At 70.1% G+C, this 54896-nt stretch carries 55 protein-coding genes, 1 tRNA gene and 2 riboswitches (1 of these 58 running past the window's edge); of the genes, 21 read left to right on the top strand and 35 right to left on the bottom strand.

Features of this window, described 5'->3' with window-relative positions; all coding sequences use genetic code 11:
• From ugpA to C9J49_RS03545, 5 genes are all read left to right on the top strand, one after another.
• Positions 1–58, top strand: the 3' portion of a protein-coding gene (gene ugpA / locus C9J49_RS03565) for a sn-glycerol-3-phosphate ABC transporter permease UgpA (RefSeq protein WP_107181228.1). Its footprint begins 818 nt before the window's first position; only the last 58 of its 876 coding nucleotides appear in the window; the start codon falls outside the window, past its left edge; its stop codon occupies positions 56–58.
• A 16-nt stretch (positions 59–74) separates the two neighbouring features.
• Positions 75–920 carry a sn-glycerol-3-phosphate ABC transporter permease UgpE gene (ugpE, locus tag C9J49_RS03560; RefSeq protein WP_107181227.1) on the top strand — a complete coding sequence of 282 codons (846 nt, stop codon included), beginning with the start codon at positions 75–77 and terminating at the stop codon, positions 918–920.
• 28 nt (positions 921–948) lie between these two features.
• On the top strand, positions 949–2085 hold the full coding sequence (locus tag C9J49_RS03555; protein WP_107181226.1) for a sn-glycerol-3-phosphate import ATP-binding protein UgpC: 1137 nt from the start codon (positions 949–951) through the stop codon (positions 2083–2085).
• Positions 2058–2789, top strand: a complete 732-nt coding sequence (locus tag C9J49_RS03550; protein ID WP_107181225.1) for a glycerophosphodiester phosphodiesterase family protein — start codon at positions 2058–2060, stop codon at positions 2787–2789. Before C9J49_RS03555 ends, C9J49_RS03550 begins: the two co-directional genes overlap by 28 nt.
• A gap of 137 nt (positions 2790–2926) precedes the next feature.
• Positions 2927–3634, top strand: coding sequence for an inorganic diphosphatase (locus C9J49_RS03545; RefSeq protein WP_107181224.1), 708 nt, complete (start codon positions 2927–2929; stop codon positions 3632–3634).
• Between the two features lie 243 nt (positions 3635–3877).
• Here C9J49_RS03545 and C9J49_RS03540 read toward each other — a convergent pair whose 3' ends face one another.
• From C9J49_RS03540 to cbiE, 7 genes are all read right to left on the bottom strand, one after another.
• Positions 3878–5368 carry a cobyric acid synthase gene (locus C9J49_RS03540; RefSeq protein WP_107181223.1) on the bottom strand — a complete coding sequence of 497 codons (1491 nt, stop codon included), beginning with the start codon at positions 5366–5368 and terminating at the stop codon, positions 3878–3880.
• On the bottom strand, positions 5365–6090 hold the full coding sequence (bluB, locus tag C9J49_RS03535) for a 5,6-dimethylbenzimidazole synthase (RefSeq protein WP_107181222.1): 726 nt from the start codon (positions 6088–6090) through the stop codon (positions 5365–5367). The genes C9J49_RS03540 and bluB overlap by 4 nt, the downstream gene beginning before the upstream one ends.
• Before the next feature lie 271 nt (positions 6091–6361).
• Complete coding sequence (gene cobO / locus C9J49_RS03530) at positions 6362–6967, bottom strand: cob(I)yrinic acid a,c-diamide adenosyltransferase (RefSeq protein WP_107181221.1); 606 nt, start codon at positions 6965–6967, stop codon at positions 6362–6364.
• A gap of 148 nt (positions 6968–7115) precedes the next feature.
• Entirely contained in the window at positions 7116–7901 is a 786-nt protein-coding gene (cobF, locus tag C9J49_RS03525; protein WP_107181220.1) for a precorrin-6A synthase (deacetylating), read from the bottom strand.
• Entirely contained in the window at positions 7898–8719 is an 822-nt protein-coding gene (gene cobM, locus C9J49_RS03520; protein ID WP_107181219.1) for a precorrin-4 C(11)-methyltransferase, read from the bottom strand. The genes cobF and cobM overlap by 4 nt, the downstream gene beginning before the upstream one ends.
• Positions 8716–9120, bottom strand: coding sequence for a cobalamin biosynthesis protein (locus C9J49_RS03515; RefSeq protein ID WP_046079845.1), 405 nt, complete (start codon positions 9118–9120; stop codon positions 8716–8718). The genes cobM and C9J49_RS03515 overlap by 4 nt, the downstream gene beginning before the upstream one ends.
• An 8-nt stretch (positions 9121–9128) precedes the next feature.
• Entirely contained in the window at positions 9129–10352 is a 1224-nt protein-coding gene (gene cbiE / locus C9J49_RS03510) for a precorrin-6y C5,15-methyltransferase (decarboxylating) subunit CbiE (protein ID WP_107181218.1), read from the bottom strand.
• Here cbiE and C9J49_RS03505 point away from each other — a divergent pair.
• Positions 10351–11115, top strand: a complete 765-nt coding sequence (locus C9J49_RS03505) for a cobalt-precorrin-6A reductase (protein ID WP_107181217.1) — start codon at positions 10351–10353, stop codon at positions 11113–11115. The two genes, cbiE and C9J49_RS03505, sit on opposite strands and share 2 nt — an antisense overlap.
• Here C9J49_RS03505 and cobJ read toward each other — a convergent pair.
• Genes cobJ through C9J49_RS03465 form a run of 8 tightly spaced genes read right to left on the bottom strand, consistent with a single transcriptional unit; the run spans position 11073 to position 22683 of the window.
• Positions 11073–11855, bottom strand: coding sequence for a precorrin-3B C(17)-methyltransferase (gene cobJ, locus C9J49_RS03500; RefSeq protein WP_046079846.1), 783 nt, complete (start codon positions 11853–11855; stop codon positions 11073–11075). The two genes, C9J49_RS03505 and cobJ, sit on opposite strands and share 43 nt — an antisense overlap.
• On the bottom strand, positions 11852–12592 hold the full coding sequence (cobI, locus tag C9J49_RS03495) for a precorrin-2 C(20)-methyltransferase (RefSeq protein WP_107181216.1): 741 nt from the start codon (positions 12590–12592) through the stop codon (positions 11852–11854). The genes cobJ and cobI overlap by 4 nt, the downstream gene beginning before the upstream one ends.
• Positions 12589–13218 (bottom strand): precorrin-8X methylmutase, encoded by a 630-nt coding sequence (locus tag C9J49_RS03490; RefSeq protein WP_107181215.1) that lies wholly within the window; start codon positions 13216–13218, stop codon positions 12589–12591. The genes cobI and C9J49_RS03490 overlap by 4 nt, the downstream gene beginning before the upstream one ends.
• Positions 13202–14428 (bottom strand): cobalamin biosynthesis protein CobG, encoded by a 1227-nt coding sequence (locus tag C9J49_RS03485; protein ID WP_309250814.1) that lies wholly within the window; start codon positions 14426–14428, stop codon positions 13202–13204. The genes C9J49_RS03490 and C9J49_RS03485 overlap by 17 nt, the downstream gene beginning before the upstream one ends.
• A complete protein-coding gene (gene cobN, locus C9J49_RS03480) occupies positions 14425–18375 on the bottom strand; it encodes a cobaltochelatase subunit CobN (protein WP_107181214.1) in 3951 nt (1316 codons plus the stop codon). Before cobN ends, C9J49_RS03485 begins: the two co-directional genes overlap by 4 nt.
• On the bottom strand, positions 18375–19475 hold the full coding sequence (cobW, locus tag C9J49_RS03475; protein WP_107181213.1) for a cobalamin biosynthesis protein CobW: 1101 nt from the start codon (positions 19473–19475) through the stop codon (positions 18375–18377). Before cobW ends, cobN begins: the two co-directional genes overlap by 1 nt.
• Positions 19472–20830, bottom strand: coding sequence for a cobyrinate a,c-diamide synthase (locus tag C9J49_RS03470; protein ID WP_258393751.1), 1359 nt, complete (start codon positions 20828–20830; stop codon positions 19472–19474). The genes cobW and C9J49_RS03470 overlap by 4 nt, the downstream gene beginning before the upstream one ends.
• Positions 20831–20850: 20 nt before the next feature.
• Positions 20851–22683 (bottom strand): AAA family ATPase, encoded by a 1833-nt coding sequence (locus C9J49_RS03465; RefSeq protein WP_107181211.1) that lies wholly within the window; start codon positions 22681–22683, stop codon positions 20851–20853.
• 122 nt (positions 22684–22805) lie between these two features.
• Positions 22806–23031: riboswitch (cobalamin riboswitch) on the bottom strand.
• A 256-nt stretch (positions 23032–23287) separates the two neighbouring features.
• Between C9J49_RS03465 and C9J49_RS03460 the strand changes: the two genes are divergently transcribed.
• The 5 genes from C9J49_RS03460 to C9J49_RS03440 are packed head-to-tail and all read left to right on the top strand — an operon-like array spanning position 23288 to position 26735.
• Entirely contained in the window at positions 23288–24304 is a 1017-nt protein-coding gene (locus C9J49_RS03460) for an ABC transporter substrate-binding protein (protein ID WP_046079852.1), read from the top strand.
• Between the two features lie 29 nt (positions 24305–24333).
• A complete protein-coding gene (locus C9J49_RS03455) occupies positions 24334–25389 on the top strand; it encodes an iron ABC transporter permease (protein ID WP_107181210.1) in 1056 nt (351 codons plus the stop codon).
• Positions 25386–26150: an ABC transporter ATP-binding protein gene (locus C9J49_RS03450; RefSeq protein WP_107181209.1), complete on the top strand. Its 765-nt coding sequence runs from the start codon at positions 25386–25388 to the stop codon at positions 26148–26150. Before C9J49_RS03455 ends, C9J49_RS03450 begins: the two co-directional genes overlap by 4 nt.
• 46 nt (positions 26151–26196) lie before the next feature.
• Entirely contained in the window at positions 26197–26526 is a 330-nt protein-coding gene (locus C9J49_RS03445; RefSeq protein WP_107181208.1) for a hypothetical protein, read from the top strand.
• A 32-nt stretch (positions 26527–26558) separates the two neighbouring features.
• On the top strand, positions 26559–26735 hold the full coding sequence (locus C9J49_RS03440) for a DUF1289 domain-containing protein (RefSeq protein WP_082090930.1): 177 nt from the start codon (positions 26559–26561) through the stop codon (positions 26733–26735).
• Between the two features lies 1 nt (position 26736).
• Here C9J49_RS03440 and C9J49_RS03435 read toward each other — a convergent pair whose 3' ends face one another.
• The 11 genes from C9J49_RS03435 to cobT form a co-directional block, all read right to left on the bottom strand.
• Complete coding sequence (locus C9J49_RS03435; RefSeq protein WP_046079856.1) at positions 26737–27507, bottom strand: ABC transporter ATP-binding protein; 771 nt, start codon at positions 27505–27507, stop codon at positions 26737–26739.
• Positions 27508–27530: 23 nt separating this feature from the next.
• The gene (locus C9J49_RS03430) at positions 27531–28541 is read right to left on the bottom strand and encodes an iron ABC transporter permease (protein ID WP_220084843.1); all 1011 of its coding nucleotides are present in this window, start codon (positions 28539–28541) and stop codon (positions 27531–27533) included.
• Positions 28528–29397 carry a cobalamin-binding protein gene (locus C9J49_RS03425; protein ID WP_258393761.1) on the bottom strand — a complete coding sequence of 290 codons (870 nt, stop codon included), beginning with the start codon at positions 29395–29397 and terminating at the stop codon, positions 28528–28530. The genes C9J49_RS03430 and C9J49_RS03425 overlap by 14 nt, the downstream gene beginning before the upstream one ends.
• A 41-nt stretch (positions 29398–29438) precedes the next feature.
• Positions 29439–31277 (bottom strand): TonB-dependent receptor domain-containing protein, encoded by a 1839-nt coding sequence (locus tag C9J49_RS03420; RefSeq protein ID WP_107181206.1) that lies wholly within the window; start codon positions 31275–31277, stop codon positions 29439–29441.
• 89 nt (positions 31278–31366) lie between these two features.
• A riboswitch (cobalamin riboswitch) is annotated at positions 31367–31533 on the bottom strand.
• A 248-nt stretch (positions 31534–31781) separates the two neighbouring features.
• Positions 31782–32204, bottom strand: coding sequence for a bifunctional adenosylcobinamide kinase/adenosylcobinamide-phosphate guanylyltransferase (locus C9J49_RS03415; protein ID WP_107181205.1), 423 nt, complete (start codon positions 32202–32204; stop codon positions 31782–31784).
• Entirely contained in the window at positions 32156–32794 is a 639-nt protein-coding gene (locus C9J49_RS03410; RefSeq protein ID WP_035592532.1) for a histidine phosphatase family protein, read from the bottom strand. Before C9J49_RS03410 ends, C9J49_RS03415 begins: the two co-directional genes overlap by 49 nt.
• A complete protein-coding gene (gene cobS, locus C9J49_RS03405; protein ID WP_046079861.1) occupies positions 32746–33504 on the bottom strand; it encodes an adenosylcobinamide-GDP ribazoletransferase in 759 nt (252 codons plus the stop codon). The genes C9J49_RS03410 and cobS overlap by 49 nt, the downstream gene beginning before the upstream one ends.
• The gene (locus C9J49_RS03400) at positions 33501–34043 is read right to left on the bottom strand and encodes a bifunctional adenosylcobinamide kinase/adenosylcobinamide-phosphate guanylyltransferase (protein WP_035592557.1); all 543 of its coding nucleotides are present in this window, start codon (positions 34041–34043) and stop codon (positions 33501–33503) included. Before C9J49_RS03400 ends, cobS begins: the two co-directional genes overlap by 4 nt.
• On the bottom strand, positions 34040–35158 hold the full coding sequence (gene cobD, locus C9J49_RS03395) for a threonine-phosphate decarboxylase CobD (protein WP_107181203.1): 1119 nt from the start codon (positions 35156–35158) through the stop codon (positions 34040–34042). The genes C9J49_RS03400 and cobD overlap by 4 nt, the downstream gene beginning before the upstream one ends.
• On the bottom strand, positions 35155–36135 hold the full coding sequence (gene cbiB, locus C9J49_RS03390) for an adenosylcobinamide-phosphate synthase CbiB (protein WP_107181202.1): 981 nt from the start codon (positions 36133–36135) through the stop codon (positions 35155–35157). Before cbiB ends, cobD begins: the two co-directional genes overlap by 4 nt.
• Positions 36132–37184, bottom strand: coding sequence for a nicotinate-nucleotide--dimethylbenzimidazole phosphoribosyltransferase (gene cobT, locus C9J49_RS03385; protein WP_107181241.1), 1053 nt, complete (start codon positions 37182–37184; stop codon positions 36132–36134). The genes cbiB and cobT overlap by 4 nt, the downstream gene beginning before the upstream one ends.
• Positions 37185–37399: 215 nt before the next feature.
• On the opposite strand from cobT, the gene C9J49_RS03380 reads away from it, so the two are divergent.
• The 3 genes from C9J49_RS03380 (at position 37400) to C9J49_RS03370 (ending at position 40304) form a co-directional block, all read left to right on the top strand.
• Entirely contained in the window at positions 37400–38725 is a 1326-nt protein-coding gene (locus C9J49_RS03380; RefSeq protein ID WP_107181201.1) for a sulfite oxidase, read from the top strand.
• A gap of 9 nt (positions 38726–38734) precedes the next feature.
• Positions 38735–39166, top strand: a complete 432-nt coding sequence (locus C9J49_RS03375; protein WP_107181200.1) for a hypothetical protein — start codon at positions 38735–38737, stop codon at positions 39164–39166.
• A 67-nt stretch (positions 39167–39233) separates the two neighbouring features.
• Positions 39234–40304, top strand: a complete 1071-nt coding sequence (locus C9J49_RS03370) for a PA0069 family radical SAM protein (protein WP_107181199.1) — start codon at positions 39234–39236, stop codon at positions 40302–40304.
• Here C9J49_RS03370 and C9J49_RS03365 read toward each other — a convergent pair.
• A complete protein-coding gene (locus C9J49_RS03365) occupies positions 40301–41257 on the bottom strand; it encodes a LysR family transcriptional regulator (protein WP_107181198.1) in 957 nt (318 codons plus the stop codon). The genes C9J49_RS03370 and C9J49_RS03365 overlap by 4 nt on opposite strands.
• Positions 41258–41458: 201 nt before the next feature.
• On the opposite strand from C9J49_RS03365, the gene C9J49_RS03360 reads away from it, so the two are divergent.
• Positions 41459–42802 (top strand): aspartate aminotransferase family protein, encoded by a 1344-nt coding sequence (locus C9J49_RS03360; RefSeq protein WP_107181197.1) that lies wholly within the window; start codon positions 41459–41461, stop codon positions 42800–42802.
• A 48-nt stretch (positions 42803–42850) separates the two neighbouring features.
• The gene (locus tag C9J49_RS03355; RefSeq protein WP_107181196.1) at positions 42851–44341 is read left to right on the top strand and encodes a CoA-acylating methylmalonate-semialdehyde dehydrogenase; all 1491 of its coding nucleotides are present in this window, start codon (positions 42851–42853) and stop codon (positions 44339–44341) included.
• A gap of 58 nt (positions 44342–44399) precedes the next feature.
• Here the strand turns inward: C9J49_RS03355 and C9J49_RS03350 are convergent, their stop codons facing one another.
• The 8 genes from C9J49_RS03350 to C9J49_RS03315 form a co-directional block, all read right to left on the bottom strand.
• A complete protein-coding gene (locus tag C9J49_RS03350) occupies positions 44400–45407 on the bottom strand; it encodes a zinc-dependent alcohol dehydrogenase family protein (RefSeq protein ID WP_220084842.1) in 1008 nt (335 codons plus the stop codon).
• Between the two features lie 50 nt (positions 45408–45457).
• A complete protein-coding gene (locus C9J49_RS03345) occupies positions 45458–46249 on the bottom strand; it encodes a DUF2797 domain-containing protein (RefSeq protein ID WP_107181239.1) in 792 nt (263 codons plus the stop codon).
• Positions 46250–46280: 31 nt separating this feature from the next.
• Positions 46281–46565 (bottom strand): YeaC family protein, encoded by a 285-nt coding sequence (locus tag C9J49_RS03340; protein ID WP_046079869.1) that lies wholly within the window; start codon positions 46563–46565, stop codon positions 46281–46283.
• A 63-nt stretch (positions 46566–46628) separates the two neighbouring features.
• Positions 46629–47489, bottom strand: coding sequence for a rhomboid family intramembrane serine protease (locus tag C9J49_RS03335; RefSeq protein ID WP_107181195.1), 861 nt, complete (start codon positions 47487–47489; stop codon positions 46629–46631).
• Between the two features lie 174 nt (positions 47490–47663).
• Positions 47664–48650, bottom strand: coding sequence for a metallophosphoesterase (locus C9J49_RS03330; RefSeq protein WP_107181238.1), 987 nt, complete (start codon positions 48648–48650; stop codon positions 47664–47666).
• 16 nt (positions 48651–48666) lie between these two features.
• The gene (locus C9J49_RS03325) at positions 48667–49578 is read right to left on the bottom strand and encodes an NAD(+) kinase (RefSeq protein WP_046079871.1); all 912 of its coding nucleotides are present in this window, start codon (positions 49576–49578) and stop codon (positions 48667–48669) included.
• A gap of 65 nt (positions 49579–49643) precedes the next feature.
• Positions 49644–50513 carry a carboxylate/amino acid/amine transporter gene (locus C9J49_RS03320; RefSeq protein WP_046079872.1) on the bottom strand — a complete coding sequence of 290 codons (870 nt, stop codon included), beginning with the start codon at positions 50511–50513 and terminating at the stop codon, positions 49644–49646.
• A gap of 68 nt (positions 50514–50581) precedes the next feature.
• Entirely contained in the window at positions 50582–51136 is a 555-nt protein-coding gene (locus C9J49_RS03315) for a YqaE/Pmp3 family membrane protein (protein ID WP_107181194.1), read from the bottom strand.
• A gap of 251 nt (positions 51137–51387) precedes the next feature.
• Between C9J49_RS03315 and C9J49_RS03310 the strand changes: the two genes are divergently transcribed.
• The 5 genes from C9J49_RS03310 (at position 51388) to C9J49_RS03295 (ending at position 54767) form a co-directional block, all read left to right on the top strand.
• Positions 51388–51795, top strand: coding sequence for a CBS domain-containing protein (locus tag C9J49_RS03310; protein WP_035595521.1), 408 nt, complete (start codon positions 51388–51390; stop codon positions 51793–51795).
• Between the two features lie 282 nt (positions 51796–52077).
• Positions 52078–52151 (top strand) — tRNA-Gly (locus C9J49_RS03305).
• A 165-nt stretch (positions 52152–52316) separates the two neighbouring features.
• Positions 52317–53642 carry a tyrosine-type recombinase/integrase gene (locus tag C9J49_RS03300; RefSeq protein WP_107181193.1) on the top strand — a complete coding sequence of 442 codons (1326 nt, stop codon included), beginning with the start codon at positions 52317–52319 and terminating at the stop codon, positions 53640–53642.
• 36 nt (positions 53643–53678) lie between these two features.
• Complete coding sequence (locus tag C9J49_RS16900; protein WP_146612963.1) at positions 53679–54290, top strand: hypothetical protein; 612 nt, start codon at positions 53679–53681, stop codon at positions 54288–54290.
• 129 nt (positions 54291–54419) lie between these two features.
• Entirely contained in the window at positions 54420–54767 is a 348-nt protein-coding gene (locus C9J49_RS03295; RefSeq protein WP_107181192.1) for a MarR family winged helix-turn-helix transcriptional regulator, read from the top strand.
• Positions 54768–54896: the final 129 nt, after the last annotated feature.

Here is a 54896-nt window from a genome sequence, read left to right as displayed (position 1 = left end):
GGTGGGCCTGCTCACCCTGCTGCAGTTCCGCTACCTCGAGCGCAGGGTTCAGTACTGACACCGGAGAGACGCCCATGCGCTACCGCCGCCGCGGCCTGGACATCGCCAGCCACGCGCTGCTGATCCTGGCCCTGATCGCCTTCTGCCTGCCGGTGTGGCTGGCCATCACCGCCGCCACCCACGACCAGGCCTCGCTGTATACCGGCACCGCGCCGCTGTGGTTCGGCTCCGAGGGCCTCGACAACTTCCGCGCCGTGCTCACCGAGCCGGTCGGCCGGCTGGGTACCGACGTCACTCGGCTGCTGCTCAATTCCACGGTCATGGCGCTGGGCATCGCCCTCGGCAAGATCGCCATCGCCATCCTGGCCGCCTACGCCATCGTGTTCTTCCGCTTTCCGCTGCGTCGGCTGTGCTTCTGGCTGATCTTCATCACCCTGATGCTGCCGGTGGAGGTGCGCATCATGCCCACCTACAAGGTGGCGGCCGATCTGGGACTGCTGAACTCCTACGTAGGGCTGATCCTGCCGCTGATCGCCAGCGCCACGGCGACCTTCCTGTTCCGGCAGTTCTACCTCACCGTGCCGCCGGAGCTGCTGGAGGCCGCCCGGGTCGACGGCGCCGGCCCCTGGCGCTTCCTCAGGGACATCCTGCTGCCGCTGTCGACGACCAACATCGCCGCCCTGTTCGTGATCATGTTCCTCTATGGCTGGAACCAGTATCTCTGGCCGCTGCTGATCACCACCGAATCCGATCACATGACCATCGTGGTCAGCCTCAAGCGCCTGCTCTCCTCGGCCGACAACCTGGTGCCCTGGCAGACGGTCATGGCCACCGCCCTGCTGGCCATGCTGCCGCCGGTGGCGGTGATCGTGCTGATGCAGCGCTACTTCGTGAAGGGCCTGGTCGACGCCGAGAAATGACACACTCCAACGGACACGAGAGACGCCTATGGCCACGCTTCGCCTGAATGCCCTGCGCAAGACCTACCCCAACGGCGTCACGGCCCTGCACGGCGCCGACCTCGAGATCGCCGACGGCGAGCTGATCGTGGTGGTCGGCCCCTCGGGCTGCGGCAAGTCCACCCTGCTGCGGATGCTCGCCGGGCTGGAATCGATCAGCGACGGCGAGCTCGTCATCGACGACCGCCGGGTGAACGACCTGGAGCCCGCCCAGCGCGACATCGCCATGGTGTTCCAGAACTACGCCCTCTACCCGCACATGAGCGTGGCCGACAACATGGCCTACGCGCTGAAGAACCGCGGCGTACCCAAGGCCGAGCGCCGCCGCAAGGTGGAGGAAACGGCGCGCCTGATCGGTCTCGAGGACCTGCTCGACCGGCGCCCGAAACAGCTTTCCGGCGGCCAGCGCCAGCGGGTGGCCATGGGCCGCGCCATCGTCCGCGAGCCCCGGGTGTTCCTGTTCGACGAGCCGCTGTCGAACCTCGACGCCAAGCTGCGGGTGCAGATGCGCCTCGAGATCCGCCGCCTGCAGAAGCGTCTCGGCGTCACCGCGGTCTACGTCACCCACGATCAGGTCGAGGCCATGACCCTGGCCGACCGGCTGGTGGTGATGAACGGCGGGCGCATCGAGCAGGTCGGCACCCCGATGCATCTCTACGAGCGCCCCGCCAGCCGCTTCGTAGCCGGCTTCATCGGCTCGCCGGCGATGAACTTTCTCGACGCCCGTCTCGATGCCCGCCGCGCGGGCGACACCCTGACGCTGCCCTGCGGTACCCGGCTGGCCGCACCCTTGCCCGCATCGGCAACCGCCGGCGAAGCCCCGGTCTGCCTGGGCATCCGCCCGGAACACCTGACCGTGGTGCCCGAAGTCGACGTCATCGACGGCGATCTGTCCGCCCGGGTCGAGCTGGTCGAGCCGCTGGGCGCCGACACCCTCGTCCATGCCCGGCTCGAAGGGCAGGACGATCTGGTGGTGGCGCGCGTCGACGGTATCCGCGCGGTGGCCGAAGGCGATAGGCTGGCCCTGCGGCCGGATGCCGGCCGCCTGCATCTCTTCGCCCCCGACACAGGGCAGCGCCTGGACCCCCTGGAGCCCGAATGCCAGCACTCGACCTCCCCCGCCTGATCGCCCATCGCGGCCTCTCCGCCCGCGCCCCCGAGAACACCCTGGCGGCGGTGCGCGCGGCCCATGCGGCCGGCATCATCTGGGTCGAGCTCGACGTGCAGCTGCTCGGCGACGGCACGCCGGTGATCTGGCACGACCGCGACGTGTCGCGCTGCTCGGACGGCCGCGGCCGGCTGGCGGCCATGGACCTGGCCGCGGCCCGACGGCTGGACACGGGTGCCTGGTTCGCCCCCGCCTTCGCCGGCGAGCGGATGGCCACCCTCGACGCAATGCTCGCGCTGCTCGCCGAACTCGGCATGGGCGTGAATCTGGAGCTCAAGGTCAACCGCGGCCACGACCCGGTGGCGCTGGCCGAAGCCGCGCTGCCCGCGCTGATGGAGGCACTGCCCTACGAGCGGCGGCTGGTGTCGTCCTTCGACGAGCGGGCGCTGAGGGTCAGTCGCGCGCTGGCCGGCCCCGAACGGTTGGCCCTGGGGGCGTTGTTCGACCGCGTGCCCCGGGACTGGCAGTCGCGCGCCGAGGCGCTGCAGGCCGTCAGCGTGCACGCCAACTGGAAACCGTTGAAGGCGGAGCGGGCCCGCGCCATCAAGGCCGCCGGCCATGCGCTGATCTGCTACACCGCCAACGACCCGGCCGCCTTCGCCCCACGCTGGGACTGGGGCGTCGATACGGTGATCAGCGACGACCCCACGCGTTTTCGCTGAGCCTCGCACGGCGGTCGGTCCGCGCGTCGATAGTCTCGAAACCGGCGGGCCCGCTCACCGGCGCCATCACCTTTCTGTCATGTCTCGCTGATACAACGGCAACTCGATGACAAGCACCGTGACTCTGGAGATATGTGATGCGACGTTCTTTCCTGCTGGCCGGCATGACCTGCCTGCCCTTCTTATCGGTCACTGCGCAGGCCGATTCGCTCGGCAACCTTGCCTTTTCGGATACGACGCCTGTCACCGCCGGCATGACGCAGCAGGATGCCTACACCATCGTGGGCGATCGCGACCTGATGGCGATGGAGGCCATCAGCGCCAGCGGGCATGCCAATGCCATCATCGAAATTCCGGCGGGAACGTCCGCCAAGTGGGAAGTGAGCAAGGACGATCCGCATGCCGTTTACTGGGAATATGAAGACGGTGCTCCGCGCGTCGTCAACTACCTGGGCTATCCCGGCAATTACGGCGCCATTCCCGGCACTGCTCTGCCGAAAGAGCTGGGCGGTGATGGGGATCCTCTGGATGTCATCGTCCTCGGCCAGGCCATCCCGCGCGGTGAGGTGGCCGAGGTAAGCGTCATCGGTGTGCTCGAGATGCTGGACGACGGCGAACAGGACGACAAGCTCATTGCGGTACTGGCGCACGACTCGCCGTTTTCCCACGTCGAGACGATCGAACAGCTGGATCGCGAATTCCCCGGCGTGAGTCAGATCATCGACCTGTGGTTCGCCAATTACAAAGGGCCGGACGGTGGCATGGAAGGCCTCGGCTACGAGGACGCCGACGTCGCCCTGAACGTGTTGGAAACGGCAGCGGAGAACTTCCAGCAGCAGCCGTGACCCCAGCTCGGCGCCTCGAACGACGGCCTATGGATCGACGATGCCGGATCGGGTGGCCGGGCGCCGCCCATCCGGCATGGCTATCCGGCTCCCGAGCCCCCGGGGCCGGATCCCCGAACCTTCCTGACCACCCGGCGCCCGAGCCAAGACTCGAAGCGCTGAACGGATAAGACCTCGATCCATCGCCACAGGCGTGCGTGCCATCAACGTGCGCCGAACCGCGGCGAATGCGCCACGGTATATTCATTCACCCCTCATCACGGACCCGATCAGCGCCTCGATGGTGGCCGGATCGAGATGCTCCTCCAGGGTATCGGCCAGCCGGTCGAGCTGACGCTCGCGGTGGGCGGCCAGATCCACGGCCGCGCCCTCGCCGGCAAGTCCCAGCATGGCCAGCAGTGCGGCGGCCGCCGGCGCCTCGTCGAACAGGCCGTGCAGGTAGGTGCCCATCACCTGGCCGTCCTCGCTCACCGCGCCGTCCGGGCGGCCGTCCAGGTCGAGCAGCGGCCGCGCCAGCGCCGGGCCCTCGCTGACGCCGTTGTGAATCTCGTAGCCACTCACCGCCACGCCTTCGCCGGCCGGGGTGCCCGCATGAAGGGCAGTGAGCGTGCCGCTCACGTTGCGCAGCTGCTTGCCGGTCACCATGCGGGTGCGCATGGCCAGGAGCCCCAGCCCCGGCACGCTGCCGGCCTCGCCCTCCAGGCCGTCCGGGTCGTCGATGGCCTCGCCGAGCATCTGGAAGCCGCCGCAGATGCCGAGCACCCGGCCGCCGTAGCGCAGGTGACGGCGGATCGCCGGCTCCCAGCCCTCGCGGCGCAGCCAGCCCAGGTCGCTGGCGGTGCTCTTGCTGCCGGGCAGCAGGATGACGTCGGCGGGCGGCATGGCCTGCCCCGGCCCCACCAGCGTCAGCTCGACCCGCGGATGCAGGCGCAGCGCATCGAGATCGGTGTGGTTGCTGATCCGCGGCAGCGCCGGCACCGCCACGCGCAGTCCCGGCGCTTCGGCGGCGCTCGCGGTCAGGCCCAAGCCGTCCTCGGCGTCCAGCAGCAGGCCGTTCAGGTGCGGCAGCACGCCGGTCACCGGCTTGCCGGTGCGCTCGGTAAGCCAGTCGAGGCCCGGCTCGAGCAGCGCGATGTCGCCGCGGAAGCGATTGATCACGAGCCCGGTGGTACGCGCGCGCTCGCTCTCGCTCAGCAGCTCCAGGGTGCCCACCAGCTGGGCGAAGACGCCGCCGCGGTCGATGTCGGCCACCAGCCACACCGGGCAGTCCACCGCCTCGGCGAAGCCCATGTTGGCGATGTCGTTCTTGCGCAGATTGACCTCGGCCGGACTGCCCGCGCCCTCGGCGATCACCAGATCGAAGCGACTTGTCAGTCGCTCCCAGGCTGCCAGCACGGTCTCGCGGGCCTGGCGCTTGAAGGCGTGGTAATCCAGCGCGTCCATGTGACCGTGGACCCGACCGTCGAGGATCACCTGGGCGCCGCGGTCGGTCTCAGGCTTGAGCAGCACCGGATTCATGTCGGCATGGGGCGCCAGCCCGCAGGCCACCGCCTGCAGCGCCGTGGAACGGCCGATCTCGCCGCCCTCCGGCGTCACGGCGCTGTTCAGCGCCATGTTCTGGGGCTTGAAGGGCGCCACCGACACCCCGCGCCGCGCCAGCAGACGGCACAGCCCCGCCACCACCGTGCTCTTGCCGGCGTCCGAGGTGGTGCCCTGGATCATCAGCGCCTTCATCGCTCACTCTCCCGCGCCGAGAGTGCCTCGAACAGCGCCGGCGCATCGGCCACCTCACCCCAGCCGTTACCGTGCACCCGCTCGGCCAGCGGCAGGCGCTGGCGCCAGCCGGCGCGGGCCAGCTCGGGGCGGTCGAGGAACTCGTCGACGTAGCCCAGGCACAGGTAGGCGAGCGGGTAGACGTTCTCCGGCAGGCCCAGCACCTCGGCCAGCTCGTCCTGATCGAGGATACTGACCCAGCCTACGCCGATGCCCTCGGCCCGGGCCGCCAGCCACAGGTTCTGGACCGCCAGGCAGGTGCTGAACAGGTCCATCTCGACGATGCTCTGGCGGCCCAGCACATGCTCGCCGCCGCGGCTGCGGTCGCAGGTGATGCACAGGTTGAGCGGGCTCTCGAGGATGCCCTCCAGCTTGAGCCGGCGATACAGCGCGCCGCGCTCGCCGATGTGGGCCTCGGCCGCCTTGGCGTTCTCGCGCTCGAAGATGGCGTGCACGCGCCCACGCACCGCGCGGTCGTCGATCAGCAGGAAGTCCCAGGGCTGCATGAAGCCCACCGAGGGCGCGTGGTGGGCGGCCTCGAGCAGCCGCGCCAGCACCGCGGGCGGAATCGGGTCCGGGCGGAACTGGGCGCGCACGTCGCGACGCTCGAAGATGGCCCGGTAGAGGCCCTCGCGCTGCGCCTCGGGGAAGGCGTGATCGGGTCGCCCGGTGGGGTCTGCCATGCGGCGGTCTCCTGGAGTTCGTGATGGTGGGACGGCGCTAATGTCACAGGATGATGAGCTTGACCGGCGCCAAGCCGGCACGAGGGCGCTGTGAACCCATCCCTGGGCGCTAACTTTTGCCCTGCGGCGCTCTCGCATCCTGCTCCGCTTGCAGGACCGGTGTTGGCCATCCTTGGCCAACCCGTTCGGCGAGGATCGCCTCACCCATGGCAAAAACCCCTCGCGCCGTCTCGTCCCCGGCGCTCATCCGGCGACAACAGAGCCGAGACGACTACAGCTCGACGCCTTTTTGCGCCTTTATCCCCTGGTCCTTGAAGGCGTGCTTGACCACCTTCATCTCGGTCACGGTGTCGGCCAGCTCGATCAGCGCCTCGGGGGCGTGACGGCCGGTGACCACGGCATGCTGCATGGCCGGGCGGCCCTGGAGGTCGTCGAGCACCCGGTCGAGCTCCAGGTAGCCGTGGCGCAGGGCGATATTGAGCTCGTCGAACAGCACCAGGGCGTATTCCGGGTCGGCCAGCATGCGCCGGGCCTCGGCCCAGGCCGCCTCGGCGGCGCGCACGTCGCGCTCGCGATCCTGGGTGTCCCAGGTGTAGCCCTCGCCCATGACGTGGTAGTCCACGCCCGGCAGCGAGCGATAGAAGGCCTCCTCGCCGGTCTGGAACTTGCCCTTGATGAACTGCACCACGCCAACCTTCATGCCGTGGCCCAGGGCGCGTGCGACCATGCCGAAGCCGGAGCTGCTCTTGCCCTTGCCGGGGCCGGTTAGCACCAGCAGCACGCCCTGCTCCTTGTCGGCGGCGGCAATCCGCTCGTTCATGATCTTCTGCTTGTGGGCCATGCGCACCGCATGGCGCTCGGGGTCGACGTGCTTCATCGGGATCTCCAGCGATCGAGGGAATAGCGTGGTGGTTCTCATGCCATACCGGGGACAAGTCGCAGCGGAGCTCCTACGCCAGGGATGGCGTCGGGAGCTACAAGGATGTATTTATCGCGTCTCCGCGCAGGCTTGTCCCCGGTATCCATCATTCGAGCAGCGGCTGACGCGCCAGCAGATAGACGTCCATGATCCAGCCATGGCGCTCACGCAGCGCGGCACGGCGCTCGACAATGGCGGGGCCGACCTCGGCCAGCGGGCCGTCGATCAGGCACTGCTTGTCCATGCCGAGATAGGCGCCCCACCAGATATGCAGGCCCTTCGGGGCCAGCGTCTGGAAGGCGCCGCCGGCGTCCAGCATCACCGCCAGGCTGGCGGCGTCGCCCGGCCAGCCGCGCTCGCGCAGGCGCCGCCCGGTGGTGATCTGCACCGGCTCGGCCAGGGCATTCAAGGGGATGCGATGCTCGGCGGTCAGCACCTGCAGGCTGGTGATGCCCGGCACCACCTCCACCTCGAGCGTCATGCCGCTTTCTTGCTCAAGCCCAGTCCCCTTCAAGCGCGCGGCGATGCGCAGGCTGCTGTCGTAGAGCGAGGGATCGCCCCAGATCAGCATCGCGACCCGCCCGCCCTCGGGCAGACGCTGGGTCATGTGCTCGCGCCAGGTCGCGGCGATGGCTGCGTGCCAGTCGTCCACCGCGCCCAGATAGTCGTCTCGGCCGTCGCGACGCGGCAGGTCGAACTCCACCACCCGCGATTGTGCGGCCTCGTCGAGCAGTTGGCGGCACAGCAGCCGACGCAGGTCGACCAGGTCCGAGCGGGCCTCGCCCTTGCGCGGCAACAGGATCAGCTCCGCCTCGCGCAGCGCGCGCACGCCGGCCAGGGTGATGTGATCGGGATTGCCGGTGCCGATGCCGATCAGCGACAGATGAATCATGCGCCGCCCTCTCGTTGCTCGCTCTCGCCCATCCAGGCGCCACCCTCGGCGAAGGGCGAGTCCGCCGACTGCGGCCGGAAGCGGCGGTCGTAGCCGATGGCGTAGAGGCAGCTGTCGTCGAAGGTTTCGCTTGCCAGCGCCGGGCCGACCAGGATCAGGGCGGTGCGGTTCATGGCCGAATCGAGGCGCGCGGCGATGGTGTCGAGCCGCCCGCGGATCACCTTCTGGTCGGGCCAGCTGGCGCGCCAGACGATGGCCACCGGGCAGTCGTCGCCGTAGCGGGGTGCGAGCTCCGCCACCACCTGCTCCAGATTGTGAATCGACAGATGGATCGCCAGCGTCGCCCCGGTGCGCGCGAAGTTGGCCAGGGTCTCACCGTCCGGCATGGCACTGGCGCGGCCCGGCGTGCGGGTCAGCACCACCGACTGCGCCACGCCCGGCAGGGTCAGCTCCTGGCCGAGGGTGGCGGCGGCCGCGGCGAAGGCCGGCACCCCGGGCGTGATGGCGTAGGGAATGCCCAGCGCACGCAGCCGGCGCAGCTGCTCACCCATGGCCGACCACACCGACAGGTCGCCGGAGTGCAGCCGGGCCACGTCCTGGCCCGCGGCGTGGGCCGTGGCGATCTCGTCGACGATCTCGTCGAGGGACAGCGGCGCGGTATTGATGATCCGGGCATCCGCCGGGCAGTGATCGAGGATCGCCTCGGGCACCAGCGAGCCGGCGTAGAGGCACACCGGACTGGCGGCGATCAGGTCGCGCCCGCGCAGGGTCAGCAGGTCCGGCGCGCCGGGACCGGCACCGATGAAGTGAACGGTCATGTCGTGTCTCCTGCCGGGATGTCTTGCGCCGCAGCGGCGACGGCCATGGCGGCGGTGGCGCATCGGTCCTTGGAAATCAGCCGCGGGCCGAGCAGCGTCGCGCCCGGCCCGGCCGCCAGTACCGCCACGGCCTCGGCGACGCTGCCGGTGCCGCGGGCCCGCCGGCTGCGTGGAGAATGCGTCAGCGTCTCGGCCGAGGCCAGCGCCTCGTCGGGCACGGCGAGCGTCTCGAGGCCCCGCGCCTCGCCCAGGGCCTGCACTCGCACGCGCATGCTCTCGGCCACGGCCAGCCGATCGGCCGGGCCGTATTGCGCCTCTAGCCGCTCCAGCGCCTCGGCGAGAGAGCCGAGCGTGGCCGAGCCGCGCATGCCGAAACCCGCCACCCTAATCTCACCGCTCATATCGCGATTCATTTCACTATCCGCCACTGCACGATGGGATAGGCGGCCTTCCAGCCGCGGCGAGTGCCGAGGGCGGTCGCCGACGACAGCTCCAGGCGTACCAGCTCGCCGCCCCACTCGCGCTGCCGCTGGGCCAGCAGCGCCTCGGACTCGAGCGTCACCGCGTTGGCCACCAGCCGCGTGCCCGCCGGCAGGCACGGCCACAGCGCGTCGAGCAGCGCCTCGGAGAGCCCGCCGCCGATGAAGACCGCATCCGGCGGCGGCGCATCCGCCAGCTTATCCCTCAGCAACGCCGCGGCGTCGCCCTCGACCACCTCGAGCCAGTCGACGCCGAGTTCCCGGGCGTTGCGGCGGGCGCGCTCGGCGCGCTCAGGGGCGCGCTCGAGGCCCAGGGCGCGGTTGTCCGGATGGGCCAGCAGCCACTCGATGGCCACCGAGCCGGAGCCGGTACCGATGTCCCACAGCCGCTCCCCCGGCATCGGGGCCAGGGCGGCCAGCGTGGCGGCGCGCACCGCCTGCTTGGTGATCTGGCCGTCGTGAGAAAACCAGCCATCCGGCCGCCCGGGCGTCAGCGGCAGCGCCGGCCCGTCGCCGGCAATCTCGAGCCCCACCGCCACCGGGTGGGCGATGTCGTCCGGCAGCTCGGCGTCGGCACGCAGGCAGCGCACGCGCTCTTGATCGCCGCCCAGGGCCTCCAGCACATGAAGTTGGCTGGCGCCGAAGCCCACGCGCCCGAGCCAGCCGGCCAGCGCCGCCACCGCCTCGCCGTCGCGCAGCAGCACCAGCAGCTGGCGACCGCGATGCAGGTTCGGACGCAGGCGCGTCAGCGGCCGGGCATGCAGGCCGAGGCAGGTCACCCCCTCCAGCGACCAGCCAAGCCGTGAGGCCGCCAGGCTGAAGGTCGAGGGCGACGGCAGCGAGCGCCATTCGCCCGGCGCGAGATGCCGCGCCAGGGTGCCACCGGCGCCGAACCAGAAGGGATCGCCGGAGGCCAGCATCACCGTGCGCCGGCCGCGCTCGGCCAGCAGTTCGGGGATGCCGTCGGCGAAGGGCACCGGCCACTCGCGCACCTCGGCGGGGAGCGGAGGCAGCAGGCGCAGATGGCGCCGGGCGCCGAACACCACCTCGGCGGCCTGAAGCGCCTCGCGGCTTGCCGGCGTGAGCCCGGCCGTGCCACCCTCGCCCCAGCCCACCACCGTCAGCCAGGGAGCGTCGTCCGCGTCAGTCATCATGAAGGTCCTGATTCTGGGAGGCACCACCGAGGCCAGCGCCCTGGCCCGCGCGCTCGCCGAGCGCGAGATCCCCGCGCTGTTCAGCTACGCCGGCCGCGTCGCCGCGCCGAAACCCCAGCCGCTGCCGACCCGGGTCGGCGGCTTCGGCGGCGCTGACGGGCTGGCCGCCTTCCTCGCGGCGGAGCGCATCACCCATCTGGTCGATGCCACCCATCCCTTCGCCGAGCAGATGAGCCGCCATGCCGTCGCCGCGGCCGAGCAGATGGACACCGCGCTGATCGCCCTGACCCGGCCGCCGTGGGAGCAGCTGGAAGGTGACCGCTGGCAGCGCGTCGCGAGCATCGAGGCGGCGGTGGCGGCGCTCGCCGGCCCGCCCGAGCGGGTGCTGTTGGCGATCGGCCGCATGCACCTGGCGGCCTTCGCCGCCCGGCCCGAGCACCACTACGTGCTGCGGCTGGTCGACCTGCCCGAGGAGGCGCCGCCGCTGCCGCGCCATACCCTGACCGTCGACCGCGGCCCCTTCACCCGGGAGGGCGACCTGGCCCTGATGCGCGAGCACGGCGTCGAGCGCCTGGTGTGCAAGAACGCCGGCGGCGCGGGGGCCGCGGCCAAGCTCGAGGCCGCCCGCGCACTGGGGATTCCGGTGCTGATGATCGACCGCCCGGCGCTGCCGCCCCGCCGCGAGGCCCATAGCCCCGATGCGGTGCTGGACTGGCTGGGTCATCGATCCACCTCGGATGACAGCACCGACCGCGGCGTATAGACCCACTCGCCCGCCTCGTCGCTGGCGGCCGGCATGCGCCGCGTCAGGCTCGAGCCCACCATCACCAGGGTGCGCATGTCGGCCATCTCGGGGGTCGCCTCGCCGAGGGTGACGACCCGCAGGCGCTCCTCCGGCGTGGAGACCGCGCGAGCGAACATGATCGGGCGATCAAGGCCGCAGGCCTCGCGCAGCACGTCCAGGGCGCGGGCGAAGCCCTCCGGCCGCGAGCGGGAACGCGGGTTGTAGAAGGCCATGGCGAAGTCGGCCTCGGCGGCCAGCCGCAGACGCTTCTCGATCAGCGCCCAGGGCTTGAGGTTGTCGGAGAGGTTGATGCAGCAGAAGTCGTGGCCCAGCGGCGCGCCGAGGCGCGCGCTGGCGGCCAGCATCGCCGAGACCCCCGGCAGCACCTGGATGTCCAGCGCCCGCCAGGCCGGCTCGCCCGCCTCCAGCGCCTCGAACACGGCGGCGCCCATGGCGAACACGCCGGGATCGCCCGAGGACACGACCGCCACCCGACGGCCCGCGGCGGCCATCTCGAGCGCCTGCTCGGCGCGGCGGATCTCCTCGCGGTTGTCAGAGCCGTGGCGGGTCAGCCCCGGGCGCGGCGCGACCCTCTCGACGTAGGGCACGTAGCCCACCACGTCGGTGGCATCCATCAGTACGCTCGACGCTTCCGGGGTGATCAGCGCCTCGCTCCCGGGACCCAGGCCAATGATCTTCAGCCATCCCTGATCGCTCATGGCCGCCTCCCGTTGCCGTGGATCACCAGGATCGAGAAATAGGGCACCTGCTCGCCGACCTCGGCCAGCGGCACCACCCGCTGCCGGCCCATGGAGGCGTACTCGATCAGCCAGGCGTCATCTTCACGGCCGGCGCTTGCCAGCGCGCGACGCAGCTTGTCGAGGTGGCGGCCGATCTTCATCACCACCAGGGCGTCGGTGCGCGCGATGCGCTCGGCCAGCCGGTCCTCGGGCTGGGTCGCGGTCAGCACGGTCAGTACGTCGTCGCCCCAGGTGATGGGCCGGCCCGTGGCCGTCCAGGCGGCGGACATGCCGGTGATGCCGGGCACCACCTCCACGGCCACCCTGCCCTGCAAGCGGGTATAAAGGTGCATAAAGGAGCCGTAGAAGAAGGGATCGCCTTCGCACAGCACCGCCACGTCGTGTCCCGCCCCGGCGATCTCGGCGAGCTGCGCCACCTGGCGCTCGTAGAAGGCCGCCAGCCACGCGTTGTAGCGCGGATCGTCGAAGGGGATCTCGGTGGTGACCGGATACTCCATGGCCAGCTCCACGGCGCCGGGCGCCAGCATGCCCTCGACGATGGTGCGGGCGTGGCCGGTGCGGCCCTTCTTGCGGAAGTAGGCCACGTGGCTGGCACCGCGGATCAGCCGGTCGGCGCGCACGCTCATCAGGTCCTGGCTGCCGGGGCCGAGGCCGACGCCGTGAATCGTGCCGGAGCGCGTCTCTGGGAACGTCATTCGCTGCGATCCGCCATGGCATTGATGGCGGCCACCGTCACCGCGCTGCCACCGAGCCGGCCCTCGACGATGGCGCAGGGCGCCGCGCCGCTCTCCCACAGCGCCTGCTTGGATTCTGCCGCGCCGACAAAGCCCACCGGGCAGCCGACGATCGCCGCCGGGCGCGGGCAGTCCGGATCCTCGAGCATGTTGAGCAGGTGGAACAGCGCGGTCGGGGCGTTGCCGATCGCCACCACTGCGCCCTCGAGCCGGGGCCGCCACAGTTCCAGCGCCACCGCCGAGCGGGTGTTGCCCATCTCGCGCGCCAGCCCCGGCACCCGCTCGTCGTGCAGGGTGCAGATCACGGCGTTGTCCGCCGGCAGGCGCTTGCGGGTGATGCCCTCGGCGACCATGCGCGCGTCGCACAGGATCGGCGCGCCGGCCTCCAGCGCCGCCCGGGCCCGGGCCACCGCGTCGTCGCAAAAGTGGACGTGGGGCGCCAGCGCCACCAGGCCGGCGGCGTGAATCATGCGCACGGCGACGGGCTCCTCCTCGGGCGAGAAGCGTGAAAGCTCGGCCTCGCGCCGTATGATGGCGAAGGACTCTCGATAGATCGCCGGTCCGTCGGTTTCATAGACGTAAGGCATCACGTGTCTCCAAGTATTCGATGGCGTCGGATTCGCCGAGGCCGGTCGCGACCGGCGTGTCGTCGGCGCGTCCGCCCAGGATCAGGTCATAGCGGCCGTCGCGCCCCGTCAGGCAGACCTCGGCCGGGCCGCTGCGGGCGCAGCCCTTGGCGCAGCCGGAAATATGCAGCCGGCCCGCGGCTGATTCGCCCGGGCCCTCGCTGCGCCGCTCGGCCAGCGCCTGAGCCAGGCCTTGGGTCGCCACGCTGGCCTGGGCACAGAACGGCGCGCCGGGGCAGGCGTCCATGGCCAGGCGCGGGTCGCAGGCGTCATGGATCAGCCCGTCGTCCGGCGCGGCGTCGCGCGTGCTCGCGTGCTCGCCTTCCAGCAGCAGGCGCCGCCAGGGCGTCACGCGAACGCCGGTGATGTCGTCGTGGAGGACAGCGCGCAGCGCCGAGGCCGGTGCCCGGCCGAAGGCCAGCCCGACCACCCGGCCGGCGGGATGCGACCCGGGCGTCAGGCCCGGCGTGTCATCGGACGACTCGGCCCGCGCGGCCGTCGCCGCGGCCCAGCCCGGCAGCGGCGCGGTGAGGCGACGCATCCGCCCTGCCGCGAGGCCGCCGCTGTCGACGAACCAGTGCGCCAGCCGCGTCATCAGCGCGACCGCGGCCTCGACGTCGGCGACCGGCGTGGCGAGATCGCGCCCGTCGGCCCGCACCACCAGGCCGCCCTCGATCGAGCGCTCCAGGCGCAGGTCGGCGGGCACGTCGCCCAGCAACGGCACCGGACCGGCGTCCAGCGCCAGGCCCCACTTGTCCGGCAGCGCCGGCCAGTCGCCCAGTCGGTGTTCCAACAGGCGCGCCGCCTCGACGGTGGCATCGCCGTCGCGCCAGTCCGGGGCCAGCAGCAGCGCCGGGCGGCGCTCGCCCTCGGCGTCCGGGGCCGCCAGGCCGTGCTCGACCAGAAACGCCATCAGCTCGGGCCAGCCGGCCTCGGTCACGCCGCGCAGCTGCAGGTTGGCGCGACGGGTCAGCTCGATCAGGCCGCTGCCCCAGGTCTCGGCGGCCTCGCACAGCGCGTTCATCTGTGCCGGGGTAAGCCGGCCCAGCGGTGGGCGCACCCGCACCAGCAGGCCATCGCCGGTGGCCATGGGACGCCAGGCGCCGGGGCACCAGCCGCGAACCTGTGGCGAGGCGCTCGAGCGCTTCTCCTTCACGCCCTGTTCTTTCAAGACATGCCCTCCCGTCGCTCGTCGAACTCGAGCAGCAGGTCCTGCAGGGCGTCGGCGCGCTCGCCGGCGTCCTGCCACAGGCCGCGCTGGGCGGCCTCGAGCAGCCGCTCGGCCATCTCCTCCAGCGCCGCGGCGTTGTGCTCGCGCAGGAAGCGCTGGTTGGCGTCGTCGAACACCAGGGCATCGCTCACCTGGGCGTACTGGTGGTCGGGCACCAGGTCGGTGGTGGCGTCATAGGCGAACAGATAGTCCACGGTGGCGGCCATCTCGAAGGCGCCCTTGTAGCCGTGCTCGCGCATGGCCTCGATCCACTTGGGATTGAGCACCCGGGAGCGCACCACCCGGGTGATCTCCTCCTGCAGGGTGCGGATGCGCGGCCGCGCCGGGTTGGCATGGTCGGCGTGGTAGACGGCCGGCGCCTCGCCGCCCAGGGCGCGACCGGCGTTGGCCATGCCGCCCTGGAAGGCGTAATAGGTGCTGGAGTCGAGGATGTCGTGCTCGCGGTTGTCCTGGTTGTGCAGCACCGCCTGCAGCCCCTCGAGCCGATGCGTGAAGGCGCGGCGCGCGGCGGCGCCGGACTCGGGGAACTGGCCGTAGGCATAGGCGCCGGCCGCGACGTAGGCCTCGGCCAGCTCGTCGGCGTCGTCCCAGGCGCGAGTGTCGACCAGCCGATCCAGGCCGGTGCCGTACTCGCCGGGCCTGCTGCCGAACACCCGGAACCCCGCCTCCTGCTCGGCCGCCTCGGGCGAGAGCCCGGCGGCCTCGAGCTCACCGCGGCGCGCCTCGACCGCGGCGCGGATGGTGTTGCCGTCGCCCGGCTCGTGGTAATCGGCCACCGCCCTCACCGCGGCGTCGAACAGCCGGATGACGTGGGGGAAGGCGTCGCGGAAGAAGCCGGACACCCGCAGGGTGACGTCCACCCGCGGCCGGCCCAGCAGCATGCTGGGGATCACCTCCACGTCGATCACCCGCTGCGAGCCCAGCGACCAGATCGGCCGCACGCCCATCAGCGCCAGGGCCTGGGCGATGTCGTCGCCGCCGGTGCGCATGGTGGCGGTGCCCCAGATCGACAGCCCCAGCCGACGCGGATAGTCGCCATGGTCCTGCAGGTAGCGCTCGACGAACGCCTGGGCCGAGGCCTCGCCCAGCGACCAGGCGGCGGACGACGGCACGGCGCGGTTGTCGACGCTGAAGAAGTTGCGTCCGGTGGGCAGCACGTCGAGCCGGCCGCGGCTGGGCGCCCCGCTCGGCCCCGGCGGCACGGCGAGGCCGTCGAGCCCGTCGAGCAGCGCGCCGATCTCGCGCTCGGCGCCGTGGCGCATGGCGGCCCAGAGGCCGTCGCGGGCGTGGCGACAGAGCGCCGCGGTGGCCGGCCAGTCGCGGACCAACGCCTCGAGGTCGCCGTCTTCCAGCACATGGCCTTCGACCAGCCGCTCGGCGAGCGTCTCGAGGCGCTCGCGGGTGTCGGCGGCGCTGCGCCAGGGCGCGTCAGCCAGCTCGGCCAGCTCACTCAAGGCCGCCGGCCGCGGCCCCCGCCAGGGCTCGGCGCCGGCCGCCAGCGGATCGAAACGAGCGCCCTCTTCGCCCGTGACGCCCGGCTCGCGCAGCCCCAGGTCGTCGGCCAGGGCGTGCAGCAGGCCCTGGCGTTCGAGGCCCTCGCCTCGCGGCAGCCGCAGGATGGCGACCAGGGTCGCGGCCCGCTTTTCCGCCGGCGGCAGGGTGCCGAGCACGTGCAGACCGTGGCGGATCTGGGCCTCCTTGATATCGCACAGGAAGGTGTCGAGCTCGTTCAGCAGGCGCTCGTCGGCGCCCTGGCAGGCATCCTCTCCCTCGCTCGCCGACGGATTCAGCTCGACGTCGATGCCGGTGCGCTTCAGGTGCTCGAGGATGCGTTCTCGCAGCAGCGCCTCGCGGCGAGGGTCCATGCCCAGCGCCTGGTAGTACTCGTCGGTCAGCGACTCGAGCTCGGCCAGCTCGCCGTAGAGCTCGGCCCGGGCCAGCGGCGGCATCAGGTGATCGATGATCACCGCCTGGCTGCGGCGCTTGGCCTGGGCACCCTCGCCCGGATCGTTGACGATGAAGGGATAGAAGTGCGGCAGCGGCCCCAGGGCCACGTCCGGCCAGCACTCGGCCGAGAGCGCCGTGCTCTTGCCGGGCAGCCACTCCAGGTTGCCGTGCTTGCCGATGTGGATGACCGCGTCCACCCGGTAGTGCTCACGCAGCCAGAGGTAGAAGGCCAGGTAGCTGTGGGGCGGCACCAGCGCGGTGTCGTGGTAGCTCCTGACCGGATCGGCATCCGGACCGGCGTCGATGTCACGCGCCGGCTGGATGCCAACGAAGGTCTCGCCGAGGCGAATGCCGGCGATCAGCAGCCGGCCCTGGCGGTGCTTGGGGTCGTCCTCGGGGGCGCCCCAGCGCCGCCAGACCGCCTCCTGCAAGGAGGCCGGCAGGGTGCGGAACCAGGTCAGGTAGTCGTCGACGCCGAGGCTCTGCCAGCTGCCGCGCCAGGCAAGCGACTGCGGATCGTTGGTCACGCTGGCCTGGAGGCGCCGGACCAGCTCATTGCCGTCCTCGGGCAGGTCCGCCAGCGGATAGCCGGCACCTTCCAGCGCGCGCAGCAGGTTGACCGTCGAGGCCGGGGTGTCGAGGCCGACGCCGTTGCCAATGCGGCCGTCCCGGGTCGGATAGTTGGCCAGCACCAGCGCCAGGCGCTTGTCGGCGTTGGCGGTGTGGCGCAGCCGCGCGTAGCGCCGGGCCAGTTCGGCGACGAAGGCGGCGCGCTCGGGATGCGGCTCATGGCGGGTCACCGAGAGCTGGCAGCGCTCGCTGTAGTGGGCCTCGGCCTTGAAGCCCACCGCGCGGGTGATGACGCGGCCGTCCATCTCCGGCAGCACCACCTGCATGGCCACGTCGCGGCTGTGCAGGCCGGCGGCCTTGTCGCGCCAGTCGTCCTCGGGGCTGCTGGCCAGTATCGCCTGCAGCACCACCGGGCGGCCGGCGAACAGGCCGCTCGCTTCGTCAGCCCCGTCGTCGCAGAACGCGCCGGCGTCGAGCGTGCCCTCGTCGGGCTCGCGGTTGACCGAGAAACCGGTGGTGTTGACCACCAGGCCGGCGCCGGTGCGCTCGATCAGGTGATCGACGAAGGCGACGCAGGCGTCTTCCTTCAGCGAGGCCACCGCCACCGCCAGCGGCGCCAGGCCCTCGGCCTCGAGCGCCGCAATCAGGCCGTCCAGCACCGCGGTGTTGGCCCCCTGCAGATGGCTGCGATAGAACAGCAGCAGGCAGACGGGACGCACAGAGTCGCGCTGCGCCTCCCAGTCCGCCAGGGTCGCCTCCTGTCCGGCCCTCGGCGCGGATTCGGGCGCCTGAGAGAGCGCCGTGTCGGGCGCTTTGGAAGGAGACAGATAGATCAGCGCGGGGGGAATCGCCTGCGGCTCGCGCCATTCCAGCGGCGCGTCCAGACATTCCGCGCCGACGAAGCGCAGCAGCTGCTCGGCGTTGTCGGCGCCGCCCTCGCGCAGGTAGCGCCATACCCGACGGGCCGATTCGACCGGCACGCTGGAGGCCTCCAGCAGGGCATCGTCGGGAGCGTCGCAGCCCGGGACCAGGAGCAGCTGCCGCGTCGGGTCCGCCGCCGCCCAGGCCCGCAGGCGATCGAAGCCGTACTGCCAGTAGGCACTGCCGCCGAGCAGCGAGACGATCACCAGCCGCGCGTGCTCCAGCACCCGATCCTCGTAGAGGTCATAGGCGGCGGGCTTGACCAGGTTCATCCAGTTGGCGAGGCGCACCGATGGAAAGGCGTCGCCCAGCCGCTCGACCGCCTGGGCCAACGCCGACAGGCTGCTGTCGGCGGCCGACAGGATCACGACCTCGGCGGGCGTCTGCTGCAGGTCGACGATGCCCTCGTCGTCAACGAAGCCTCCGGGCTTGGCGGCGAACAGGTGCATCAGGCGGGCGTCGCGCTCTCGGCACCGGCCAGCGCCGCCTCCAGCACCTCGCGATCCAGGTGCCGGCCGATGATGACCAGCTCGGTGTGACGCGGCTCGTCCCGGGCCCACAGCCGATCGTAGTAGCCGTCCAGCCGCTCGCCCACGGCCTGGATGACCCGGCGCATGGGCTTGCCGGGAATCGCCGCGAAGCCCTTGGCGCGATAGATCTCGTGTTCTTTCAGCAGCGCGGCCAGGCGCGCCTCCAGCGCCTCGGCGTCGACTTCGCCCAGGCGGATCACCAGGCCGTCGAAGTGATCGTGGGCGTGGTCGTGGTGAGCGCCCTCGGCGTGATGGCGGTCGTGGTGGTTGTCGATGCGGTCGATGCCCTCCTCGCTCGCCGCGCCGATGCCCATCAGCGCCTCCAGGCGGGCCGGATCGTCGGCCAGGCTCGGATCGATAAACAGCGTCTTCACGGACCCGGGGACCTTGTCGGCCACCAGCGCCTCGACCCGCGCCCGCTCGTCCTCGGCGAGCAGGTCTCTCTTGCTGACCAGCACCAGGTCGGCGGCGCTCAGCTGGTCGTCCAGCAGCTCGCGCAGGCTGGGATCGTGATCCAGGCTGTCGTCGGCGCGGCGCTGGGCCTCGACCCGCTCGACGTCGCTGGCATAGCGGCCGGCGGCCACCGCCGGGCCGTCGACCACGGTGATGATGGCGTCGACGGTGCAGTGCTGGCGCACCTCCGGCCAGTTGAAGGCCTGCACCAGCGGCTTGGGCAACGCCAGGCCGCTGGTCTCGATCAGGATGTGGTCGATGTCGTCGCGGCGGGCCACCAGCTTCTTCATCACCGGCAGGAACTCTTCTTCCACCGTGCAGCAGATGCAGCCGTTGGCCAGCTCATAGATGCCGCCGTCGTCGTCCAGCGCCACCGCCCCCTCGTCTTCACAGCCGATGGCGCAGCCGCGCAGCAGGCTGGAGTCGATGTCCTGCTCGCCGAACTCGTTGACGATGACGGCGATGCGCTTGCCGGTGATGCGGCGCAGGATACCGGCCAGCAGCGTGGTCTTGCCGCTGCCGAGGAAGCCGGTCACCACCGTAGCGGGAATCTTGTCGAGTTTCATGCGTGGCATTCCTTTGTCGAATCGTCAGCGACCGCGGCCGCGCCAAACAGGCGGGCCACGGCGGCGGGGTTGTCGGGGAAGAACAGGTGCAGGTAGGACGCGGTCAGGCCTCGCGCGCGGTAGATCGCCTCGCCCGGCGCGGGATGGCGCTGGCGGCGACCGTGGGCGATGGGCTCGGGCGTGCCGCTGGCCTGGGAGCGGTGATGGGCGTGGCCGCGCACCGGCCCTTCGGGCAGCTCGGCGGTCTGCATGCCCTGGCAGCCGCGACGCCCGCGCATGGCGCCGGCGCCGGGCAGCAGGCCAAGCATGGCGTGGGTCTCGCCGTCCTGATCAGTCAGGGTCTCCAGGCAGTAGAGCAGCCCGCCGCACTCGGCGAGGATCGGCAGATCGTCCTCGAAGGCCCGCCGGAGGTCGTCGCGCAGCGCGGCGTTGGCGGCGAGGCCTTCGGCGTGCAGCTCCGGATAGCCGCCAGGCAGCCACAGGGCGTCGCAGGCCGGCAGACTCGTATCGGCCAGCGGCGAGAAGAATCTCAGCGTCGCGCCCATGCGCTCAAGCAGGTCCAGGTTGGCCTGGTAGACGAAGCTGAAGGCGGCGTCGCGCGCCACGGCGATGGTGCGGCCGGCGAGCCAGGCCGGCGGTGCGGAGGCCTCGGTGGGCGCGGGAGTGAAGGCCACCGGCGGCAGCGCCAGCAGGGACTCGGCCAGGTCCTCGGCGGCGAGCGCCTCGGCGCCGGCGTCGAAGCGCGCCTCCAGGTCGTCGCGGATCTCCTCGGCCTGGACCAGCCCCAGGTGGCGCTCGGGCAGCGCCAGGGCCGGGTCGCGGGGCATCGCCGCCAGCAGCGGCACGGTCGCCGGCAGCGCGTCCTCGATCAGCTCGCGATGGCGCGCCGAGCCGCAGGCGTTGGCGATCAGCCCGGCGATGCGCACGTCGTCGCGGAAGCCGGCCAGCCCGGCCACCAGCGCCGCGGCGGTCTGGGCCATGCCCTTGACGTCCATCACGATCACCATCGGCAGGCCGAACAGCGCGGCCAGATCGGCGCTGGAGGGCTCGCCGTCGAACAGGCCCATGGCGCCTTCGACCAGGATCAGGTCGGCCTCCCGGGCGGCCTCGAACAGCCGCTGGCGGCAGTAGGCCTCACCGGCCATCCACAGGTCGAGCTGGTCCACCGGCTGGCCGGAGGCCTGGGCCAGCACCCGCGGGTCCAGGTAGTCCGGTCCGGTCTTGAACACCCGCACCACCCTGCCCTGGCGGCGCAGCATCCGCGCCAGCGCCGCGGTCACGGTGGTCTTGCCCTGTCCCGAGGCCGGCGCGGCGACGAACACCGCCGGGCAGCTCACGGCGTCGTGCTCGTGCATCGCGTTCGCTTCCTTGACGTTCATGTCGATGCCCCCGCCTCCAGGCCGGCCAGCGGCCGATAATCGGCGCCCAGCGCCCGGGCGATGTCGCGGCCGCGGCCGCGCTTCACGGCGGCGGTCTCGGTGTCGACGACCACGCAGTCGCCGAGCGGCGGCAGGCCGCTCAGCGGCTGGCGGGTGCGGCCGTCGGTGATCAGGTAGGTGCGCACCTGCAGGCCGGCGTCCTGACGCCGCCAGCGGCGCACCAGCTGCGCGGCGTGGCGCACGGCCTCGCGCAGCGGCGTGCCGCCGCCGCCGGGGACGGCATCGAGCCGTTCGAGCAGGTCCTTGGGCGCGCGGCGCCGGGGCTGGAGGGTCTCGATGCCGTCGTTGCCGAAGCCCAGCACCGCGATCTGCTCACGCGCGGCGTAGGCCCGGCGTGCCAGCGCGTCGACCGCGCCCTTGGCCCGGCCCAGCAGGCGCCGGCCGAGGGTCGAGGCGGAGGTGTCCAGCAGCACCAGGTGCAGCATCGGCTGGCCGCTGCGCGGGCGGCGATAGCACAGGCGACGCCAGGGGCGCCGGCCGCGATGCTCGACCAGGGTCGCGAACCAGTCCGGGCGCGGTGCGGGATCGCTAGACTCGGCCTGGCGGCGATCCCGACGGCGGCCGACCTGGCGGCCGGGGCGCCGGCTCGATGAGACCGAAGCCGAGGCTCCACCGGCCTTGGGCGCGGGCGTCGACTCGGGCAGCGACGGCATCGGCGTGGCCACGCTCGGCTGGGCCACGCTCGGCTGGGCCACCGGCGGCATGGCGCCCCACTGGCCCTGGGGCTGTGAATCGGCCCCGGGGGCCTGGGCGCCGTCGGGGGCCGGCTTGCGTGAATCGTCGCCGCTCGCCCTGCCGCGGCCCGTGTCAGGCTCGCCAGCCCCGTTCATGCCGGACCCGCCCTCGCCAGCCCCGTTCCCGCCGGCGTCGGAGTCGGAGCCGCTGCCGTTGTCGTCGGGGGCAGCGGTGCGGCGATGGGCCAGCACCCAGGGCTCGACGACATCCAGGTCCTCACGCTCGACGCGCGCCGCACCGCGCCAGGCCGCATGGGCCCGGGCGGCGCGGTGCCAGGTGACGTCGGCGCGCAGCCCCTCGACCCCGGCGGCCTCACTGCGCTCGGCGATGCGCTCGTAGATGTCATCGTCGGCGACGATGTCGGGAAGGCGCTCGCGGGCCTCGGCCAGGCGCCGGGTCAGCGCCGCCTGCTCGGCCTCGTGGGCGTCGACGAAGGCACGCGGGTCGCGGTCGAAGGCCTCGCGCTGGCGCAGGATCGCCACGCGCTCGGCCACGCCGGGGCTCGCCGACTGCTCGACACACAGGCCGAAGCGGTCGAGCAGCTGCGGGCGCAGCTCGCCCTCGTCGGGATTCATGGTGCCGATCAGGCTGAAGCGCGCGGCGTGGGCGTGGCTCAGGCCGTCGCGTTCGACGCGGTTGACGCCGCTGGCGGCCACATCGAGCAGCAGGTCGACCAGCGCATCCGGCAGCAGGTTGACCTCGTCGACGTACAGCAGGCCGCCGTGGGCGCGGGCCAGCAGGCCCTCCTGGAAGCGCGCCTCGCCGTCGGCGAGCACCCGCTGCAGATCCAGGCTACCGGTCAGGCGCTCCTCGCTGGCGCCCAGCGGCAGGGTCACCAGCGACGGTCGCCGGCCCTCGGCATCGCGGGGCAGAATCTCCGCCAGCGCCCGGGCCAGGGTCGACTTGGCACTGCCCTTGGGACCGCTGATCAGCACGCCGCCGAGGCGCGGATCGACAACGCTGAGCAGCAGCGCGGTCTTGAGCGCCGGCTGGCCGACGACGGCGACGAAGGGAAATTCGGCAACGTCGCTCATGGCGTCACGGCCGGGAAACGGCAGACGAACGCGGGACGCGCATCGCGGCGGAGGCTCCGCCGGGAGGGGGAATCGACAAACACGGGCATGGTGATCCTCTCGGTGCCCACCGCACCGGCATGGAATGACTCGACGTGACAGGCCGGTCTCCGGGCTCAGAAGGGGCACTCGCCGGGGCATGGCCGTGGGCGTCGTGCCGTGATCCGCACCTTCCCGGCATGTCGCCAGTGGTCGTCGTGGATCGCGCTTCATTACCGTTGCGGGGGCAGCGCTGGGATCGGCCGTGGCCTCACCAGACTTCCCGATTATCCCCTGAACCTCAGGGGCACCTGTCTTCGGAGGGGTATCGTAATGGACCGGCCATGTCCCGCGCAATCGACCACGCACTCGACCAGCGACGGCAAGCAAGCCCCTTGCCGGATAGATTTGTTATGATATAACATAACTTTTTATTTTCGCGGAAAAGCCTCGCGCGCAGGTCGCCGGCCTCTCCTCAAAATCGGCGTCGACGCAGGCGTCGATGGGAGTGGAAAACGCCTCGAAACTCGTGGCAATCTCCCGTCGCCGGTCGGCCACTTCCCCTCCCCCACCTGGACACCGACGCATGACTCTCGCTCGTAGACTACTGGCAGTGCTCTCACTCATTACGGCGTCATCCGCCGGAGCGGAGGCGACACATTATCCGCTGACGATGATGAATTGCGGCCGCGACATTCACGTCGATGCCGCGCCAGAACGAACCGTCACCGTCGGTCAGTCGGCGACCGAAATTCTCTACGCTCTGGGGCTCGCCGATCGCGTCGTCGGCACATCGGTCTGGTTCACGCCAGTGCTGCCGGAATTCCGCGAAGCCAACACCGATATCGAGCGCATCGCCGACAATGACCCGAGCTTCGAGGCGGTCGTGAACAGGCGGCCGGACATTGTCACGGCCCAGTACGAGTGGCACATCGGCCCCACCGGCAGCGTGGCGACCCGCGACCAGTTCCAGGATCTCGGCATCAACACCTACATCATGCCCGCCGACTGCGATACCAAGAACAATGCCACCGGCGGCGACGGCACCCGTACCGCCGCCTTCTCCACCGATTCGGTGTACAAGGGCATCCACGAGCTGGCCACCATTTTCGACGCCAATGATGCCGGTGACGAGCTGATCGACGAGCTGAAAGACCGCGAGGAAAACGCCATTTCCCGCGCCGAATCGCTGTCGCTTCCAGACGATATTTCGGCGGTATTCTGGTTTTCGTCTCCCGACGGATCATCGGATCCCTACGTCGCGGGAAGGCTCGGCGCTCCCGGCTACATGATGGACAAGCTCGGCATCCAGAACGTCATCCAATCGAACGAGGAATGGCCGACCGTGGGCTGGGAAACGATCGCCCGCTCCGACCCGGACCTCATCGTGATCGCGACCATGGATCGCCGCCGCTATGCGGCGGACAGCGTCGAGACCAAGCGCGACTTCCTGCGCCACGATCCCGTGGCGAGCCAGATGTCGGCGGTGCAAAACGGCCACATCATCGAGATGGATGCCCACGCCATGAGCGCGACGATGCGCACCATCTTCGGCCTCGAGACGCTGGTGGATGCCCTGTCCGGGATGTCCTTCGCACGATGAATGACGCCGTTCGACTATCGCGCCCGCCCATGGCCAGGATAAGCGTCTCGCACTCCGCCTGGCACTGGGGCTGGCTGGCACCGCTGCTGCTGTTCGCCGCGGTGATGGCAGGCACCGCCATCGGCGAAACCGCGATTCCGTTCGACACCATCCTCAAGGTGCTGGCCAACCATCTCGGTGGCACGGCCTTCGCGGTGGATCGCATCGATGCCGGCATCGTCTGGGAATACCGTCTGAGTCGGGCGATCCTCGCCGCCTGCTGCGGTGCCGGCCTGGCGCTCGCCGGCGTGGTGCTGCAGGCGCTGCTGCGCAATCCCCTGGCCGACCCCTTCCTGATGGGCATCTCCGCCGGCGCCTCCACCGGCGCGGTGTCGGTGGCCATCCTCGGCGTCGGCGCCGGCACCCTGACGCTGTCGCTCGGCGCCTTCGCTGGCGCCGGCCTGGCCTTCGGTCTGGTGGTGCTGCTGGCCCATGCCGCCGGCAGCGGCACCGGCGGCGGTCGCGCGACCCAGGCCGCCGGCGCCATCATCCTCGCCGGCATCGCCGGCTCGCAGCTGTTCAACGCCCTCACCGCGCTGATCATCGCCAAGTCGGCGAGCGCCGAGCAGGCCCGCGGCATCATGTTCTGGCTGATGGGCAACCTCTCCGGCGTGCGCTGGAGCGACGTCGCCCTGGGGCTTCCCGCCGCCCTGGCGGGCCTGGCGATCTGCCTGTGGTACCGGCGCGCCCTGGACGCCTTCACCTTCGGCGCCGACAGCGCCGCGTCGCTGGGCATCCCCGTGCGCCGGGTGCGCGGCGTGCTGATCGCCGCCATGGCGCTGGTCACCGCCGCCATGGTGTCCATGGTCGGCGCCATCGGCTTCGTCGGGCTGGTGATTCCCCATGCCATGCGCTTCCTGGTCGGCAGCCGCCACACCCGGCTGCTGCCCGCCTCGGCGCTGGCCGGGGCCGTCTTCCTGATCGGCGCCGACGTGCTCTCGCGCACCCTGGTGGCCGGCCAGGTGCTGCCGATCGGCGTGGTCACGGCGCTGATCGGCGCCCCGGCCTTCGCCCTGATCCTGATCCGTGGGGCGAGGACGCGATGAGACTCTGCGCCGAACGCGTCGACTGGCGAGTCCACGGCCGCCGGCTGCTGGACGACGTCAGTCTGACGGTGGAACCGGGCGAGACCTTCGGCCTGGTCGGCCCCAACGGCTCGGGCAAGACCACCCTGCTGCGCGTGCTGGCCGGGCTGCGGCGGCCGAAGACCGGCCGCGCACTGGCGGACGGCCGGCCGATGCACGCCATGAAACCTCACGAGATCGCCCGCGCCATCGCCTTCGTCGAGCAGCAGGCGGACACCCTCGACCGCCTCCAGGTGCGCGAGGCCGTGGCACTGGGCCGCACGCCCTTCCTGTCGCCGCTGAGTCCCTGGCGCGAAGAGGACGATGCCATCGTCGACCGGGCACTGGCCGAGGTCGGCCTCGAGGCAATGGCCGAACGCCTGTGGCATACCCTCTCCGGCGGCGAGCGCCAGCGCGTGCACATCGCCCGCGCCCTGGCCCAGCGGCCCCGCGCCCTGCTGCTCGACGAGCCGACCAACCACCTGGACATCCGCCACCAGCTGTCGATCCTGCGCCTGGTGCGGCGGCTGCCGATCACCGTGGTCGTCGCGCTGCACGACCTCGACCAGGCCATGGACTGCGACCGCATCGGGGTGATGGACGGCGGTCGCCTGGTCGACATCGGCCCGCCCCGGGAGGTGCTGACCCTCGAGCGACTGCGCCACACCTTCGGCGTGCACGCCGACTTCCTCGACGATCCCGAACAGGATCGACCGGTGCTGCGCTTCCGCCGCGCCCTGTAGATCGCTACCCTGCCCCACCACACGACATGACACGAGAGGGCTCGACATGCTCGACAAGAAAGCCAGCCGGCAGATGGAACGCCGCCTGACCCAGGCCCTGACCGACGCCTGCGAGACCGCCAAGCCGCTGCTGCCGGGCTTCAGCTGGCTGACCCATCTGGTGGACTACCGCCGCTTCCCCGACAGCCTGCAGGTGGTCTGGGTGTTCGAGACCCAGGACGACCTGGCCCGCGCGCTCAAGGGCGACGACCGCCGCCGCATGCGCGAGCTCACCGAAGCCGCCCTGTTCGAGGTGGACGTGGATATCCGCGACATCGACGCCCATCTGGACGCCGACAGCGAGGAAGAGTGCCGCCGCGTGCACGGTGGCGACTAGGAGCGGCGGCTGGCCGTGCTGGAGCGGCACTGATGGCCAAGCGCATCGAGAGCCCCTGCGTCTCGATCTGCCAGCTGAAGGGCGGGCTGTGCGTGGGCTGCGGCCGCACCACCGATGAGATCACCCGCTGGCAGTCGATGAAGCGCCCGGAGCGCATGAAGACCAACCAGCTCGCGACGCAGCGGCTGAAGAAGCTGAAAAAGGACTGAGTCAGCGGGTCGGCACGAAAACCGGCGCCCCGTCGACTTCGACACACATCAGTTTCTGGTGATAGAGGCTTTCGAGGGCCTCGACCGTCAGCATGGCCTCCGCCTCCCCCCAGCAGGCCTCGCCGTCGGGATAGAGCAGCAGCAGATGACTGCACCAGCGCGCCGCCAGGTTGAGGTCATGCAGGCACATCATCACGCCGTGGCCGCGATCGGCCTGCTCGGCGAGCAGCGCCATGGCCGCCACCTGGTGATGCAGGTCGAGGTGATTGGTGGGCTCGTCGGCGAGCCAGACGTCCGGCGCCTGGGTCAGCACCGTGGCCAGGCTGACCCGCTGGCGCTCGCCGCCGGAGAGCGTCGCCAGCTCGCGCTCGGCCAGGTGCGAGAGCTCGAGGCGCTCCAGCGCCGCCACCGCGCGGGCGTGATCCTCGGGGCCCTCCTGGCGCCAGGGCGAGAGGAACGGATGGCGGCCGATCAGGGCGGTCTCGCGCACCGTGGCCGGAAAGTCGTCGTGGCGCTCCTGGAACACCACCCCCAGCCGTCGGGCCAGCGCGCGGCGCCGCCAGTGCGACAGCCCGCGCCCGTCGAGGCGCACTTCCCCCGCCCGCGGCGGCCGGAGCCCGGCCAGGGTATGCAGCAGCGTGGTCTTGCCGGCGCCGTTGGGCCCGAGCACGCCCCAGCGCTGGCCAGGCTCGATGGCGAGATCGAGCGCCCGGCCATCCGGCCGCCCCGGCACGTCGATCACCAGGCCTGTCGCTTCCAGCCCCTTCGCCATCCGCCCCTTCGCCGCCGGGCCCGTCATCGCCGGCTCCGCTGCAGCAGGAAGAGGAAGGTCGGCACCCCGATCAGCGCGGTGATCACGCCCACCGGCAGCTGCTGCGGGGCGATAAGAGTACGCGCCAGGGTATCGGCCAGGGTCAGCAGGGTGCCGCCGGCCAGCAGACTCGCCGGCAGGATGCGCCGCTGGTCGTTGCCGAGCCGCAGACGCAGCATGTGCGGCACCATCAGGCCGACGAAGCCGACGCTGCCGGCGGTGGTCACCGCCACCGCGGTGACCAGGCTCGCCAGCAGGTAGAGGGCCCACTCCAGCGGCCGCACCGCCACGCCCAGCGCGGCGGCCTGCAGCCCGCCCCGGGCCAGCACGTTGAGCGTGCGGCCCAGCGGCAGCACCACGGCCAGCACGGCCGCGGCCATCACCAGCACCGGCCAGGGGCTGCCCGCGTAGGCCAGGTCGCCCATCAGCCAGTAGAGCATGCCGGGCAGGCGCTCCACCGGGCTGACCGCCAGCAGGAAGCTGATCAGCGCGCCCCAGCCCGAGGCCATCACCACCCCGGTGAGCAGCAGCCGAGTCGGCGTCCAGCTGCCGCCGCCATGGGCCAGGCCGAACACGATCAGCGTTGAGGCCAGCGCTCCGGCGAAGGCCGCGCCGCCCACCAGGGCGGCGCCGAGCCCGGCCAGCATGGCGGCGAGCGCCGCCACCGAGGCCCCGCCGGAGAGCCCCAGCACGTAGGGATCGGCCAGCGGGTTGCGCAGCAGGATCTGCATCAGCGCGCCGGCCATGGCCAGCAGCGCGCCGGTGCCGAAGGCCGCCAGCGCCCGGGGCAGGCGCAGCTCCAGCACCAGAGTGCGATGCAGCGCCTCGCCGCCGCCGGTCAGCACCTGGACGAGCTCGCCCGGGCCGATCGCCACGCTGCCGAGCGCCAGCGCCAGGCCCTGTGACAGCAGCGCGGCCAGCGCCAGCCATACCAGCGGATGGCGCCACCGTGGCGACAGGCCGGGCGACAGACCTCGCAACCTAGCGCCGCTCACGGGCCGTCTCCAGGTGAGCGCACAGCGCCCGGGTGCCCTCGACCAGCCGCGGCGTGGCACGCTGCACCAGGTCCGGGTCGACGAAGAACAGGTTGTCTCGGCGCACCGCGGTCAGCTCGGGAAAGTCGCGCCAGGCCTCGAGCCAGCGGGAATCGGCCTTGCCCATGCCGCCGGTGATGATCGCCTCGGGATCGCGGGCCAGCACCGCCTCGCGGCCGATGCGCGGCACCAGCGGCGACTCGTCGGCGAACGGGTTCTCGCCGCCGCACAGCGACAGCGCCCGGCTGATCCAGTGCTCGCCGTTGACCGTCATCAGCGGCTCGTCCCAGACCTGGTAGAAGACCGACACCGGGGCGGCGTCGGCGTAGCGGTCGCGCAGCTCGGCCACCTCGCCGAGCAGCCTTTCCGCCGCGGTCCGGCCTTCTGCCTCGCTGCCGGCCATCGCGCCCAGGCGCTCGAGGCTCGAGGCGATGGCGCCGAAGTCGCCGGCGTCGGAGAAATAGACCGGCAGACCGAGCGCGGCCAGGCGCTCGACCTGCTCGCGGGGATTGCCGCCGGCCCAGGCCACGATCAGGTCGGGATCGAGGGCCAGCAGCGCCTCGAGGTCGAGGCGGTCGTAGCTGCCGACCCGGGGCAGGCCTTTGGCCGCGGCGGGATAGTCGCTGAAGCTGACCGCTCCCACCACCCGCTCGCCGGCACCGGCGGCGAACAGCAGCTCGGTGACGCCCGGCGAGAGCGCCACGATGCGCGTCGCCGGCGCGTCCAGGCACATCTCGCGCTCGGCGTCGTCGGTGACGCAGATCGGCTCATCGGCCTGGGCCTGCACGAAAGACAGCCCCGCCGTCAGCCACAGCATGGCCACGACGGCCCACCGCGCCGGGTGTCGCCGGATCGGCATCAGCCGCCGAAGCTCACGCTGACAAAGGCCGCGCGGCCCGGGCTGTTGTAGCCACCGACCGTCTGGTACTGCTTGTCGAGCAGGTTCTCCAGCGTCAGGCGCGTCGACCAGCCCGGGGCGAAATTCCAGCCGGCGCGCAGGTCGAGGGTGGCGAAGCCGCCGAGGCGCTGTTCGTTGGCCTCATCCGCATAGCGATGGTCCTGGGCGATCACCGAGCCGCCCAGCGTCCAGTCGCCCAGCGCGCGGTCGGCGTCGAAGCGCAGGCTGCGCGAGGCACGATGCTGCAGACGCTTGCCGGTCTCGCGGTTCTCGGGGTCGACGTAGGTCAGGGCGGCGCGCAGCGTCCAGTCCTCAACGTCGGCGCCGGTGGCGACTTCCACGCCGCGAATCCGGGCCCGGTCGACGTTGTCCGTGGTATCGACGAAGCCATCGCCGTCGCTGTCGACATTGGTGATCAGGTCGTCGATGTCGCTCTGGTAGACCGCCAGGTCCCAGAATCCGCGGCCGAGCTGGCCCCGGATGCCCAGCTCATAGGTCTCCGAGGTTTCCGGGTCGAGATCCGGATTGCCTACGAAGAAGCCATCGAACGGATAGTAGAGGTCGTTGAACGTCGGCGCGCGGAAGGCGGTGCCATAGCTGGCCCGCAGGGTATGGATATCGTCGAGGGCGACACCCAGCGCCAGGCTGCCGGTCGTCTCCTCGCCGTAGGCCTCGTTGTCGTCGTGGCGCAGCGAGGCCTGGACGGTCAGCGGCGAGAAATCCATCAGCGCCTGGGTAAAGACGGCCGTGTTGTCGCGACTCTCCACCGAAAAAGCCCCGCTTCCGGTCTCGCTGTCGTTGACCTCTTCCTCACGGTATTCTCCGCCGACGACCAGCTGGTGCGGCCCCAGGTCCAGGGTATTTTCCCAGCGTGCCGTCTGCGCCTGGGTATCGAAGACACTGCCATACAGCGGCGTTGCCTGCTTGTCCCTCGCCTCGCTCAGCGTCAGGCGGCTGGACCAGGTCTCGGTGATCGGCAGCTCGCCGTAGACGCCGGCCACCTGCTGCACGTAATCGGTATCGGCGGGAGTGCCGAAGGCATCGAACTCGGTATTGCCGCGCGCCCGCAGCGCCAGCACGCCCAGCTCGGCGCCGCCGGCGAAGGTGTGCGAGAGGCGCATCAGACCGGTGGTGTTGTCGTAGCCCTTGTCGCCCTCGCCGTCGACGATCTCGTAGCCGTCGCTCTCCAGTCGGCTGGCGGCCACATAGTAGCGGGTGCCCCCCTCGCTGCCGGACAGCGAGGCACTGGCACGGCGGGTATCGAAGCTGCCGCCGCCGAGCGTGATGCGCGGGGCCGGCTCGCCCTCGCCCTCGGGGGTGAACAGCTGGACCACGCCGCCCACGGCGTCGGCGCCGTAGAGGCTGCCGCGGGGGCCACGCACGATCTCGACGCGCTCGAACATGCGCGGCTCGAGAAACTGCCAGGCCGGGCCGCCAGCGGTGGCGGAGCGCAGCCGGATACCGTCGATCATCAGCGGCGTGGACTCGCTGCCGGTGCCACGCAGGTAGACGCTGGTGGTCTTGCCGAAGCCGCCGCTGGAGGTCACGTCGACGCCGGGCTGGGCGCGCAGCGCATCGGTAATGTCCGTCGGGTCCTGACGGCGCAGCTGGTCCTCGTCGATCACGGTGACCGAGGCCAGGCTCTCGTCGGCGGTGCGCGGCGCCAGAGCGGCGGTCACCACCAGCGGGTTGAGGGTCTCGGCGGCGGCGTCATCGGCGGCCTCGCCCTGGGCCTGGACGGCCAGCGGCAGCGCGGCCAGGGCAAACGCCAGGCCGCGGGAGGGATAGGGCTTGTTCATGGGAGTCCTTGCTCACCGTGCTCACCCGCACGGCGTATCGGTTTTTATCCAGCCGCGGGCTGTCTCGCCCATTGCGGCGCTGGCTCTCGGGCCGGTCTCCGGGCTGACGAGCGAGGCGCCTGTGCGCCTCCACACCGCCGCCTTCCCGTGCGTGGCACAGTGGCATGTGGCGGTGCGTGACTCGATCACCGTTGCGGGGGCAGCGTCGGACTGGATCACCGACTTCCCGTTTACCCTCGCCCTTCTTGTCGGGGCCTGTTGCGCCTGCCGACAGGACAGACTGGCGGGTCACCCGAGAGTGCGGCGTAAGCTAGCAATCGCCTACCGGGGCGTCAACGCGGCATGGAGATGTTGGCACGAGGTGAGGGGCGCCGGGGACAGGTCGTAGAGGGGGTTTTTGCCATGGATGGCAAAAGTAGCGCCCCGGGATGGGTTCACAGCGCCCCTCAGAGACCTGTCGCCGGGAAAGCCCCGAGTGATGTCTCTGGGGCCGGAGCAAGGCCCTCACAATCTCCGCGCCAACCCATGGCGCACATACCAGACCGATTCGGCGCGGGCGGCGGCATCCTGTGCCAGCCAGCCGGCCAGATCGCGCAGGCGTCGGTCCGCCGCGTCCATGGGCACGATGCCGCGGCCCATCTCGGGCAGGATCAGCACGATCTCTCCCCTCGCCTCCCGCTCGGCCTCTTTCAGCGCGTCGAGCGACGCGACCAGCCGCGCGCGCAGCCGGTCATCGTCGGGCTCCGTGGCCAGCGCGTTTTCCAGCCAGCGCGTCCAGCCGGTCAGCACCCGCACCGCGCCCGGGCGCAGGTCATGCTCGCGGCCGTCGAGCCCCAGCTCGTCGATCCGAGCCCAGCCGGCGTCGGGGAAGCGCGCCGCTACGAGATCGCGCTTGCCGGCGCAGGCACCGCCGATGAAGAGCTGCATGACCAGCCGTCCTCCTCGAATGTGAACGTGAAACGCCGCCCCTGGGCCTGGCCGACCACGCCGTCCCAGAAGTCCGCGTCTTCCAGACGCCGACGCAGCTCGCGAATGGCGCCGCCATGGCTGACCGCCAGCACGCGGCGATGGCCCGCCTTCCGCGCCTCGGCCATCACCTCCTCGAGCCAGGCCGAAAGCCGCGCCCACAGATCGTCGGCGGACTCGCCGCCGGGCGTGGCCAGCCGCCCCTGGCTGTCGACCCAGGCACGATAGTCGGGATCGTCCTTGAGCTCGGCCCAGGTCCGCCCCTCGTAGTCGCCGAAGGCCAGCTCGCGTAGCCGGGCATCGAGGCGCGGTGCGCCGCTTTCCCGACCTTCCAGCACGTGGGCCAGGGTCTGGCGGCAGCGGGTCAGGTCGCTGCAGTGCACGGCGTCGAAGGCGACGTCGGCCAGCGCCTCGCGCAGCCTGTCGAGGTCCGCCTCGGCGTCCGGCAGCAGCAGCGGAATGTCGCGATGGCCCTGGTAGCGGCGCTCACGGTTCCAGCTCGTCAGGCCATGACGAACGACCACCAGCTCCAGGCGATCAGCAGCAGCCATAGTTCTCCTCCCTCGATGGCGGCGCCGACGATGTCGCCATTGATGCCGCCGAAGGCCCGGCGCACCGCCCGGCCGTAGATGATGACGAAGCCCGCCAGGCCGACCAGCAGCCAAGCCAGCCCGGGCACGAAAACCAGACACGCCAGCGCCGGCAGCGCGGCCAGCACCAGGTCGCGCCGACCGAGACTCTGCTGCCAGGCGTGGGCCAGGCCCTCGGCGCGGGCGGCGGGCTGGCTCACCAGCAGGCCGACCGCGGCCAGCCGGCCCAGCGCCACCACCGGCACCAGCCACCAGGGGCTCGCCCCGGCCGCCAGCAGCGCCCACAGCAGTGCCGCCTTCCAGGCCAGCTGGAAGACCAGCGCCAGCATGCCGAAACTGCCGACCTGCGGGTCCTTCATGATCGCCCAGCGCTTCTCGAGCGGAGCGTTGCTGCCGAGCGCGTCGGCCAGGTCCATCAGGCCGTCGAGGTGCAGCCCGCCGGTCAGCGCCACCCACAGGCTGAGCAGCAAAAGCGTCAGCAGCGGCAGAGGCAGCAGGCCCTCGAGCAGCGTGCCGGCGGCGGCCACGATCACCCCCACCAGCGCACCCACCAGCGGATAGGCCCGCGCCGCCCAGCGCCGGGTGGCCGGCGTCCAGGGGCAGGCAAGCGTCACCGGCAGCCGGGTCAGGAACTGGATGGCCAGCAGCACGCCGAAGCCCGCGTCCTTCATGAATCGCCTCCTTTCCAGTCGATGGCGCGGCCCGCCACCACCTCGATCACGCGATTCGAGGCCGCGGCCAGATCGCGATGCAGGGCCTGCAGGAAGGCCAGATAGCGCCACACCAGGGCGTCGCGGGGCGGCAGTTCCTCGTTGAGGTCGTTGGAGACCACCACCAGGGCGAGGTCGCGGCGGCGGGCCTCGTCGAGCCCGGCCGCCAGCATCGCCCGGCCCTCGGCCTGCGAGAGCCCGGCCTCGAACATCACCCGGCTGGCCCACAGGGTCAGGCAGTCGAGCAGCACCGTGCTGCCCGGGGGCATCGCGGCGAGCGCCTCGGCGAAGGCCAGCGGCGGCTCCAGGGTCAGCCAGCCGTCGCCGCGCTCGCGACGGTGGCGAGCGATGCGGGCGGCCATCTCGTCGTCGCCGGCCCGAGCGGTGGCAGTGGCGAGATAGAAGCGCGCGCCGCCGCGGGCCGACTGCCACTCGTCGACCAGCGCCTCGGCCACGCCGCTCTTGCCGGAGCGCGCCCCGCCGGAGACGAAGGCGATCATGGCCGCCGCCATGCCGCCAGGGCCTCGAGCAACCGGACATTGTCGTCGCGGCCGCGCAGCGCCAGGCGCAGCCAGGCGCCGTCGAGACCGGGGAAGCCGTGGGTATGGCGGGCCAGGAGGCCGCGCTCGAGAAGGAAGGCGAACAGCGCCCCCGCGTCCTCGGCGTCCTCTCCGCCGCGCAGCAGCAGGAAGTTGGCGTGGGTCTCCGGCACCGTGTAGCCCAGCGCGCGCGCACGCTCGGGAAGATCGCGCTCGGCGGCGAGCCAGGCCCGGGTGCGGGCCAGATAGTCCTCGTCGGCGAGCAGCGGCGCCGCCAGCCCCAGGGCCAGGGCGTTGACGCTCCACGGCATCTGCAAATCGGCCAGCCGCGCGACGGCCTCGGGGGCGCCGAGCAGGTAGCCGAGCCGAAGCCCCGGCACGTCGAACAGCTTGGTCAGCGAGCGCAGCAGCAGCAGGTTCGGTGAACGCTCGAGCAGCGGCGTCAGCCGTTCTTCATGCTCGGTGAAGTCGACGAAGGCCTCGTCCACCACCAGGGTGGTACCGGTCTGGTCGGCCCGGGCCAGCAGGCGCTCGACGTCGGCGCGGGGCACCAGGGTGCCGCTGGGGTTGTTGGGCCGGCACAGGAAGGCCACGTCGACGCCGGCCAGGGCGGCCTCGGCGGCGTCGAGATCGAGCCGGAACTCGGGCATCGCCAGTCCCAGCCGCTCGACGGAAAGACCGTGCCGAGCGCAGGCCAGGGCGTACTCGCAGAAGGTCGGCTCGATCACCAGCGCCCGGCCGCCGGCATGCCGGGCGGCGGCGAGATGGATCGCCTCGATGCCGCCGTTGGTGACCAGCACCCGCGCCGGCGCCACGCCGTCGTTGGCGGCGATGGCCCGGCGCGCCCGATCGTCGTCCGGGTCCGGATAGCGGGCCAGCGACGCGGCACCGCCCAGCGGCTCACTCATCCAATCGCCGAGCCAGGGCGGCGGTCCAAGAGGGTTGAGGTTGGCGCTGAAATCGATCACCGGGTGGTCGGCCGGCAGGCCATGGCGCGCCAGCAGCGGCGCGATGCGCCCGCCGTGGGCGGGCCAGCCCGGTGTGCTGTTCGCATCCGGTCCTGCGTGTGCCGTCATGCCAGCCACTCCCGCAGCAGCACCAGCGGCGCCAGCAGCGCCAGCACGCCGATCCAGCCGCCGTGCATATGATGGATGGCGCGCTCGATATGGGACACGCTCAGCGGCTCCAGCGCGCGGCCGAGGACGGCGCGATGCGAGGGGCGACCGTCGTAGTGGTTGAGCCCGCCGAGCTGCACGCCCAGCAGGTGCGCCACCATGGCCTCGGGCCAGCCGGCGTTGGGGCTCGGGTGCCGCGGCGCCTCGCGGCGGGTGGCGGCCATGGCCCCCTGCGTGCGGCCGCCGACGACGAGCCGAGCGGCCAGCCACATGGCCAGAGCCGTGAGCCGCGCCGGCACCCAGTTGACGGCGTCGTCCAGACGCGCCGAGGCGCGGCCGAAGTCCTCGTAGCGTGGACTGCGGTAGCCGACCATGGAATCCAGCGTGTTGACCGCCTTGTAGGCCAGCGCCAGCGGCGCCCCGCCGATCAGCGCCCAGCACAGCGGGGCGGTGATGCCGTCCACGGTGTTCTCGGCCACGGTCTCCACCGCGCCACGGGCCAGGCCCGACTCGTCGAGGGTTTCGGTATCGCGGCCGACGATCCCGCCCAGCGCGCGGCGTGCCGCCGGCAGATCGCCGCGCTTGAGCGGCTCGGCCACCGCCCGGGCCGCCTCGGCGAGCCCGCGGGTGGCGAAGGCGGTGGCCAGCAGGGCGAGCTCGGCGGCCAGCGACAGCGCCGGCGACAGCCAGGCCAGCATCGTCAGCAGGCCCCAGGCCAGCGCCCAGGTGCCGGCGGGCACCGCCACCGCCAACCATACGCCGCGCCGACGGCGTGCCTCGGCGCGGCCGTGGTTCCAGGCGCGCTCGAGCCTGGCGATCGCCCGACCGATGCCGACCACCGGATGCGGCAGCCAGGCCGGGTCGCCCAGCGCGAGGTCGATGGCCAGCGCAACACCGACCAGCGCCAGCAGTTCCCAGGACAGCGGGTCCAGCGTCATGCTCGAGGCTCCTCGTGCTCGCTGCGGTCGTCGACGCCGGCGGCGTCGAAGGTGGCCATCTCGGCGAGCATCGCCGTGGCCGCCTCGAGCAGCGGGAAGGCCAGGGCCGCGCCGCTGCCCTCGCCCAGGCGCAGCTCCATGGCCAGCAGCGGCTCGGCGTCGAGCGCCGCCAGGGCATGGGCATGGCCAGGCTCGTGGGAGCGATGGCCGAAGACCAGGTAGGGGCGCAGCGCCGAATCGAGCCGGCAGGCGGTCAGCGCGGCCACGGTGGCGATGAAGCCGTCGACGAGGATCGGCAGGCGCCTCGCCGCCGCTTCCAGGTAGGCCCCGACCATGGCGGCGATCTCGAGCCCGCCGAGCTTCGCCAGCACGTCCAGCGGGTCGGCGGGATCGGCCGCGTGGGCGGAAAGCGCCGCCTCGATCACCGCGCGCTTGTGGGCCAGCGCCTCGCCGGCCACGCCGGTGCCCGGGCCGACCAGCTCGGCGACGAGCACGCCGGTCAGCGCCGCCAGCATGGCGCTGCTGGCGGTGGTGTTGGCGATGCCCATCTCGCCGGCGATCAAACAGCGGCAGCCCGCCGCCGCGGCCCGTTCGGCGGCGCGACGACCGACAGCGATGGCGGACAGCGCCTCGTCGCGGCTCATGGCGTCCTCGCGGGCCAGGTTGCCGGTGCCGGGGCGGATGCGTTCATGGACGACGCCCTCGGCGGGCAGCGCATTGGCCACGCCCACGTCGACCACCTCCAGCCGGGCATCGATGCGGCGGGCGAAGGCGTTGATGGCCGCGCCGCCGGCGACGAAGTTGGCCACCATCTGGGCCGTGACCGCCTGGGGAAAGGCCGAGACGCCCTCCGCCGCCACGCCGTGGTCGGCGGCGAACACCACCACCGCGGGCGGGCCGACCCGCGGGAAATCCTCGCCGGTGATCGCAGCCAGGCTCACCGCCAGGGACTCCAGGCGGCCGAGGCTGCCGGGGGGTTTGGTCAGGGTGTCGAGATAGCGGGCCACGCGCCCGGCACAGGCGGTATCGGGCGCGGGAATGGGCGGCATGGCATCGGTCACTGGGCGTCTCCGGGCGTCCTTGGCGAGGCGGGCATTCTACCAGAGGCAGACCTGACTCCGCGGGCCTAAGCTGATCAAGGCCAGACCGTGACAGCGAGCGTGCCCGACACGCCCTCATCACGCGCCTTCATAACAACAGCTCACGACATCAGCCCGGCCCGCGACGGCTGCGCCGCCCGCCGGGCGCTTCAGGAGTCAGCGACATGACCAGGAAGCTTCCCCGCACCCGCGGCCTGCATGAGCTCTACGCCGAAGACCCGCAACGGGCCGACCGGCTGCTCTGGGATCGCGACGTCGACCCCGTCACCCGGCGCGGTTTTCTCAAGCGCTCCAGCCTGCTGGCGATGGCCGCCGCGGTGAACGCCCAGATCCCCTTCGCCGATCGCATGCCCGGCGGGCTGATTCCCGCCGCCCTGGCCCAGAGCGACGCGCCCTTCACGCTGCAGGGCAAGGAGGGCCTGACGGTGCTCAACGATCGGCCGATCAACGCCGAGACGCCGGCCCACCTGCTCGACGACGACGTCACCCCCGCCGAGCGCATGTTCGTGCGCAACAACGGCATTCCGCCGGCGATGGATGCCATCGACGTCGCCGCCTGGCGGCTGGAGGTCGCCGGGGAATCCTGCGTGACGCCCATGACCTTCTCCATCGCCGAGCTCAAGGAGCGCTTCGCGCATCACACCTACCAGCTGCAGGTGGAATGCGGTGGCAACGGCCGCAGCGAATATGTGCCCGCGGCCAGCGGCAACCAGTGGACCACCGGCGCGGTGGCCTGCCCACGCTTCACCGGCGTGCGGCTGCGCGACGTGCTGGAGGCCTGCGGCATTGCCGACGACGCCGTCTATGTCGGCTACTACGGCGCCGACGCCCATGCCAGCGGCGATCCGAATCGCGATCCCATCTCCCGCGGGGTGCCGATGGAGAAGGCGCTGGAGGACGAGTCGCTGATCGCCTGGGCGATGAACGATGCCGACATCCCCTACCTGAACGGGCATCCGCTGCGCCTGGTATGCGGCGGCTGGCCCGGCTCGGTGTCGGGCAAGTGGCTCGAGCGCATCGTGATCCGCAACCGCAAGCACGACGGCACCAAGATGGGGGCGCCCTCCTACAGCGTGCCCAAGCACCCGGTCGCGCCCGGCACCGACGTGCCGCTGGAGGACTTCGAGACCATCCAGTCGATGCCGGTGAAGTCGCTGGTGACCTTTCCGAAGTCCGGCATCACCCACGCGCTGGGCGAGCCGCTGACGGTGCGCGGCCACGCCTGGGCCGGCGACCTGGCGGTCGAGGCGGTCCACGTCTCGATCGACTTCGGCGCCACCTGGCAGCCGGCCGAGCTCAGCGCCGCGCCCAACCGCCTGGCCTGGCAGCGCTGGACCAGCGCCCTGGACTTCCCCGAGCCCGGCTACTACGAGGTCTGGGCCAAGGCCACCGACAGCCAGGGACGCGCGCAGCCCATGGTCGTGCCGGGCTGGAATCCCAAGGGCTATCTCAACAACGCCTGCCACCGCATCGCCGTTCAGGTGGCCTAGGGGGATGCCATGACACGCACGAACTCCCGTCGGCATCCGGCGCTGGCCGCGGCGCTGCTGCTGTCCATCGGGGTCTTCTTTCAGGGAGGCTCTTTTCAAGGGGCTTGGGCCCAGGACGACGCACCGGCCACCGATCCGGACAGCGGCCTGGTCCAGGCCGAGGGCTGGCAGGTGGTCAAGGCCAACTGCACGGTGTGCCACTCCGCCAGGCTGATCACCCAGAACAGTGGCTCGCGCAACCACTGGGAGCACCTGATCCGCTGGATGCAGGACACCCAGGGACTGTGGCCATTCCAGCCCGAGATGGAGGCCACCATCCTCGACTATCTGGCCGAGCACTACGGCCCCAAGGAAGACGCCCGACGCGCGCCGCTGCCACGCCAGCTGATGCCGGACAATCCCTACTCACGCCCGGCGGAGAGCGGATCGGCTTCCGGCTAGGACAGCGGGCTGAACGACGTCGCCATCGCCGCTATACTGTATGTATAGACAGAAAAAGGAAGCCCGCATGGCGACGTCACCCTCGAACGCCGTGGCCCGCAAGGGCCGCGGCGCCACCTTCGATCCCGACAACCGCTTCGCCCCCACGCGGGTGGAAGCGGTCGACGACGGCTGGTGGCAGGAGGCCGTGCCCGAGCGGCTGGCCACCCGGGTCACCGAGGAGCAGGCCCGCAGCGCGCTGGCCTGGAACCGCTCGCCGGACCTGCCCTTCGACCGTTCGCTGAATCCCTACCGCGGCTGCGAGCACGGCTGTATCTACTGCTATGCGCGCCCCAGCCACGCCTACTGGGATCTCTCTCCCGGGCTCGACTTCGAGACCCGGCTGATCGCCCGGCACGGCCTGGTCGAGCGCCTGGAAGAGGAGTTGGCCCGCCCCGGCTACGAATGCCGCCCGATCAACCTGGCCGGCAACACCGATGCCTACCAGCCCCTCGAGGCCGAACGCGGCACCACCCGTCGGCTGCTGGCCTTCCTGCTCGACTGCCGCCATCCCGTCACCCTGGTGACCAAGGGCGCGCTGTTGCTGCGCGATCGCGACCTGCTCGCCGAACTGGCCAAGCGGCGGTTGGTACGGGTGCTGGTCAGCCTGACCAGCCTGGACGCCGACCTGAAGCGCACCCTGGAGCCCCGCACCGCCGCCCCGGCGACGCGCCTGAAGATGATCGAAACGCTGAGTGGCGCCGGGGTGCCGACGGGCGTGCTGGTCTCGCCGGTGATTCCGGGGCTGACCGATCACGAACTGGAGCGACTGCTGGACGCCGCGAGGAACGCCGGCGCGATGGATGCTCGCTGGATGCTGCTGCGCCTGCCCAGGGAGGTGGCGCCGCTGTTCGAGGACTGGCTGGCCCAGCACTATCCCGATCGGGCCGCCAAGGTGATGAGCCTGATCCGCCAGTGCCGCGGCGGCCAGGACTACGACGCCCGCTTCGGCCATCGCATGCGCGGCCAGGGCGTGTTCGCCGACCTGCTCGATCAGCGCTTTCGCCAAGCTTACCGGCGGCTCGATTTCCCCGGCCTGCCGGCGCTGGATACCGAGGCCTTCCGACCGCCGCGCCGCCAGGGCGACCTGTTCGACTAGGCCCGCCCCTCGGCTTTTTGACTAGGCCGCCCCTCGCCTTCGATCTGTCTATTCAGCTCTTCAAGGTAGCTCTCCAGCACCAGGTTGGGCGGCGAGCCCTTGCGGGTGATGGCGCTGTAGCGGGTCAGGTACTGCCGGCTCGCCGGATTCAGGGCTCGCATCCGGCCGTCACGCACCCAGCGCTCGGCATAGTGGGTCGGCAGATAGCCGACATAGCGGCCGGAAAGGATCAGGAAGGCGATACCCTCCCGGTCGGTGGCCGAAGCCGAGGCGCGCAGGGATTCATGGAGCGCCTTGATCTCCGGCGCCTGGGCATAGGCGGGCAGCACCGCATCGCACTCCACCAGCTGGTGCTCCATCACGTCGGCGACATCGAACAGCGGATGGCCCTCGGCGCAGTAGAGCCGTGAGGCCTCCTCGTAGAGCGAGCGATACTCGAGCCCCGGCAGGGTCTTCAAGGCCGGCACCACGCCGGTATGCAGGCGACCGTCCAGCACTGCCAGCTCGATGTCGCTGGGCGGCATCATGCGGATGTTGATGCGCACCTCGTCGCCGCGCGCCTTGAGGGCGCTGAGCGCGTGGGTGATATGCATCTCGGGCATGGTCACCAGATTGTCGGTGATGCCGATGTTGAGCTCGCCCTTGAGCCGGGCATGCAGGCCGTTGACCCGGGTGCGAAATCCTTCCACCGCAGCCTGCAGCTGCAGGGTGGCCTCATAGACCTCGCTGCCCTCGTCGGTCAGGGCGAAGCCGCTTCGCCCCCGCTGGCACAGGCGCAGCCCGAGCCGCGTCTCGAGATCGTTCATCGCCATGCTGATCGCCGCGCGGCTGATGTTCAGCTCCACCTCGGCGGCGGAGAAGCCGCCGCATTCGACGACCTTGCGATAGATCCGCAGCAGGCGAAGATCGGCATCGCTGGGCTGCCCCGTGAAGGCCGGCTTGTGCTGCGACATGGCGGTATTCCCGTGTTCATGGCGGAGACATCGAGCATAGCGCCGCCCGACCACAAAGTTAACCAGATGCTTTCATGAAGGTAATACGTCATGGGTTTAACTGATCGATAGCACGGCCTAACGTCGACATCAGAGCGTTCCATCCGAACAGCCACACCCAGAACAGACCAGCCCGTCACAGATCAACAAGAGAGGGAGCCCATGTCGGATCGAGACCCGTCACGCGGTGCGGGCCTGAGCCCGGAACAGCTGGATGCCTACTGGATGCCCTACACCGGCAATCGCCAGTTCAAGCGCGATCCGCGCATCATCACCGGCGCCAAGGGCCACTACTTCACCGATGCCGAGGGGCGTCAGATCTTCGATGGCCTCTCCGGCCTCTGGACCTGCGGCGCCGGCCACTGCCGCCCGGAGATCACCGAGACGGTATCGCGCCAGCTCGCCGAGCTCGACTATGCCCCGGCCTTTCAATACGGCCATCCCAAGGCCTTCGAGCTGGCGCATCGCCTGCGAGAGCTGACGCCCGACGGGCTCGACCACGTGTTCTTCACCGGTTCCGGTTCCGAGAGTGCCGACACCTCGCTGAAGATCGCCCGCGCCTACTGGCGCAAGAAGGGCCAGCCGACCAAGACCAAGCTGATCGGCCGCGCCAAGGGCTATCATGGGGTCAACTTCGGCGGCTTCAGCCTGGGCGGCATCGGCGCCAACCGCAGCCTGTTCGGCCAGGGCGTGGATGCCGACCACCTGCCCCACACCCTGCTGCCGGAGAACGCCTTCACCCGTGGCATGCCCGAGCGCGGCGCCGAGCGGGCCGACGATCTGCTGGAACTGATCGCGCTGCACGATGCCTCCAACATCGCCGCGGTGATCGTCGAGCCCATGGCCGGCTCCGCCGGGGTGATTCCACCACCGGTAGGCTATCTCCAGCGGCTGCGCGAGATCTGCGACGCCCACGACATCCTGCTGATCTTCGACGAGGTGATCACGGGCTTCGGCCGCATGGGCGCGATGACGGGCGCCGAGGCCTTCGGCGTGGTGCCGGACATCATGAACGTCGCCAAGCAGCTGACCAACGGCGCGGTGCCGATGGGCGGGGTGATCGTGCAGCGCGAGATCTACCACACCTTCATGGAACAGGGCGGCCCCGACTACATGCTCGAACTGCCCCACGGCTACACCTATTCCGGCCACCCGGTGGCCTGTGCCGCGGCACTCGCGGCCCTGGACGTGCTCGAGCAGGATCGTCTGATCGATCGCGTGCGCGAGATGGCACCGGTCTTCGAAGCCAACCTGCACGGCCTGCAGGGGACGCGCTACATCAGCGATATTCGCAACTACGGGCTGGCCGGCGCCCTGCAGATCGCACCGTCGCCTGGCGAGCCGGCCCTGCGCCCCTACCAGATCGCCATGAAGTGCTGGGAGAAGGGCGTCTATGTCCGCTACGGCGGCGACACCATCCAGCTCGGCCTGCCGTTCTCCGTCGAGCGGGAAGAGATCGACCGGCTGATCAATGTCCTTGGCGACGCCATCAACGAACTCGACTGACATCGCCACCACGACTTTTCACCACAAGACATTTTGAGAGGAATCTCCATGAGCACGGTTGGCCATCTGATCAACGGCGCGCGCGTCGACGACGCGACGCGCACCCAGGACGTCTACGACCCTTCCACCGGCGAGGTCGGCGGCCAGGTCGCCCTGGCCGGCAAGGCCACCGTCGAACAGGCCATTGCCGCCGCCCAGGACGCCTTCCCGGCCTGGCGCGACACTCCGCCCGCGAAGCGCGCGCGCATCATGTATCGCTTCAAGGCGCTGCTCGAGCAGCACGCCGACGAAATCTGCCGTCTGATCGGCCAGGAACACGGCAAGATCGTCCACGACGCCCGGGGCGAACTGCAGCGCGGCATCGAGAACATCGAGTACGCCTGCGGCGCCCCGGAGCTGCTCAAGGGCGAGTACAGCAAGAACACCGGCCCCGGCATCGACTCCTGGAGCGAGTTCCAGCCCCTGGGCGTGGTCGCCGGCATCACGCCGTTCAACTTCCCGGCCATGGTGCCGCTGTGGATGTATCCGGCGGCCATCGCCTGCGGCAACACCTTCGTCCTCAAACCCTCCGAGCGTGACCCTAGCTCGACCCTCTACATCGCCGAGCTGGCCCTGGAAGCCGGATTGCCGCCCGGGGTGCTCAACGTGGTCAACGGCGACAAGGAAGCCGTCGACACCCTGCTCGACGACAGCCGCGTCCAGGCCGTCAGCTTCGTCGGCTCAACGCCGATCGCGGAGACCATCTATGCCCGCGCCAGCGCCAACGGCAAGCGCTGCCAGGCGCTGGGCGGGGCCAAGAACCATGCCATCGTGATGCCCGACGCCGACATGGACAACGTGGTCAACTCGCTGACCGGCGCCGCCTTCGGCTCCTCCGGCGAGCGCTGCATGGCGCTGTCGGTGGCCGTGGCCGTCGGCGACGAGGCCGCCGACGCGCTGATCGACAAGATGCAGGCGCAGATGAAGACCCTGAAGGTCGGCCCCTTCCATGACGCCGACAACGACTTCGGCCCGGTGATCACCCGGGCCCACCAGGAGAAGGTCTGCGGCTACATCGAGAGCGCCCAGCAGCAGGGCGCCGAGATCGTCGTCGACGGCCGCGGCGTGCAGGTGCCGGGGCACGAGAACGGCTTCTTCGTCGGCGGCACCCTGATCGACCGCGTGACGCCCGACATGACCTGCTACCTCGAAGAGATCTTCGGCCCGGTGCTGCTGGTGGTCCGCGCCGGCTCCATGGAAGAGGCCATGCGGCTGATCGACGAGCACGAATACGGCAACGGCACCTGCATCTACACCCGCGACGGCGAGGCGGCCCGCTACTTCAGCGACCGCATCCAGGTCGGCATGGTCGGCATCAACGTGCCGCTGCCGGTGCCGGTCTCCTATCACAGCTTCGGCGGCTGGAAGCGCTCGCTGTTCGGCGACCTCAGCGCCTACGGCCCGGACGCCGTGCGCTTCTACACCAGGCGCAAGACCGTCACCCAGCGCTGGCCGTCGACCGGCGTTCGCGAGGGGGCGCAGTTCTCCTTCCCCTCCTGAACGGCCTGAGCCATCCCGCAAGACGCCGAACCGGGCCGCCCGGTTCGGCTTTTGTGCCTCAGGGCACCAGCACGGCGGCGCCGGACAGGCGCCCGGCGCGCAGATCGTCGAGGGCGCGGTTGGCGTCTTCCAGCGGATAGGCGACGGTCTCGGTGCGGATCGGCACCTGCGGCGCCAGCGCGAGGAACTCGTCGCCGTCGCGACGGGTGAGATTGGCCACCGACCTGAGGCTGCGCTCCTCCCACAGCAGCCGGTAGGGAAACGACGGGATGTCGCTCATGTGGATGCCGCCGGAGACCACCGTGCCGCCGGGACGCACGTGGGAGAGCGCGATCGGCACCAGCTCGCCCACCGGGGCGAACAGCAGGGCGGCGTCCAGCGGCTCGGGCGGGGCCTGGTCGCTGCCGCCCGCCCAAGCGGCACCGAGGCGCCGGGCGAAGGCCTGGGCCTCGGTGTCGCCGGGGCGGGTGAAGGCGTAGAGGGTCTGGCCGCGGGAGCGCGCCAGCTGGGCGAGGATGTGCGCCGCGGCGCCGAAGCCGTAGAGGCCCAGCCGCCGAGGTACGTCGCCGCCGGCCAGCCGCCAGGTGCGATAGCCGATCAGCCCCGCGCACAGCAGCGGCGCGGCGGCCTGGGCATCGTCGACGTCGAGCGCGAAGCAGTAGCGGGCGTCGGCCACGCAGTACTCGGCGTAGCCGCCGTCGCGGGTGTAGCCGGTGAATTCGGCGCACTCGCAGAGGTTCTCGCGCCCGGCCCGGCAGGGTTCGCACTCGCCGCAGGTCTTCCCCAGCCAGGGCACGCCGACCCGCTGGCCTCTTTCAAGCCCTGTCTCGGGCCCAGCGACGCCCTCCCCCAGCGCATCCACCTCGCCGACGATCTCGTGGCCGGGCACCAGCGGCAGGCGGGGCTCAACGAGCTCACCATCGACCACGTGCAGGTCGGTGCGGCACACCCCGCAGGCCAGCACCCGGACCCGCACCTCGCCGGGGCCGGGCTCGGGAATCGGCACGCGTTCGAGGCGCAGCGGCTGGTGGGCGGCGTGCAGGCGCATGGCACGCATCTCGCTCATGGGACGCTCCTCGTGCGGTTCACGTCCCGAGCATAGTCGAGCTTACGGACTCAAGCTTCGACCCGGATCTCGTAGCCGGTGAACTTGCGCAGGTTGATCACGCCGCTGTCGAGGATCAGGTACTGGCCCTTGATGCCGAGCAGGGTGCCGGCCACCTCGGGCTGCTTGTCGAAGTTGTGGGAGACCACCTTGGTGGGATGCTCGAGCACCGGGTACTCGAAGGCCCAGGGCGCGGCGTCAACCTCGCGGATGGCGTCATGGCCGAAGCGCTCGCGCAGCTCGAGCAGCCCCGGCGCGAGGCGTTCGAGCAGGCGGTCGCGCTCGCCGGGCAGATCCAGCTCCGTGGCCTCGCCCTTGAGCATGGCGCGCCAGTTGGTGCGATCCGAGACCTCGTCCTTGAACAGCACCTCGACGAAACCGGACTGCTGACGGGTATCGACCTCGAGGATCGGCAGCGCCTGGACGGCGCCCTGGTCGAGCCAGCGGGTCGGCACCTGGGTATCACGGGTGATACCGACCTTGAGCCCGGAGGCGTTGGCCAGGTAGACCACGTGGGGCCGGAAGCAGTGGGTCTCGCCCCACGCCGGTTCGCGGCAGGTGCCCTGGAAGTAGTGGCACTGCTCGGGCTTCATGATGCAGCTGTCGCACTGGGCGAGCTTCTTGAAGCAGGGATAGCAATGGCCCTGGCCGAAGCTCTTCTTCGTCGCCCGCCCGCAGTGGGTGCAGGCGATGGCGCCGGTCCAGGTCAGCCGCAGCGGCTGACCCAGCCGGGCATTGAGGTCGAGGCGCTCGTCGCCGGCGCGCAGGGTGTAGCGCGCCGGGGCGCCCGGCTCGACCGACATCTTGATCAGACAGCCCGTCAGGGCGACGGCATCAGTCACGGCCGACGTCCCGGCCGAGACCGGCCTGCTGAGGAGACACGCCGGCACCGCTGCTGTCGGCGCCGCAGGTACGACGCTCCAGATAGCCGACGCGCTCCTCGGCGGGCACGTTGTTCTCGGCCTCGTAACGCATCACCGCCTCGAGGCAAAGCTCGGTCTGCTCGGCCGTCAGGAAGCGGCCGTCGGGCCACTTGCGCAGGGCCACCGACTGCTTGAGGCTCTCGTAGATGGCCGGCGTCATCTGCTGGATCATGCGCTCGAAGGTCATATCGCTCATGGCGGACTCTCTCGGAAGAAACGGGTCGGTACGCGACGGGTCGCCGGCATGCGGAGCCGGTGGTCAGTGTCGCTGGACGTGGCGGGAATGATACCAGCCGATCATCAAACCCACGACCAGCCCGCCCAGGTGCGCCTCGTTGGCCACGTTGCCGAAGCCGAACAGCTCGGCCACGTCGGTCATGGTGAAGACCATCCAGCCGAGCATGAACACCACCAGCATCTGGGGCACGAAGAAGCCGTCGCCCGGGCGCCGGCGCGACATCAGCCAGACGTAACCGAGCAGTGCGAAGTCGACGCCCGACATGCCGCCGAACAGCACCGTGCCGGTGGCATACTGGGCCAGGTTGCCGCCGATGCCCGCGGCCAGCAGCAGCGTCAGCATGCGCCCGCGGCCATGGAAGGCTTCGACCTGGCGGCCGAAGTACCAAAGCCACAGCATGTTGAAGACCAGATGCATCCAGCCGAAGTGCAGGAAAGCCGGCGACAGCAGGCGCCATACCTGCCCGGAGGCCAACGTTTCGCCCAGGTCGCCGAAGACCAGCTGGCCCCCCGCCACGCCCACCGGCACGATGGTCAGGGCGGCGGTCACCAGGTCGCCGAGCACGCTCATCACCGCGAACACCGCCAGGCACAGCGCCATGGCAGCCGCGGTCACCGGCGCCTGGCGGAACGGCGCCAACCAGGCCACCCTGCCAGCGGCGCCATGCAGGCGACGCGCCCTGCCGCCCTCGGGCCTCAGCGGCTCCCCCCGCTGCCAGCGCATCACCAGACGCTGCATGGCATCGCGCTGCTGAGGATCGACCAGCCACAGCACCTGGCCCTCCTCCTCGTCGGTGAAGAAGTGACCGATGCGCTCGGCCCATAGGGCCTTTCGCAGCTCGCGGGTATCGGTGTCACGGGGCAGCAGCATCACCCGATGCATGGCGTCTCCTCGGGGGAATCGGGGGCGAACCGCGCCGGCCGGACACGCAAAGAAAAAGTCCGGCGGAAGGGGCCGCCGGACAAGAGCAAGGGATCGTTCAAGGGAACACTTACTCTGACGGCCCCGCATGCGGCAAGTTCGCAACATTGAGCGGTAGTTAGGTAACGTTTTGTATCAGTCGAAATCGATTTCCCAGGGCTGCGGCCGGGCCTGCTCTTCCCGGGGCACACGGACCCACACGAAGCGGTCGGCATCGAGGCGCGCCTCGCCGTTCCAGCGATAGGCCACCAATCGGCCGAACTTCACCGCGCTGTAGTCCAGGCAGGCAATGTTGGGAGCCGGCAGGGCCGGAATGCCCTCGCACCAGTAGTGGCCGATGAACAGCGGCGGCTCGTCGGGGCCGTAGTACGTCAGCCGTTCCGCCTCGGCCGCACTGAGCGGTCGCAGCTCCAGGTCGCCCGGCAGATTGTCGGGCTGGAACACCACGTCGCCCCAGGTCCGGGGCCGATGCGCCCAGAAGTGGGCGCGGAAGCTGCGTCGGGTGAAACCGTCGCCGGACTGGATCTGCACGCCCTCGGGCAGCGTGATGTGGCTGCCGCGGGTCAGCCGGTCGAGGATCTCGAACTCGCGGGTGCCGTGACGCACGGCGGCGGTCAGGAAATCGAGATCAATGCGACCGTCCGGGCGCGAGGCGCGCAGCTCGTCGATTCGTGACTGATCCCAGCAGGCATGCACCACTCGCAGGCCGTCGAGCTCCAGGAACAGCGGGATGTCGAGGAACCAGGCCAGCGTCTCGTCCCACTCCTGGGGATGATCGCGGTACTGCTCGAGGGTCTCGCGGACGATGCGGTTATGACGCGGCGTGTGCTCGCGCAGCCATTCGCGGCCCAGCTCGGCGGGGGCACGATGGTGATAGGCCAGGGCGTTGATCTCGTGATTGCCCATCACGATCAGCGCCTCGCCCTCCTCCACCATGCGCCGGGCGATGGTCACGGCGAGGCGGATACGCGGGCCGCGGTCGATCAGGTCGCCGAGGAAGATCACCTTGCGTCGCGGATGGCGATAGACGCCGCCACGCTGATGATAGCCGAGGCGTTCGAGCAGGGCCGCCAGCGTCGCGCCGCAGCCGTGCACGTCGCCGATCAGGTCGTAGCCTTCCAGGGGCGCTCTGCTCACCTCAGTCTCCCAGGCGGTTGCTCCAGCCCAGCTTGCTGCGCAGGACCTCGTAGAAATTGTGCCCCACGGGGTGGACGAGCTGCACGCGCTCCGGCTTGCGACGGATCACCAGCACGTCGTCGGGTTTGGCCACCGCACGCGTCTGGCCATCGCAGCTGATGTGCGGATAGGTCTGATTGGTCTCGCCGATGTGAATGCGGATCTCGCTGGCGGCGTCGATGGCGATCGGACGACTCGACAGGGTATGCGGGAACATCGGCACCAGGGTGATGACGTCCAGCCGCGGATGCATGATCGGCCCGCCGCCGGACAGCGCATAGGCCGTGGAACCGGTCGGCGTGGCGACGATCAGGCCATCGCTGCGCTGGCTGTGCACGAACTGGTCGTCGATGAACAGCTCGAACTCGATCATGCGCACCGCCTTGCCGGGATGCAGCACCACCTCGTTCAGGGCATCGCCGTCGCCGACCCGCTCGCCGTCGCGGTAGAGCTCGGCGTCGAGCAGGAAGCGTTCCTCGAGCTCATACTGGCCGGCCAGCACCTCGCCGACGCGCTCCTCGAGTTCGTCGGGCGAGATATCGGTGAGAAAGCCCAGCCGGCCGCGGTTGACGCCCAGCACCAGGGTGCCGCTATGACACAGGGTGCGGGCGGCGCCGAGCAGGCTGCCGTCGCCGCCGACCACAATCACCAGATCGCACAGCTCGCCCAGCCGGCGGCGGCTGGCCTCGGGATGGCCGTGGCCGAGCAGCACCGTGGCGGTGCGATCCTCGAGGATGACGTGGTAGCCGGCATCGTCGAGGAAGCGGCTGAGCCGCTTGAGGGTCTCGACCACCTTGGCGCTACCCAGGCGGCCGATCAGGCCGATATTCCTGAAGGCCTGATGCTTGACGACATTGTTGTTGGCAGCGGGCATGAGCGGGTCCTTCGCTTCGCGACGGCTCATTATGGCGATTGGCTCCCGGCCGGGCAAACCGCCGCTCAGGCGGCACGCGGCGCGCGGCGGCGCTGCCACCAGTCGTTGACCAGCAGCGAGGCCAGGATGATGGCCCCGCCCAGCGCCAGGCGAGGCAGGTCGGCGTCACGGTTCCAGATCAACAGGTTGACCAGCAGGCCCGCCGGCACCAGGGCGTTGTTCATGACCGCCAGCGCGCCCGCATCGACCTTGGTCGCGCCGAGGTTCCACAGGAAGTAGCCCACGCCCGAGGCCACCAGTCCGAGCCAGGCCAGCACGCCCCACTGCAGCGGCGTGGCGGGCAACGCCGAGGCATCGCCCCACCACAGGAAGGCCGGCACGGCCACGGCCACGGCGCCGAGGTAGAACCAGCCGAACACGGACAGGCGGGGCAGATCGGCGGGCAACCCGGCCGAGAGACGACGATAGCCGACCTGGCCCAGGGCGAAGCAGAAGTTGGCGCCCTGGACCACCAGGAAACCGAGCCAGTAGTCACCATCCAGGCCGCGATAGCGGATCACCGCCGCCCCCAGCACCGCCAGCCCGGCGGTCAGCAGGTGGAACGGCGAGAAGCGCTTGAACATCAGGTCGTCGAGCAGGGTGATGTAGAGCGGCGTGAGCACCGTGAACAGCAGCACCTCGGGCACCGAGAGCAGCAGGAAGGACTGGTAGAAGAAGATGTACATCACGCCGAGCTGCACGGCGCCGAGCCCCATCAGCGCCAGGCGCTGGCCACCGCGCAGCAGGCGCGGCCGCAGCAGCGGCAGGAACAGCAGGGCCGCCAGCACGATGCGGGTCATCACCGAGAAGTAGCTGTCTACCTGACCGGCCAGGTAGACGCCGATCAGCGAGAACGAGAACGCCCAGAGGACGGTGATGCCGACGAGATAGCCCAAGGTTCCACTCCGTTTGGAAAAGCAAGGCGTCGAGGATTATACCGGCGGCATCCCGCCTGCCAAGCGGCTCAGCCCCGGCGGCGTTGCCGCAGGGCATGCAGCACGTAGGCCACCCCGGGTAGCCAGCCCAGCAGCGTCAGCCCCAGGGCGATCCACACGCGGCGCGAGCCGCCGCCGGCCAGCCCCATCGCCAGCGGCGGCAGCAGCACCGCCAGTGCCACCAGGGCGGCGAAGGGCTCGGCGCGGCCGGCCGGGGCTGACTCGACGGCCGGCGGCGTGGCCGGTTCCGCGTCCGGCCGGGCGGGCTCGCTCGAGGCCGTGGATGGCGCCTCCGGCGTCCACTGTCCGACCTCGGCGGCCGCCGGCCGCGCGGGCGCCGACTCATGCTCCAGGGCCTGACGATGGGCCTCGTGATCAATCTTCTGCGTCAGCTCGTCGGCGCCCTCGGCGAGTTCGTCGTGATAGCGCTCCCAGTCCTCCCAGTCGTGAGGGGTGCCCGCCCGGGGACGATGGTCTCCGGATTCACGGGCGCGTTCCCAGGCCTTCTCTTCCAGGGTATTGGGGCGCTCGCGGTCACGCTCTCCGTCCAGCCCCTTGCGGGCCAGGTATTCACGGGCATCCATGGTGAAACTCCATCACTCGTCGGTGGCGGCATTGTGCCTCATTGGAACGGTGTCTCAAGGGGCCAGTTCCCGGCGGGGCAGCAACCGTTGGTGGCGGTCGGCAGGCGGCGCGCCGTGAGTCGACTATGATGAACGCGAGACACGCCGCGGTCTCCGGCCGACCGACGGGCGCAGCACGCAACCATCACAAGGGACGTGCGCCCGGGCCGGGCCACCAGGCACGAGGTTCCACCGGGACGAGGAGAACCGCCATGCCCAGCAAGGCTCCCACCATCGTACGCGAGATCATGTCGCGCGACTGCTATCGGGTCACCGGCAAGACGTCGGCCACCACCCTGGCCCAGGGCTTGGCCCTGCACCGGCTGCCCGGGGCGCCGGTGGTCGACGAGCGCGACCAGCTGATCGGCTTCATCTCCGAGCAGGACGTGCTCGGCAAGCTGCTGGAGAGCGCCTACCTCGACGACGAGCCGCCGCTGGTCAGCGAACTGATGCGCAACGAGGTGCTGTCCGTGGCCCCGTCCAAGAGCATCACCGACCTGGCCCAGGAGATGCTGGGCGCCAAGCCCAAGATCTACCCGGTCACCGAACAGGGGCGCCTGGTCGGCATCGTGACCCGGCGCGACGTGCTCAGCGCCATCCTGCGCATGCGCCACTCCTGACCCTTCACCGCTCCTCGCTTCCGACACCCGGCGCAGCCGGGTGTCGTCGTTTGCGGACATAAAAAAACCGCCTCATCGGTGATGAGGCGGTCAAGGATCGAATCGCAAGCTAGATCAACAGTGCTAGCGACTGCCATCGCTACTGTTGTCTGCACCTGTTCTGACAGTCTTGGCAGGAAAAGTTCAGACGGCGACGAAAAAATTCCACGCTCCCTATCCGGTGCCCGCTGACGACCGGGGTTGTCAGCGTTAAGCCATTGGCGATAGTATCGAAATCGCCTCGCGGGTGTAGCTCAATGGTAGAGCAGAAGCTTCCCAAGCTTAAGACGAGGGTTCGATTCCCTTCACCCGCTCCAGACCTACCCTAACCTCCTGATCATCAAGATTTTTCCCGCCTTTCATGGGGTTAGGTGCTACGGTAATGGCTACAGAAGTGGCTACACTTGATCCCCGCTCCAGTGCTACCCTCGGTAACTGACTGATCTGTCTGCCCGCGATCACCAGCACCATCAGGGGGATTCATGGCCAGGGGCAAGCCCACCGACACCCGAAGCCTTCGCCAGCGTGGAAACGTCTGGTTTATCAACAAGCGCCTCTCCCCGATCCTCGCCAAGCACCTCGGCAAGAAGATGCTCAATCAGAGCACCCAGACCGGCGACCTCGATGAAGCCTGTCGGGTACGCGACCGAGTGCTCGCCGACCTGAGCGACCTTGAGGCCCAGCTCAAGGGCGAAGCCAGTCAGGTCCAGCAACGGCGGATGTTCCTCCAGTCCCGCGACCAGTTCAGGGAAGCAGAGGACTCCATCATCAGCGGCGACTCGAGCCAACCTGTCAGCCTGATCGACACGATGGACCCCGAGAAGCTGCCTGAGATCGAGCAGGATGCGCTTCGGAGCTTCTACCAGGGGGACACACCGACCCGCTACCGCCTGACCCTGAGAGCATCCCTGGAGGACTGGAAGGCGTCGCCGTTGGTGGAGCGGAAGTCCTCGACACGCTCGAAGAATGAGCTGGCCATGGAGCGGTTGCTGGCGTACCTGGGCGAGGATGACGTAACCCTGGTTTCCCTCGACCGTCGACAGGTCAAGGGCTTTATCACCTCGATGCTCGGCGAGGGCAAGACGAAGCAGACCGTGGCCAACTACCTGTCCGGGCTGTCGGCGCTCTGGCACCACGCCGAATACTCGATGGAAGAGGAGCTACCGAACGGCAATCCATTCAAGGGCCACCAACTCAAGCCCAAGGCCACCGTTCGCAGCTACGACCAGTTCAACCGCGAGGACGTGGCGGCCATCTTCGAGGCCACGGCAGGGAACAAGGGCATCTACTACCTACTCCCGCGCCTGGGCTTCTACACTGGCGCTCGGCTTGATGAGCTGTGCTCGGTGAAGGTGACGGACATCATCCAGCGTCAAGGCATCTGGTGCCTGGCGATCCGCGAGGGGAAGAACCAAAACGCCACACGGGAAGTCCCGCTCCACTCCGAGATCAAGGCATCAGTGCTGACCCAGCTCGAACAGGCGAAATCAGCCGGGGCCGTGTACCTGTTCCCCGAAGCTGAGGCATCCACACGACGCGACGGCAAGAAGGGGCCGAAGTTCTCGCAGTGGTTCGCCCGCCTGTCGAAGCAGGTCATCGAGCGGGGCGACCGCAAGCTCGGCTTTCATTCCTTCAGGACTACCGCTATCACAATTATGGGCGATGCGGGTCAGCGTGAAGAAATCATCGTCTGGATCACGGGGCATGAGCGAGGACTCACTACCGCGAATAAGGTCTACAACCGGGGCCCGACTTATCGGACTCGCCTAAAGGCTGTCGAAAGCATTCATCTTGAGGCGCTTCACTAAGCAGCATCAGCAATCCACTTTCTAATGGAGACCGATATGTCACCAAGGATGCGCGATTGGTTAAAGAGAGGAGAAGAGTTTTATCTTTTCGCTCTTGTCACGACGGCAGCCTTTATGATTTCCTTCAACTTCGATATCGAACAACCATACAAGATGTCAGGCTTCTTCTTGCAGCTTCTAGGGGCCACTCTCTCAATCATCGTAGTCATCCAGTCTTACATCCGTCACAGCGACTCATCTCCTGCCAGACAGGCCATTGATTACTTTAAGGACTTCCCCCTCTTTCGAAGGAAAAAGAAAAGATTCATTCCAGCAGGTACGATATTAACACTTAGGCCACATGTTGTTGACACGTCTAAGCTGGAATTCAAAGAAGTAGACATAACGGACTGGCAAGCAGTGAACCATCAACTAAAAGCCCTCACTAACGCAATCAACAGTGACCGCACCTACCTTAAAGCCCTTGATGAAAGAACCTCCGCTGTAGGAGAAAAAGTACTCAAAGACCTCCTCCCTCAGTTTGGCTCTCATCAAAAGGAGCAGCAAGAAGAGCAGGTATCTTCATCACGGCTAATGCTTGTCGCGTTCGGATGGATTATAATCGGCATGTTGACAGAAAGTGTCCCTCTTGCTTCTAACCCAATCTAGTTGCAGCTACGGCGGCACCGTCTCGTAGATTGGTATCAAGGCAAGCACCTTTCCTGACCGAGCATTGCCAAGCGTGGTGACCTCTGGCTCCATACGCGCATGAACGCCTCACCTGCGAAAGGAGCACACATGACCGAAGCCCCGACCTACAAGAAGATGTCCATGCAGAGGGTCTTCCAGCTCGTCCAAGCCCTCCGCGAGGTCCACAGCGACATGCAGATTGAAACCGCCCAGCTCTTCGTGTTGATCGCCATGAACCCCGGTATCACCATGCGGGAGTTGCAAGACCTCTCCGGCCAACGTCAAGCGAAAGTGTCCCGCAACGTCACCATCATGTCCGAGTGGAAGACGGCGGAAGAACCTGGGCTTGATCTGGTCATGTCAGAGATCGACCCGCACGAGCGCCGCCGTAAGCTCGTCCACCTGACGTCGAAGGGTGAAGAGTTGGCCGAGCGTCTTGCTGGCTTGATGAGCTGAGCACGGTAGGCCGAGCGGGATTCTCGGAGCAGTGAGCCCGCTCATAGCCTCATCCCTTCTTGGGCATCTTGCCCATACCTCCCCTCCCTAGGTTCTGTCTGAAAAGTCGGCACGTAAACAACGGTCTAT

The sequence above is a fragment of the Halomonas sp. SL1 genome (genome assembly GCF_003030865.2).
Taxonomy (GTDB): Bacteria; Pseudomonadota; Gammaproteobacteria; order Pseudomonadales; family Halomonadaceae; genus Halomonas; species Halomonas halophila.
This window is presented reverse-complemented; position numbering and strand designations above follow the sequence as displayed.

Bases quoted from the DNA above. Each gene is read 5' to 3' on its own strand.
- C9J49_RS03380 (WP_107181201.1), top strand. From the start codon at position 37,400: ATGACCAGGAAGCTTCCCCGCACCCGCGGCCTGCATGAGCTCTACGCC.
- C9J49_RS03325 (WP_046079871.1), bottom strand. From the start codon at position 49,578: ATGCCCGCTGCCAACAACAATGTCGTCAAGCATCAGGCCTTCAGGAAT.
- C9J49_RS03360 (WP_107181197.1), top strand. From the start codon at position 41,459: ATGTCGGATCGAGACCCGTCACGCGGTGCGGGCCTGAGCCCGGAACAG.
- C9J49_RS03350 (WP_220084842.1), bottom strand. From the start codon at position 45,407: ATGAGCGAGATGCGTGCCATGCGCCTGCACGCCGCCCACCAGCCGCTG.
- cobI (WP_107181216.1), bottom strand. From the start codon at position 12,592: ATGACGTTCCCAGAGACGCGCTCCGGCACGATTCACGGCGTCGGCCTC.
- cbiB (WP_107181202.1), bottom strand. From the start codon at position 36,135: ATGACGCTGGACCCGCTGTCCTGGGAACTGCTGGCGCTGGTCGGTGTT.
- C9J49_RS03470 (WP_258393751.1), bottom strand. From the start codon at position 20,830: ATGCACGAGCACGACGCCGTGAGCTGCCCGGCGGTGTTCGTCGCCGCG.
- C9J49_RS03460 (WP_046079852.1), top strand. From the start codon at position 23,288: ATGACTCTCGCTCGTAGACTACTGGCAGTGCTCTCACTCATTACGGCG.
- C9J49_RS03440 (WP_082090930.1), top strand. From the start codon at position 26,559: ATGGCCAAGCGCATCGAGAGCCCCTGCGTCTCGATCTGCCAGCTGAAG.
- C9J49_RS03300 (WP_107181193.1), top strand. From the start codon at position 52,317: ATGGCCAGGGGCAAGCCCACCGACACCCGAAGCCTTCGCCAGCGTGGA.
- C9J49_RS03450 (WP_107181209.1), top strand. From the start codon at position 25,386: ATGAGACTCTGCGCCGAACGCGTCGACTGGCGAGTCCACGGCCGCCGG.
- C9J49_RS03295 (WP_107181192.1), top strand. From the start codon at position 54,420: ATGACCGAAGCCCCGACCTACAAGAAGATGTCCATGCAGAGGGTCTTC.
- ugpE (WP_107181227.1), top strand. From the start codon at position 75: ATGCGCTACCGCCGCCGCGGCCTGGACATCGCCAGCCACGCGCTGCTG.
- C9J49_RS03455 (WP_107181210.1), top strand. From the start codon at position 24,334: ATGGCCAGGATAAGCGTCTCGCACTCCGCCTGGCACTGGGGCTGGCTG.
- cobO (WP_107181221.1), bottom strand. From the start codon at position 6,967: ATGAAGCACGTCGACCCCGAGCGCCATGCGGTGCGCATGGCCCACAAG.
- C9J49_RS03400 (WP_035592557.1), bottom strand. From the start codon at position 34,043: ATGATCGCCTTCGTCTCCGGCGGGGCGCGCTCCGGCAAGAGCGGCGTG.
- C9J49_RS03425 (WP_258393761.1), bottom strand. From the start codon at position 29,397: ATGCTGTGGCTGACGGCGGGGCTGTCTTTCGTGCAGGCCCAGGCCGAT.
- C9J49_RS03340 (WP_046079869.1), bottom strand. From the start codon at position 46,565: ATGAGCGATATGACCTTCGAGCGCATGATCCAGCAGATGACGCCGGCC.
- C9J49_RS03410 (WP_035592532.1), bottom strand. From the start codon at position 32,794: ATGGCTGCTGCTGATCGCCTGGAGCTGGTGGTCGTTCGTCATGGCCTG.
- C9J49_RS03375 (WP_107181200.1), top strand. From the start codon at position 38,735: ATGACACGCACGAACTCCCGTCGGCATCCGGCGCTGGCCGCGGCGCTG.
- C9J49_RS03355 (WP_107181196.1), top strand. From the start codon at position 42,851: ATGAGCACGGTTGGCCATCTGATCAACGGCGCGCGCGTCGACGACGCG.
- C9J49_RS03490 (WP_107181215.1), bottom strand. From the start codon at position 13,218: ATGCCTTACGTCTATGAAACCGACGGACCGGCGATCTATCGAGAGTCC.
- C9J49_RS03505 (WP_107181217.1), top strand. From the start codon at position 10,351: ATGAAGGTCCTGATTCTGGGAGGCACCACCGAGGCCAGCGCCCTGGCC.
- cobT (WP_107181241.1), bottom strand. From the start codon at position 37,184: ATGCCGCCCATTCCCGCGCCCGATACCGCCTGTGCCGGGCGCGTGGCC.
- cobS (WP_046079861.1), bottom strand. From the start codon at position 33,504: ATGAAGGACGCGGGCTTCGGCGTGCTGCTGGCCATCCAGTTCCTGACC.
- C9J49_RS03555 (WP_107181226.1), top strand. From the start codon at position 949: ATGGCCACGCTTCGCCTGAATGCCCTGCGCAAGACCTACCCCAACGGC.
- C9J49_RS03315 (WP_107181194.1), bottom strand. From the start codon at position 51,136: ATGGATGCCCGTGAATACCTGGCCCGCAAGGGGCTGGACGGAGAGCGT.
- cobW (WP_107181213.1), bottom strand. From the start codon at position 19,475: ATGAAACTCGACAAGATTCCCGCTACGGTGGTGACCGGCTTCCTCGGC.
- cobJ (WP_046079846.1), bottom strand. From the start codon at position 11,855: ATGAGCGATCAGGGATGGCTGAAGATCATTGGCCTGGGTCCCGGGAGC.
- C9J49_RS03370 (WP_107181199.1), top strand. From the start codon at position 39,234: ATGGCGACGTCACCCTCGAACGCCGTGGCCCGCAAGGGCCGCGGCGCC.
- C9J49_RS03435 (WP_046079856.1), bottom strand. From the start codon at position 27,507: ATGGCGAAGGGGCTGGAAGCGACAGGCCTGGTGATCGACGTGCCGGGG.
- cobF (WP_107181220.1), bottom strand. From the start codon at position 7,901: ATGATTCATCTGTCGCTGATCGGCATCGGCACCGGCAATCCCGATCAC.
- cobD (WP_107181203.1), bottom strand. From the start codon at position 35,158: ATGACGGCACACGCAGGACCGGATGCGAACAGCACACCGGGCTGGCCC.
- C9J49_RS03345 (WP_107181239.1), bottom strand. From the start codon at position 46,249: ATGTCGGTCGAGCCGGGCGCCCCGGCGCGCTACACCCTGCGCGCCGGC.
- C9J49_RS03420 (WP_107181206.1), bottom strand. From the start codon at position 31,277: ATGAACAAGCCCTATCCCTCCCGCGGCCTGGCGTTTGCCCTGGCCGCG.
- C9J49_RS03335 (WP_107181195.1), bottom strand. From the start codon at position 47,489: ATGCATCGGGTGATGCTGCTGCCCCGTGACACCGATACCCGCGAGCTG.
- C9J49_RS03540 (WP_107181223.1), bottom strand. From the start codon at position 5,368: ATGAAGGCGCTGATGATCCAGGGCACCACCTCGGACGCCGGCAAGAGC.
- C9J49_RS03545 (WP_107181224.1), top strand. From the start codon at position 2,927: ATGCGACGTTCTTTCCTGCTGGCCGGCATGACCTGCCTGCCCTTCTTA.
- C9J49_RS03415 (WP_107181205.1), bottom strand. From the start codon at position 32,204: ATGCAGCTCTTCATCGGCGGTGCCTGCGCCGGCAAGCGCGATCTCGTA.
- C9J49_RS03465 (WP_107181211.1), bottom strand. From the start codon at position 22,683: ATGAGCGACGTTGCCGAATTTCCCTTCGTCGCCGTCGTCGGCCAGCCG.
- C9J49_RS03445 (WP_107181208.1), top strand. From the start codon at position 26,197: ATGCTCGACAAGAAAGCCAGCCGGCAGATGGAACGCCGCCTGACCCAG.
- cobN (WP_107181214.1), bottom strand. From the start codon at position 18,375: ATGCACCTGTTCGCCGCCAAGCCCGGAGGCTTCGTTGACGACGAGGGC.
- C9J49_RS03310 (WP_035595521.1), top strand. From the start codon at position 51,388: ATGCCCAGCAAGGCTCCCACCATCGTACGCGAGATCATGTCGCGCGAC.
- C9J49_RS03550 (WP_107181225.1), top strand. From the start codon at position 2,058: ATGCCAGCACTCGACCTCCCCCGCCTGATCGCCCATCGCGGCCTCTCC.
- C9J49_RS03365 (WP_107181198.1), bottom strand. From the start codon at position 41,257: ATGTCGCAGCACAAGCCGGCCTTCACGGGGCAGCCCAGCGATGCCGAT.
- C9J49_RS16900 (WP_146612963.1), top strand. From the start codon at position 53,679: ATGTCACCAAGGATGCGCGATTGGTTAAAGAGAGGAGAAGAGTTTTAT.
- C9J49_RS03515 (WP_046079845.1), bottom strand. From the start codon at position 9,120: ATGAGCGGTGAGATTAGGGTGGCGGGTTTCGGCATGCGCGGCTCGGCC.
- bluB (WP_107181222.1), bottom strand. From the start codon at position 6,090: ATGGCAGACCCCACCGGGCGACCCGATCACGCCTTCCCCGAGGCGCAG.
- cbiE (WP_107181218.1), bottom strand. From the start codon at position 10,352: ATGATGACTGACGCGGACGACGCTCCCTGGCTGACGGTGGTGGGCTGG.
- cobM (WP_107181219.1), bottom strand. From the start codon at position 8,719: ATGACCGTTCACTTCATCGGTGCCGGTCCCGGCGCGCCGGACCTGCTG.